Here is a 48,751-nt window from a genome sequence, read left to right on the forward strand (position 1 = left end):
TAATAAATCGGACGCTGAACCGTAGTTTTTTAAGCCAATGCGCTCCCTATCCACGTATTGCCAAAAGTCATTGTATTTTTTCTTGGACTGTTGGTTATTATTGTTCGATAGATAAAACGGATCACTTTTCATTGGCTCCTTTAACTCATTAATATTTCTAACCTCAATTCCCAAGCTAGACAAATCCTGCTCTAAGCCCATTTTATGCATGGTTTTTCTTATCTTTTTTTGGCTGCTATCATCCATCCAAAGGTTTAATTGAAAACCGCTTTGTTTTGCAGAAGCAGCTAACGATAGGATGTTTTCAAGATATTTTTCAGGCATTGGGCCACCCAACCATACAAAATGGATGGATTTTGGAATGGAGGTATCCTTAATGTTTGATACTATTTTAATCTGCCTATCTTTGGGAATAGGATTTTCATTTTCTAGACTAGGCGGCATAATTGTTGATCACTTATTCCTGAGCTTTGATCTAATTATAGTGCACGGCAAAGGAGATTCTGTAGCGAATACAACCATGAAATGCTGACAGAGAAAACTGACCCTTGCGTCGCTTTTTAGATCAAGCACCTTTAATGCTTGCAGATTGCTCATAAAAAATATAATATAACTTTAGTGTTTATTTTTTATCTATTATTATGTTGCGTTTTGCAGATTTACTCACAGTGAATGTCGTGGTGGTCGTGGCTCCGAAGGAGTGCGGCAATTTTGCGATGTGAGACGCAACAACAACCGCACTTCTTACGAAGTAGCGGTTGGTCTGACTCCATCGGTACTTCAAAAGAAGCGCTAACCAGGAGCCAGCCATGATAAATTCCCTTTCCCTACCCCTGTTATCGAGACTCAAACCTTGGTTATTATGGATTTTAGCCGCCAGTTTTTTCTTTTATAAATACTTTATTCAAGTTTCCCCCAGTGTGATGAATGCAGAATTGATGAGCGCTTTTTCTGTCAAAGGGGCAGGCCTTGGGCATTTGGCAGCCTGTTTTTTTTATGCTTATCTGTTGATGCAAATTCCCGCAGGCATTATTTTGGATAAATATGGCCAACGCTTGATGTTATCCGCGGCGTTTTTTGTTTGCGCCGGAGGCACACTCCTGTTTGCCCAATCCCACTCGTTATGGCTTGCCCAACTGAGTCGTTTCATCATTGGTCTGAGTGCTGCGTTTTCCGCGTTAATCTGTTTTAAGATGATTTCTGTGTGGTTTCCACCGAAACGATTTGCGCTAATGGCCGGGTTAAGCATGAGTGTGGCGATGATGGGGGCTATTTTTGCTGAAGCGCCATTGTCTTATTTAATTCAAAAAAGCAACTGGCGAGAAGCGCTTTCCATTGTCGCTATTCCAGGTTTTTTACTGTCTGTGATCGTATTTTTTCTCTATCCACGTACCGCTGCAACCCCAAGTCAACCAGTCAATCATGACACACCTTCCCTCGCCATGCTAAAAAAGGTCTGCCAAAATCGTCAAACTTGGTTACTATCCCTTTATAGTGGCCTTGCCTTTGCACCCGTCTCTGCATTTGGTGGGTTATGGGGAGTATCGTTTCTGCAAAAAGCCTATGGCCTCAATCCATTAAGCGCAGCCCATTGCATGTCGTTACTTTTTATAGGCTTTGCCTTAGGCTGCCCGCTAAGCGGATGGCTATCGGATAGGATGCAAAAGCGAAAACCATTAATGGGTCTTGGCACATTGATTGCGTTTATTACCTTAAATTTAGTCTTATTTTGTCCCTTATCTATTTGGGCGCTAAAGGCAATGTTGATTCTATTTGGCCTTGGCGCGAGTTGCTTCTTTTTATGCTTTACCATGATTAAAGAAATCAACCCAATCATGCTAGCAGGCACCGTCTTGGGTTTTATGAATAGCTTTGATTCATTGTGGGAAGCATTGACTGAGCCACTGGTTGGAAAGATCATGGATATGCGATGGGATGGGTTTATGCAACAAGGCGCACCGGTGTTTTCCTTACAAGATTACCATAGTGGATTGCTCATTCTATCGGTCTATTTGACCATCGCGCTGGCTCTCTGGTGCTTTCTTAAAGAAAGTTATCAATCGGATTAATTGGCTATATTTGCCAATTATCAACAACATCTCTATAATCTCTTCCCAATTGTTTATAGAGAATTGCCATGGCAAGCAAACAAAAAGCTGAAAGTGCAACGATTATCGTTAATAAAAAAGCACGATTTGACTATTTTATCGAGCAAGATTATCAAGCCGGGCTTGCCTTAGAAGGTTGGGAAGTGAAAAGTCTGCGGGCTGGAAAAGTCAACATCTCGGACGCCCATGTGATCATCAAACGGGGGGAGGCGTTTTTGTTTGGCTGCCAGATTCAACCATTACCCACCGCATCCACCCACGATACGCCCGATCCGACCCGCACACGAAAGCTTCTGATGCATCGCAAAGAAATCAATCAGCTCATCGGCGCTGTCGAACGCAAAGGGTATACCGTTGTGCCATTGAAATTATATTGGGCCAATAACCGAGTCAAATGCCAAATTGCCTTAGCCAAAGGTAAAAAGACCCATGATAAGCGTGAAACCAGTAAAGAACGTGATTGGCAGCGTAGTAAAGCGAGGATAATGAAACCATCTTAAGGGTGTGATACCTTCTTGTATATAACCATTTAAAAGGAATTAATATGCCTGGATTTTTTAGTGACATTCGTGACTCAGTCGGCAAACCAACGAGCTCACTTTACTTGCAAGCACAGCGAATCAACGCTTTTGCCGAATTAGCGACCGATACGTTATCCGATTTCAATCCCAATGTGCTGATACCTGGAAAAATTGCTCAGCTTGCTTTGTCAGTCAGAAGCTTATTCTCAAAAGAGACCCATTTACATGAAAAGCTCATGCATGCCGGCCAAGCATCCATCAATGCATTACAAATTGGCTTATCCATGTATTTATTTCTCAGCGGTAATGAAACGTGCGATAGCATGGAAAATATGATGTGCCGAATCATTGCAGGCAGTCAACTAATCTATCGTGGCCTACTGCTAACAGGCTGGGTTTCCTCGGAAGCCATGGCACCCTCTATGCCTGGCCCCCACCCTAAAGCAAGTTAAGCCAGCAGGTGGTATAGCATCATTAAAAAGGCAACCAACAAGAACAGTGTATAGAGCCCATTCAATCGATGTTTGGGCAAACGTTCTTCAAAGCGTGCGCCATATTTAGACGCAAGCATTGCTGTGGGCGCCACGGCAACAAATGCTAGCAGATTGACATATCCTAGCGAGTAATTGGGCAAATCGGGTATCTGATAACTGCCCAAGATGATAACAATCGAACCTATCAAGCCGATAAATAGGCCAGTGATGGCTGAGATAGCAATACCTTTTTTCAAGGGATAGTCAAAATACAACATAATTGGCACCGTAAACGTACCACCCCCGGTGCCAAGTAACGTTGACAAGGCCCCGACAAAAAAGCTCGAAACACCACTTATCCAAGGGCCCGGACCGTTGGTATTTAACCCTTCCCCCGCTTGTTTTAGTAACGTAAAGAGAAAGCAAACCAACAAATAACCCGTGAAAAATAATTTTAAGACATAGGTAGGAATACTATGAATAACCACGGCACTGGATAAAATCCCAATCACCAACCCTGGCGCCCATTTTTTTAGCATTTTAAAATCAAGATGACCGAATTGATAATGGCTATGCGTCGAAGCCAACGCTGTTGGAACGATTAAAGCCAGCGATGTCGACACGGCAATGTGCATCATCAAGCCATGATCAAAACCAAAGAGAGGAAACAAAGTCAAAAACATCGGCACCAATACCGTCCCACCACCAATGCCGAACAAACCTGCAAGAAACCCAGCAAATAGCCCCACCACCAACAAAATACCAACCACCAACCAATCCGCCATCCCAGGCCCCATGAACCCACCTAAAACCACAGTAACACGTCCACCAGCTAATGCCAATTCCAACAAATTCCATTATACTAACAATTCAACGCCGTTGTAGCTCAGTTGGTAGAGCAATTGATTCGTAATCAATAGGTCCGCGGTTCGATTCCGCGCAACGGCACCAGTAAAATCAAGCATAATATATTAATTATCCGGGCGCATTCTAGCTCCAAATGCGACAATCATTTTTATACTGCTGTATAAACACTTCCTTAGGCATTTTATACCCTAAACACTTTCTTGGACATAGGTTCATTCTATCAGCAAGCGTAGGTCGGGCCTTGGCCCGACGATTGTTGCCTATTCTCTAAAATTACTTAATTCAAACGGATTACTGCAAGCCCAATCGTCAGTTACAATTCTCTTTTGAATATCACTATGAATGCTTGAGTAACTCCAAGAAGATGGCCTATTGACATAACCCTGTTTCACAGGGTTGAAATGTATGTAGTTTACATGATGCTCGTAATCTTGTTCATCGTGAATAAGATGCTCCCAAAATCGTCTCTGCCAAATCCCTCTTTCTCTTTTCTTTTTCCTCGCTGCAGTAATCGATTCTGAGTGGCTAATACGCTTTGAAAATAAACCCTTTACCATACTCCATCTTAATGAAAAATTGCTGTCATTGTTAGGTAAAGTCATTAACAAATGCATATGATCAGGCAAGACTACTTAAGCATTTATTTTAAATGGATATTTTGATTTTGTCGTATGGATGGCATTACGGAGGATGTCAATTTCTCTGATTAATATACCATTTGATCTATTTGCAAGATTAACGGTAAAAAAGTACTTGGCTCCTGGCACACGTGCTCTAATATATTGCATAAGATTGGACTATTTATTCTTGGACTGTATTTATAGCTGATTAGATGGATTAATTCAACTGATGTCGGGCCAAGGCCCGACCTACGCTTGCTCAATCGATGTACATCTCTCGAGAACAACTAGTATAGTTTTATTAAGTTGTATCTTTTAACCTTTCCTCTAGACTAGTTTTGAAAATTGTATTATCGTGCCTACGATTTAATTACGAAAAGGAGTTTTAAAATGATTAAAAAAGGGGTTATTTTAGTATCCTGTCTACTTGCTAGCATGCCGATTTTTTCAAATGAACCATTCAAAGGGTTACAATTAAAATCAAATCATAAATCTTACCTAAAATCATCAAAAATTGATTTTTCAGGTATATGGAGTGGTAAGTGCAATGATGAACAACAGACAACTACTATGAAAATTACTCAAGATGATAAACATATTAGTTTTGCAAGCCTAACTGAGGATGGTGAAAATTTTGGAGAACCTTTATACTTTCCTCTAAGTGAAGTTAAATCAAAGAGCAAGAGTACTTTTGATGGTACAGAGAACTCTTTAAGTGCAGCTTTATGGTCTAGTCCTAACAGTTTAGCTCTATATTATTTCAATATTTCTTTAGGAAGTTCTGATCATAGTACTAGTACTTTGACAACCAATTTTGATTTTGAAATTGAGTTAGATAATGGTAAGCTTAATTTCATTATAGATAATTATCCAGAAAATATCGTTTGCGTATTTAATAAGCAAGGTTAAAAAGGTTGCCCATATTAGATGTCAATTTAATATGGGCTGTAACCATCCCCTAAAATAGTTGTATTCCTGATTAGAGTTCTCCAAGTTAAACTATGTTTGAGGAGAACAAAAATGAAAAAATCGCGTTATACAGAAACACAAATTGTCAAAATTTTAAAAGAAGTCGAAGCGGGTCGACTGGTTAAAGAAATTTGTCGTGAATATGGCATTTCAGATGCAACGTATTACAACTGGAAAGCAAAATACGGAGGCATGGAAGCATCGGACATAAAACGTCTGAAGGAGCTTGAAGATGAGAACCACCGTTTAAAGCAGATGTATGCTGAGCTGAGTCTTGATCATAAAATCCTGAAGGATATTGTCGAAAAAAAGCTGTGAAGCCAACTGTGCGCCGGGAGTTGGTTGATTATGCAGTCAATGCTCATGCTGTGAGTTTACGTCGCGCTTGCAAAGTTGTAGGTATCAGCGACTCGGTTTATCGCTATAAGCCGTATAGTCGGTCTGATGAAAGTGTCATTGTGGCATTGCAGGAATCATCTGAACGTTACCCAGCGTATGGCTTTAGTAAATTGCTTAAAGTTTTACGTCGCCAAGGTCACAGGTGGAATCATAAGCGTGTTTACCGCGTGTATTGTGAGCTTAAGCTCAATATGCGTCGCAAGGGAAAAAAGCGGTTACCCAATCGCTCGCCTGAACCTCTGAGAGTGCCAGAGTCCATTAACCAATGCTGGTCTATGGACTTTATGTGTGATGCGTTGATGTGTGGCCGACGCTTCAGAACATTTAACATAGTGGATGATTTCAACCGTAAAGTGTTAGCGATCGAGATAGATTTGAGCCTGCCCGCACAGCGAGTTATTCGCGTATTAGAACGTGTTGTTGCCTGGCGTGGTCTTCCTGCCAAACTACGCATGGATAATGGTCCTGAATTTATTTCAGGTGCCCTAGCGGATTGGGCAGAAAAAAATAAGGTGCAATTGGAGTTTATCAAGCCAGGAAAGCCAACACAAAATTCATTTATTGAGCGATTCAATAGAACTTATCGCACAGAAATACTGGATATGTATGTGTTCAAAAATTTACACGAAGTAAGAGAGTTAACAGAAAACTGGATAAAAGAGTACAACGACGAAAGACCCCATGATTCACTAGATGATTTAACCCCATGGGAATATCTGGTAAAAAAACAGGCAATGAACTCTAATTTAGGCTGCCACTAAACATGGGGGGTTTACACACGTCAACCCTGCTACAGAAATTAAAGTCTCTTCAGAAAACATGAATTTTTTAAATATTTACTTCCCTAGCTCAACCAATTAATATTCGGCATTATGTGTGGTTTCTCTCGAGCTTATTTATGTTAACAAAAGAGCTATTAGCAAAAGCGGTTATCAACAATACCTTTAATATTTCACGCATCAAGCTAGATTTTATATTAAGTCTTCAGGATATAAAAATGATCTCCGCATTTCTTTCAGAGCGAGAACTGACGGAAATTGACCTATCCTTATATATTTCTGAAGAAAATAGTATGGCCTTGACGGATTTGGCTCAGGCACTAAAGTCAAACGCTGGATTACAGAAATTAAGCTTTAAAGTAGAGGGTATTATTCTGGGAGAAAACCAGAGGTCGGCTGATTTCGATGCTTTACCTCAAATTGATCGAACACTTTCGGCAATACCGATATTTTTAGAAAATAAACCCCATTTAACACATGTAGTAATTGATGCTGAACAATTGGTATTGAATCTATTTCACAGTGAAAATGTAGGCCAGGCATTAAGATCCTGTTCGGGAATAACAAATCTGCTCTTGAATTTTAAATTGGCGCAGAACGTAAGTTTCCATTTTTGTAATCCATCAAAGACCGCCCTTAAAGAACTTTCTTTAGGAAATATTGACGACAAGGCCGTCGCTTCAGACCTACAAAACATCGTCACATTAAGTACGCTGAAATTTTCCAGACTGAATCTATCACCAGAAGGATTTAATGTTGCTGCCAACCTCATTCGTAACAACGCACCGTCTCTTACCCATCTGGCGTTTAATGGCATTAAATTTAGCGCTGATTCAATGGGGCCCATTCAGGCTGCAATACAATGTTGCCCCCTATTAAAAAGCTTATCATTATGTAATATATCCGGAGATACTAACTTATCCTTAACACCCCTCTTAAATGCTTTACCTCAGCTAGAAGCATTAATGCTCCTTAACATCCAAGGTAATACCAATTGGCCGGATCTCATTCCAGCACTAGCATTGCATTCGAGTTTGAGAAAACTCGTATTAGAACTTGATAGCCTTGATCTGCGCATGATTGAGTCGCTATGTGCCCTGATAAAAACTAAACAAAATATTGTTTCTTTATCCCTGAAACCTTCTTTTGAAACTTCAAACTTAAAAGAAATTATTGAGGCAATTTCTGCATTAATAAAGGATCCAGCATGCCCTCTTAAGGAGCTTAGTCTGGACTATTATAGCCGGTTATCTTTCTTACAATTACTGGTTTCAGCAGTTGAAAGTAATACAAAATTAGAAAAATTCTTTTTATTTGATGCAGGTAAATCATTAACGGTCGATGAAAAAACATACCAACAACGCATTGATATGGCCCTACAGAGAAATCAGGGGACTAGTACTGTTACTACTGAGCCAGCCCCAATTTCTCTCGCTTCTTTAAGTATATTTTCTAGTTCCCACGGAAGAATAAACACAAAAGACATGAATTGGACCATGGATGGTCAATTAGATAAAAGTGGTGCAAAAGTAATTTTTACCAGCACCCTGAATGATTCCTCTGTAAGTAGATTGGAATTTTCCCAAAAGAAAAGTTCAATTTTTAAAGATCAATCCGAATTTACGCTACGAGTATTTTTTAATAGTCATTTTAATGTGAATCAAACAAGATCTCGTTTGCCAAACAACCCATTATTAAAATTTACCGAAGCAAATGAACACGCTACTGCTCAATGTGAACTAAGTTTTCATGTTAGTCAGAGCTTACAATTAGAAGAACTTTTATCTTTTCTTCAACGACAAGATCCCACATTAGAATCCATATTTATAAATTTCAGAAGACAAATATATCGTTTTGTCATTAAAGAAGATTATCAGCATGGCGGGTTGGTTAGACCAAGATTATTAAACGCTTTGCAATTCATTCCTGTTATAAGAAGTGACGAGAAGGACACAACATTACCACCCCCGAAATGGGATAATCGCGTTGCGTTGAAGGAGATGAATTACCGTGGAGAGATTCCAAGTGAATTTTGTTGTTCAATAGAAGCCTATAACCCTTACATGCCATTTACCCCGCCAGTAGTCCGCCGTACAATTATGACAAATCCTGTTTATGACCCTCGATCACCTGAGCACAAATTTGAAAAAAAAACCATACGAGGTTATTTAAGACATACCCGATTCCATCCCTATACCAAAATGCCCTTAACCATGGAAGATCTCCAACTTGATCAACCATTACAATCTAAAATAAAACGATTTGTGGAAGCAAAAAGGGAGGAATATGACGCCCAAAATGGCATTTCGGTGAGATGCGAGCAATAGACAGTTGCAAGCAAATGGGCTCGCTAGTCACTTGTTTGGGCGGATACTATAATTCTAACGTGTGAGTAGCGATTGTTTGAGTTACCTATTGCTGCTTAATATTTGAATTCGCATAAGGCACCACATCCAAACACTGCATGTATCAAGCAACTCAAATAAAAAGGACGTTATAAAAAATGAAAAAAGTTTGTCTTGGCGGTACATTTGATCATTTACACGCAGGCCATAAACGCTTAATTGATGCAGCAATTGCGCACTGTTACGATCAAAATAGCACATGTGTGATTCGCAGTTTAACCATCGGTGTCAGCGAAGATGAATTGCTTAAAGGAAAAGCCTATGCAGAATTTATACAAGACTATGACACTCGTGTGCGCGCTATACGACAGTATGATCTTGCCTTGATTTGATGGACACCCTGTTAAGAGAGTAAAATCTTATTTTCTGAGGCAAGATTAACATAAGGAGAAGGACATGCTTTGGACGAATCAACGAGATCTTCATAAACTTCTTTAGTTCTAGTAGGCCCTGATGAACGAATTAATTTAATTAACAACGCAAAAGGCCCACTCACTTCCAAATCCATTTTCACATCACACTTCCAGCCATCTAACTCCTTCTCAAACGCCTCATAGTCAGTGTCTTTGCTAACGACCACCTTCGCCATTCTATCGCGTAAGGCTTCCAAATTTTTTCGAATGATTTTTTTACTCGAGAAAATAGCTGGACCATGGGGTTTAATTCTAGGAATGACTCGATCGAGTTCCGCAAGCAATTCCCCTTGATGGCTATTCAAACAACTAATTTTAGCCTGAACTCGTCGAAATTCCTTTGCAGCAAATTCATAATCTGAGTCATTATCAATGACAGGTAGAATCTGAGCTCCAAATAGCCTTACCATCATTTCAGTGTCTTGACTGTCGTATTTTTCAGATCCATATTTATGTAAAATCGCAACACGTCCTGATTCTGCACGTTGAGCATGCCCTTTATCAAGCAATTCTATCTTGGCTCTAGCACACGCATTGCTATCCAACATAACTCGCTTATAAATGTCTTGCTTTTCTTCTAAGTCAGATTGTAGCCGATGCAGTTCAGTGGACAATATGCCTATTTCATTATTATCTCGAAATTTTTGAACCTTATCTGCCCAATACATTTTTCTTTGTAATAGCTCTAGCATAGATCGATCATTAATAAAATACACACTCAAATCCCAATGATAGTAAAAAGCGCGCGATAAATAAGGGTGCAATTCGCTTCTCAAGTCACTATCAAAGCTTGACATATCGGCAATAATCGTCTCTCTAGTCAAATGAAAACTATACATGTTTGGACCGGATGGATCACTCCCCGTATGAAAGTTAATAATCCAAGCATCTCTTAGGGATTCTATATGGGCTATTTGAGATAGCTTAGAGCAAACCATGAGCTCCAATCTCCCAATCTGCACTGGAAGAACATTTTTTGCTTCTTCAATAGACAAGTCACCTAGCTGAATTTTATCAGATGCCCTTTGACTGCTCCAAACATCCTCAACTATTTGCAGATACTCGGTATTTAAATGACGTTTTCGGCTTTTATGAATAGAGGTGGTTAAGGAAGGTGGTAATGCGTAAGATGTTAATGCGCTGATAATCTCTGCTTTATGTTGTGAATACTGATTAGCATACCGCCTGATTTCCTGCTCTACAAGCGACTTAAATGCGGGTTTTAATGACATAAACAACTCCAGTCCGTGGTTTGAGAAAACGGCTCATCCTGAACCATCTCGAAAGCTACCCACTATTCATACTACAAAAATCAAAGAAGGGTCAAGATCAAAAATTTAGGCTGGACTGAACAAAACCAAAGTTGTAGCTCGGATGCAGGCGCAGCCGAAATTTGGGATAATGATCTTCGAACGTATTACGGCTGGGCCAATCGCCATTGAGGCCGAAGCGTGTAAGAGTTTGCAAGCCGCATTATTCGAGGAATGTGAGAAGATGCTTTCGGGGCCAAAGAAACCCCCTAAGAAATTTGCAGATTCATAGATAAATACCCTTGAAAAGCATCAATTTGAATATAAGGGTAAGAAACACAATGCCCTTGAAGTCGCCTCATATAATAGCTCTTTGAAACAGGTTATGTTGAATATCTTGGCGTGTGTTGCCACCCTGGGATATGACCTAGTGAAGCTTAAAAAGCTATGAAGAAAGAGGTCAATTTGATACATGTTTAGCATTATTCAAGACGAAATCAAATATAGACCGTGTGGCAGGCAAGATAAAAGAAGCAAGTTCAGAGGAACACATGCAAAGCAAACTTCGATGACTTAAAACTACCTGCTAATGATTTAATCCCTCAAGCCATTTCAGAATTTTCAGCATTTTACGGACATAACCCTGAACCCATTGATAATGTGTTGAATAATGAACTGCACAAAAAATGTAGGTTGGGCCTTGGCCCAACAACCAGTGTCGTAGTCCGGATGCAGGCGCAGCCGAAATCCGGGACATTGGGCTTCGAACATCCCGGATTTCGTTGCACTTCATCCGGGCTATATAGGCGAAGCCGTAATATGGGGAAATAAATTCGGCAACGCCAAGACAACAAAATTGATTTCTTCACGATGAACCAAATCAGATAAAGGTACCTTGTTGTCTCTCCTATCAAAACTATTGCCTGTTTTGTATTTAAAAGCCTTTTGTAAGCCTCCCCTGAAATAGGTTTAGCGATAATATAATTCTTTACTAGATTTTCTATTTATCAAAATTTGTCTAATATGTGGGAAATACAGGATTTGCCAATATCATTTCTGTAAAAAAAAATATACCTCCATTTATTCAACCAACTCATACATGATTTCATTGCGCTTCATAAAAGGCAGAGTCCAAGGCGGGTTGTAAAAAGCAAAAAGCGGCTCACCTATAACTTGAAGCTCGTTGGCTTTAACGTATTCATTTAGAATCTGAAGATTTTTATCTATCAATTCATTTGAACGAGACCCATAAAATCGGATAACAACCATTGTTTTTTTGGGGACTTGTCTTATCTTAATCTGGCTTTTGATTGGCTTCGGTAAGTTTTCAAGAGTATATTCTTCGGGCATAACAAAGCTAATATTCCATTTTTGCTTATCACTTTGCTGCTGCATGACTGGGGCTGTCATAGCAATTTTTGTCGACTTTTGCTGAGTAACTGGGCTTGACATGGAAATGTTATTGCCAAAAATGTAATCTGCTAGCAACCTGAAGCCGCGGCTAATTGTCTCGTTTGCATTACCTGACAAGGAAACTTCAGCAATTATCATAGGTTGATATACCCTAATTTCTATAGCTCCACTTTTGTTAGATACAATGTATTTTGGTTCTTTTACATTTCTCATGCTGTAAAAATAAAAGGCAAAATAAGCTGTTACTAATAGTAACAACAATATTAGGGTAGTTACGATGTATTTATTCATTGCTTTATGGCTCTCATCCTTAATTTATACTCATAATCCAATACCTCGAGATGATAATTTTCAGCATCAATTGACACCCAACTTGAAGTTTATGTAATTCCTTCCCTATTCTATATATTAGTATCCTATTCTACATTTACACCCAGACATCCCAGCTTAAGGAGAAGGACATGCTTTGGACGAATCAACGAGATCTTCATAAACTTCTTTAGTTCTAGTAGGCCCTGATGAACGAATTAATTTAATTAACAACGCAAAAGGCCCTCTCACTTCCAAATCCATTTTCACATCACGCTTCCAGCCATCGAGTTCCTTCTCAAACGCCTCATAGTCAGTGTCTTTGCTAACGACCACCTTCGCCATTCTATCGCGTAAGGCTTCCAAATTTTTTCGAATGATTTTTTTACTTGAGAAAATAGCTGGGCCATGGGGTTTAATTCTAGGAATAACTCGATCGAGTTCCGCAAGCAATTCCCCTTGATGGCGATTCAAACAACTAATTTTAGCCTGAACTCGTCGAAATTCATTTGCAGCAAATTCATAATCTGAGTCATTATTAATGACAGGTAGAATCTGAGCTCCAAATAGCCTTACCATCATTTCAGTGTCTTGACTGTCGTAATTTTCAGGTCCATATTTGTGTAAAATCGCAACACGCCCTGATTCTGCACGATGAGCATGCTCTCTATCAAGCACTTCTATCTTGGCTTTAGCACTCGCATTGCTATCTAACATAAGTCGCTTATAAATGCCTTTTTTTTCTTCTAAATCAGATTGTAGTTGGTGCAGTTCAGTGGATAATAGGCCTATTTCATCCTTATCTCGAAGTTTTTGAACTTTATCCGCCCAATACATTTTTCTTTGTAAAAGCTCTAGCATAGATTGATCTTTAAGCAAATACATTTGCAAATCCCAATGATAGTAAAAAGCGCGCGATAAATAGGGGCGCAATTTGCTTTTCAAGTCACTATCAAAGCTTGACATATCGGCAATAATCATCTCTCTAGTCACATCAAAACTATACATGTTTGGACCAGATGCCTCACTCCCCCTATGAAAGTTATTAATCCAAGCATCTCTTAGGGATTCCATATGAGCTATTTGAGATTGCTTAGAGCTTACCATGAGTTCCAATCTCCCAATCTGCACTGGAAGATCATTTTTTGCATCTTCAATAGACAAGTCACTCAACTGAATTTTATCTGATGCCCTTTGACTGCTCCAAACTTCCTCAATTATTTGCAGATACTCGGTATTTATATATTCTTTTCGGCTGTTGTGAATAGAAGTGATTAAGGAAGGTGGTAATTCATAAGAGGTTAATGCGCTGATAATCTCTGCTTTATGTTGTGAATACTGCTTGGCATACTGCCTGATTTCCTGCTCAACAAGCGCTCTAAATGCGGGTTTTAATGACATAAAAAACTCCAGTCCGTGGTGTAAGAAAACGGCTCATCCTGAACCATCTCGAAAACTACCCACTATTCATACTACAATAATCAAAGCAGGGTCAAGATAAAAAAATATAAGCTGGACTGACAAAAACCAGTTTCCCAGATGCAGGAAGAGCCTTAATCGGGGAAATCAATCTTCGTCGGGGGTATTAATTTCGTGTGGAACTCTCGGAGTCTGACACCATTGTTCTAAGCTTTTTGATATTTTCATGAAAGCTAGACGTCAAAACCTATTTTTGGAGTATGTTCAATTGAATTATTTGTATAGTTTCAGGCGATGTCCTTATGCAATCCGTGCACGCATGGCGCTTAACTATGCAGGGATAGAAGTTGGGATACGCGAAGTAAAACTTAGTAATAAGCCGACTGAGTTGATTAACGTGTCCCCAAAAGGCACCGTTCCTGTATTGGTAACTGACTCAGGCAAGGTGATTGATGAAAGCCTTGATATTATGTTGTGGGCACTTGCACAATCCGATTGTGAAAATTGGCTCCAAGCTGATTTGCAGCAACAAATTTTTGACCTAATTCAAGAAAATGACCTGGAATTTAAGCCCATCTTAGACAGCTACAAATACCCTCAACGTTCAGAAGTGGGTGACCCACTGTTCTATCGAAAACAAGCGTTACCTTTTTTGGAAAAACTGAATACAAAATTGTTAGATTGCCAATTTTTATTTTCTGATAAACCTTGTTTGGCAGACATCGCGCTTTTTCCCTTTGTCCGTCAATTTTGCATGGTCGATAAAGATTGGTTTATGCAATCCAATTTAAAACCATTGATCACCTGGCTTGCGTTCTTTTTAGACTCGCCCCTTTTTATAATCGTGATGAAAAAGTACTCCCCATGGAAAACAGGAGACATAGAACCTTTATTAGGCTAGTAAGTGGGAAGTACCTCCCAAATTAAAGCTCCTGCCTAATCTGGGATGGCACACAGTATCTAAGGAAGATTTAGCCTAAACTCAGGATGGTCGCTTAACACTTCACCGACCTGTTGGTTCGTTTGCAATTTTTCGATTTTTTGCAATATCTGCTCTCTTACCAGTGCCAAACCCACCCCAAATGCAAGCTTCACACCTATGTCCAAGACCGGGTTTTCAAACAAGTGTGGGCCTCGAAAATCGATGGTCCCAGTTTTCCCGTAGTCATAACCAAATTTTGCCATTAAGGCAAAAGATAATGCACTATAATATACAGCTTTCGGCGACAAATCTTCAACCGCCTTAAAAAAACCATTATTTTTCATAATAAACCTTCTCATTAACAATACTATCAGCTGTCTATCAATGCCATTTTGAGAGTTCATTGAGCATATCCACAAAAAAATAATAGTTTGAGGTGGTGATTACTCTCTGATAACGTTATAAAGCGATGCACCCGTTAGAACAGTCTAATCTTGGCTCAAGAGATTTCGATCCTCATCTCTTATACAACCAGTCATCGATCGATTTAAAATCAATCAGAATTATTATCAATCAAGAAGACTCATCATTCACCACATTAAGACATTATTGTTCTTTATGTCTCAAGGTGAGTTAATTATATTCGATACTCATTAAGAAGTTATTAGCTAAGATTAAAATATTGTTAATTAATAATTAATAAATAGTTAACGATTTAACTCATCTTTGCCCTGCCAAGAGGCAAATTTTTGTCGTCGTTTCGAACTAGGTATGTCAGAAATAGGAGAATTCAGCAAAGGTATCCGGGATAGCCTCTTTAACTATTATCCGCTTTTACACCAGGATAATGAATCATATCATGGAATGTTGCTGCTTTAGATGTCAGATTGCGATAGCCATGCGGTTGATTTGCATTAAATCGAATCCCTTCTCCTTTTGCAATGGCATGCCAATCGCCGTCAATGAACACTTCCATTTGACCGTCAACAGCGACCACGTGCTCCATAACACCCGGTTTATGGGCAGGTGAAAGATGCTCGCAACCCGGCAGTAGTTCAATCACAAAGAGTTCAAAATTCAATTCGGGATCAAACGGAAATAGGGTTAACACCCGGATATTTTTATCTTCAGGATGAATCGTTTGCACTTGACCTGTGCGATGGACCGCATCAGCAGAAGCAGTTTGAATATCTTCAATAAACGACGAAAATGACGTCTCAAAACCAGTGGCTATTTTCCATAAAGTCGCAATAGTCGGGCTTGACTCTTCTCGCTCTATTTGTCCTAGCATCGCCTTACTAACCCCCGTAGCAGCGGCCGTTTTATCTAAACTCCAACCTTTTTTTTGCCGTAATTCTTTGAGAGTTTTTGCAATATGTTTGTATATCTTTTCCACAATTTATCCATAAAATGCTTGTGCGTTATTGCGCACAATGTTACTATAGGTTATTATGCGTTATAACGCACGATTTGTAAATCGCTAAAATGAGGAGTTGCTAGATGTCTGCTGAACTGTTTAAAAACAAATTAGTGGCCGTACTGAATAAAAATATCGAGCCTGGGAGAGCGATGAATGCCCTAGCTCATATGTGTATCGGTCTGGGTTCTGCTATAAGCCAAACAGATTTGAGACTATCGAATTATCAAGATGCAGACGGTGGTCTGCATCCCTTTATATCCGAAATACCGTTTATCGTCTTGTCCGAAAATTCCAATAAAATTCGGAAATTACGTCAAGCGGCACTGTCGCAAAATATATTATTGAATGATTTTACCGACACCATGACAATTGGCACCTATCAGGACCAAATCGAAAGAACAAAACAAACCAAAGAGGAAGAACTGATTTATTACGGTATTGTGTTATTTGGTGATTGGGCAACTGTCACTGAATTAACTAAAAAGTGTTCTTTGTGGCGATAGCATCGAGGAGTGACCCATGTCTCATGAAAACAAATTAGTTAGTAAGCGTGCCCAAAGTATCCAACAAATACTCGCAGAAAAAGGCCTGCACTTTGAAGTGATTGAACTTTCTACAAGTACTCGGACTGCAATTGACGCTGCGAGAGCGATAGGTTGTGATGTCGCACAAATTATGAAGTCGTTGCTGTTTTGTACTGAAATAAGCAAACAGCCTGTTCTCGTATTGGCAAGTGGCATCAATCGGGTGAATGAACTAAACATTGCCCAATGGGTAGGCGAAAAAATTAGGAAAGCAGATGCGCATTTTACCCGTGAAGTAACTGGCTTTGCTATCGGGGGTGTTCCCCCTGTCGGACACAAACAAACAATTCGTCATATTTTTATCGATATAGACTTGCTAAACCATAATGTTCTTTGGGCTGCCGCTGGCACGCCTAATGCCGTTTTTAGCTTGAGTGCGAGCGACATTGAATCGCTCACGCATGGCAAGATCATTGCAATCCGATAGGTGTGTTATGCAAAAACTATTTTGGGATAATCCCTACCAATCGCAATTACAAACATGCGTTGTCAGCGTTGATAATAATCGTGTTCTATTTGCAGAAACAATTGCCTTTTCCTTTTCAGGGGGCCAAGAAAGTGACAAAGCGTTTGCTAATGGTCTTGCCATTGTTCATTCTGAGATAGATGGCGATCTCATCTATTATACGCTTCCGGATAGTCATCAATTAAAGGCTGGTGATGCTGTCACCCTAACCATTGATTGGCCTAGACGTTACAGACTAATGCGTCTACATTTTGCAGCGGAATTGGTGCTTGAGCTCGTTACAAAAGCCGGTAAACTTGAAAAAATAGGTGCGCATATTGCCGAAAATAAGGCAAGAATCGATTTTTTCTGTGATAAAAATATTTCTTTTTTATTTGAAGACATACTACAAGATTACAACCAAATCATCCAAAACGATCAACCGATTAAAACCGGGTTTAGTGATCACCTAAAGCAAAGGCGCTTCTGGGAAATTGAAGGATTTTCTAAGGTGGCATGTGGCGGCACCCATGTTAAAAGCACCTCAGAAGTTGGCCTTATCACGCTTAAAAGAGTCAATATCGGGGGAGGTAAAGAGCGCATTGAAATTAAATTGCTCGATGCTAGCTTAGGATTAGATTAAGGTTTATGATGAACTTAAATCCTTCAACACACCTATAGCTAATGTGGGCTAAGGTGCACATTAATTTTAATAATATTTCAATAACTTAAAATAAATTCCTTTTCCTTGGCTTGACGGTTATGAGCTAGACAAATGAGGAAAGTTAATGCTTTTCACCCATAACCTGGCAGATCGATTTTCACCTGGCTTCCCCATGTTAATCGCAATGCATTCACAATGGCAAAAATATCAATGACCTCTTGAAGGATAGCACCTGAGACAGGATTGATATATCCCAAAGCAGCAACACTCATACCAATGATACTAAGAACCATCCCGCCAACCGCGCTTTGTAGGGCAATTTTTCGCGTATTCATACTCAAGTGGAATAATTCATCCACTTTATTTAACGTGTTTTCCATGATGACCGCTCCTGCCGCTTCTGCGGTTACATGGCTATATTGTCCGAAAGCAATGCCAACCGTTGCGGCAGTTAACGCTGGGGCGTCGTTTATCCCATCCCCCATATAGAGCGTGGGCGCATTTTGAGTTTGGTTTCGTACAATCTCTAGTTTCTGTTCAGGGCTTTGCGATGCATAGATTTCAGTTAAATCAAGCAATTCACCTAAATAACGTACTTCTGACTCTCGATCGCCGGATACGATCATGATTTTCTTAAACTGATGAAACGGTGCTAAGTGGTGGATAAATGACTGACTTTCAGCGCGGGGTGCGTCATGAAAAAGCAATATTCCCGCAAATTGATTATCAATTAATACGAGACACTCTAATCCTGAAGCAGACGGTGGAATAAGATTGGCATTATCGGGATTCTTGGCCAAATATTTTTTCCGACTGGTAATTTGGATAAGATGGTCATTAATGACGCCAGACAACCCTTGGCCAGGCTTTTCTGACACTTCCGTTGCCTGTAATAGCGAGATGGCACGCTCTTTTGCCGCATTAAGGACGGCATTGGATAAAGGATGTTTTGAATAGCGTTCTAAACTTGCAGCAAATTGAATGACTTGTTCAGGGGTATATTGCTCATTGGTCATAACTTGGGTTAATGTTGGCTGTCCATAAGTTAGTGTGCCTGTCTTATCAAAAATAGCCGTTTCACAGGTGGGTAATCGCTCTAACACCGTCGGATCTTTAATAATGATTGCCCGCTTAGCAGCCATTGAAACAGCGCTTATGATGGTTATGGGAATAGCAATGAGCAACGGACAGGGTGTTGCAATCACCAAAACAGCTAAAAAGCGGATTGCATCATTGGATACATACCAAGCCAGCAAAGCAAACAGCAATGCCACTGGCGCAAAAATTGCGCCTATTTGATCCCCCAATCGACGTATGGTTGGCTTTTTTTGTTCTGCCTCTTTCAACACGTTAACAATCGAAGCATAGCGAGAATCGGAAGGTAATTTTAACGTTTTAACAACCAACAATGATTCCCCATTGATTGCTCCTGATAACACGGACACGCCAGGCGCTTTTGATATTTGATACGGTTCCCCAGTCAGATAGGATTCATCCATTGAGCCATACCCTTCTACCACCTCACCATCGACAGGGCACGTTTCATGGGGGTAGATGACAACCTCATCACCAATTTGTACCGATTCTAATGGGATATCTGTTATAACGGCATTTAGACGGTGATGAACAATGGATGGCATACGTGAAAGCAGAGCACGCAAAACGGATGATGCTTTGCGATGAGCATAGTATTCCAGCGCTTGGCCACTGGCTAACATTAATATTATCAGATTGGCCGCCAGATATTCCTGCAAGATGACACCCGTCATCAACGCTAATGCTGCCAATGAATCAGCACCCAAATCCCCTCTTATTAAATTAATCACAATTTGAAAAAATAAAGGGACGCCACCTAACCCAATTATCACAATCAATGGCAGGTTTGCATGTGAAGAACCAACGACACTCATCACAAGCGATATTGAAATCGCTATCACTGAACAAACAACAATACCAAGTTGCCATTTTGTTTTAATGATAGTTTGATACTTATCCATGAACTGTCTTTCCTATCCTCTAGGCAGGCACCATGCCAATAACACGTGCAGGGGCCTCCGTAGCTTGGCTGATTTTAAGGGGTAATGCGAGTAGCCAACTGCCTGTTGCAGGGAGTTTGTTGGCGTTGGCAACATTTTCAATGAGATATTTTCCATTAGATAAAAGCAACTGATGAACTGGAAAGCCCGAAGTTGGTGTATCGGGGGAAAGTGTGTCGATGCCTAGACCCGCAATATCACGATCCAGTAACAACTGAGCTGCTTCTTGACTTACAGAGGGAAATTGAAGATTGTTGCGGTATCGCTGGGGATTTTGCCAAAATATTTCCCACCCAGTAAAAATAATTACTACACTATTTTGTCCAATTTTGCCATGCTCTTTTTCAAATGAACGAATATCATCCTCCATAACAAGGTAATGTTCATGGGATTTAGAACTCACATCGATCATAGTGGCGGTCGCTAATAAATGGTTGTGTGTAATGCTCAACTTTTCAATGGTTTCGCCCTTCGCATAACAATGCGCAGGCGCATCAACATGCGTGCCGATCCCTGCTGGCAATGACAGATGTTGAACTTTAAATTTGACCTCCGTCGAACATTCGTCATAGTTTAACGTCGAAGTAATATCAAAACCGCACCCTAAATCCCAACATGGCGTCTTAGCATCCAGCGTGTGGGTTAGATCGATTATCGTAAAAGGGAATGTCATATTTAGTTCATCACTTAAGAATTACCAACCATTCCTAGCATACAAAAAAAGTCGACAAAAAGGTACTGAGCAGATTCTCGGATACTACTACATCAATTTAGAATGTAGGGTAGATGTCAGATTTAACGCAAAACTTATATAATTTTTCTAACATTGTTTTATTTATGTGCATTCTATTGTACAATTGCAAATCATTTGAATTATTTTTAACACGCTTTGTCATGCATAAAATCATTGTGATAGAAGAAGGTGAAGAAATAGTGCTCTTAGACACCGATAATATCCAAATGTGTTACGCTACCGCCTATTTTGAAAATCTTTCCTACTATAAAAAGTTAGACGAAGCGCTAGCATTACTTAACTCAATTAATGAAAAAGAGAATTGGAAACCAGCCTTGCTATCCAAACTCCTGCAGAAGAAAAAAATAGAATCGGAAGATATGTCTCTCGCCTTATTGTCTAAAAGTTTATTTCAATTTAGCCATCCCAATAAAACCTATTCAGGCATGCTACCCGATATGACTGGGTTAAGTTGCTATCGAGTCGGCGCGGACGCGGGTGCTGGATTTAAAGCAGGTGACTTGGATATATTGGGAACAGAAGGCATTCTTGAATGTGTGGGTGTATTGGTTGAAACAAGTGATGTTTATGGCCAAGATTGTTATTATCTGGCGCATGTTTTCAGTGGCCGAAAAACCGAATTATCCGTTCAGGAGGAATTGGATAGAATTTTTCACGACATTAAAAAATTAACCGAAAAAAATTTATCTTGGTCAGACTTAAAACATCAAGTGACCTTGGTTAGCTGTGGTAGTTTTGAGGAAAAACCAAGTGATTGTTGTAAACAACTATTCAAACTTTTATTGAAGCAAAAGGTTAAACCGAACGTCTTATTTGGCAACAGTGTCGCATTTAATTTAACCGGGATAGGGGATTTAATCATTCTCAACCCTGATGGAAGTTTAGTTCAAGGCAACCAAGCTAAAATCCCTAGGGTTGGGCATGGCACCTATTCACCTGTCGATATTCTAAACTATCGATCGAGCAATAAACCCAGCGCCACCCTTGATGAGCAGATTAAGACTGCCATTGATCAAGACGAATATCCCTACGAAAAGAGCTCCTCAGTATTTAAGCAGATATTTTAAAGAGGGTTTGTTCAGCCTAAATTCATAGCTACCCTGTCTTCTTGAATGAGATCCGCATCCAATTTAACACAATGGGTACTCGTTTCAAGCATGCAAATCCCCAAGGCGAAAGCAGCGGCAACGATTGGCCATGATAACCCAGCACAACCGGCTGTGAAAACCATGAAACCCAGAAGGACATACAAAGACACTTCTTTTTGGGATTCAATTTGATTGAACTGTTCGGTTGTCAAGATCGTGCTTTTACCTTTTAATATGGCATGCAACTCAACTGCAATCGTATTCTCGACATCTTTATGTTCAATGCTAATACGATCATTGGGAACAAATTGATTCAGTAGTAATGTCGATAACTTAAACATCAAAGCCGCTGAACCAACGAGTATCAACATCGGCCCGCCCCAAACTAGCGCAGCTGTCAATGACGCCAAAATCGTAGCCTTCAAGGTAAACTCCACCGATTTTTTTAAATAATAAAAGCGCGTGACATTGGTTGGAATGTAAACTTCATCCAAGGGTACAGTTAATGAGGGACAATATGAGTGATTAAAAAAAAATCGCATGGGGCTGTGATCTTATAAATGATGGGGCGATTTTAATCCATAGTGCACTAATATGCAATATACTTGGACAAAGCTTGACACATGGCTTGGGGTTTGGCAAAATTCGCCAAACGTTAATGGAGTATTTAAATGCCACTCAATCCTAACCAATTACCCGTTTCGGCTATTAGCCATTTTGTTGCTAATCCACCTAATAATTTGAATGATAAGCAAAGGCACCATTTGATCACCGAAACAAATGCCATGCGAAAATTATATAATAAACAAGTCACCACCTATAATGAACACTTATTAAGTAACCAAATCATGGTGAAAGCCTGTGTCACCGCTACCCTGGGTATTGGCCTATTTTTTGCAGCACCTGCCACCTTATTGCTTGGTGGAGCTGTTGCTTTAGCCCTTGGCTCTGGCATCTATAGCTATTTGCCCTTCCCAGAAGCCACGATTAACTCCCAAGCAATATCTGCTAGGGTAGCTGATGATGCCGAACCGAATGCATCAACAACATTTGTAACTAATTGGTTATTCAAAATGAAAGATCATGATTTAACCGATGAGCAAAGTCGGCTATATCATAATATGTATCGCATTGGAGTTGGTTTAATTGTTGGCTTTGCGGCGTTTACCGCCATCGTATCCGGTGCTGGAATATCACTCACCATTGCAGCTGCCTTGTTTGCTCTCTCGTTGGCATATATTGTCCAACCCAAGTCAACATTATATGATGAGACAGCAGAGCCGGCTCATGTCCGAGTATAATACGCTGAGTAGGTAACCAATTTCTAATTTAGACACGAGCTATGATTTTTTTTTGTTAAACAACATAAAGCGTCATAGCCTGCGTCTGCCTCGATATAAAGATCATTGATTTTTCCAATAAAAGCGCGTATTTTACTCAACTTGTTTTTAGAGAGTTAGTAAGGATTGGTATGCCCCCGAAAAAAAAATCGCCCTCCCAATCAGGCACCTATATTGCTTCGAGTGGAAGTGAAAATCCAGACATCATTCAACGAGATTCCCCTCCTACGCCTCCTTCTTCTGGTCGAGACAGCACTCCAAAAGAATTACATCAATCGAGTTCAAGCTCTTCCGAGGGTCCTAAAAAACACAAAAAAAAGAAAGGAAGGATATTAGAAGAATCACCGTCATCGGAAGAATCTGACACAAGCATCAACATTGCCCCGAAGGAAATAGAGGAAAGGATAGGGAGTGATGAAAAAGGTAATGAGTCTGAAGAGGATGCTATCTCTTCCAGCAAATGCTCCTGCGCATCTTTTTTCTGTTGTTGTATCTCTCGAAGTAGCAAGAAAAAATCAGAGAAATATTTTCGAACCCACGAAGAAGAAGGACAATATCGAAGGAACTGTGTACGAGAAGATAGATTTAACACGATGTCGTCAGCTGTCGGTATTGTTCCTGTGAACGGGACCGGATGGTTATTTGACAATGCGCTACTGCCAAATGACAGCAACGCTGTTCCCGTGTTTGCCTTTCTTAATCTCTTACGAAGTATCGTCGCCATTGGCGTTAATATGTACTTTAGGCGCGGACAAGGCGAGCATTCGCGTGGTAGCAGCTGGTCTGTGTTTACCAATTCAATCATTTCCATTCTCTCGCTCTTATTATTAGCATTCAGCTTAGCCGAAGTCGGTGTTGAGGAAAGACATGACAATCAGGATACATTAATTCTATTCTTCACCATCGCAATTAACTGCTTAGGGGCAGGTATCTTTTTTATGCAAACAGGTGAACTCGGTTATCACTCTTATAACCAAGTCACCAAAAAGCCCCAAGACATTCCTGATGAAGAACAAGGATTGACACGCCCCTCACCTAAAAATTAATGAGCGCCTATTTCAATGATAATTGTCGTGCCAAGGCGCGACCCTGAGGGATAGACACTCTTTTTGAAAACTTAGACTTATCTCAAAACGCCGACGTACCGCGGCTTGTCCGCGGTATCCAGAGATCCCTGTATGCACTAAATAAAAACATATTGGTCAAAAACCCTGGATCCCGCGGACAAGCCGCGGGACGTCGGGTTAAACATTATGCCAATACATTATACGAATACTATGTTTTAAAAAAAGTGTCTATCCCTCAGGGCTCGGCCTACCTGGCTATTCTTTTTTCTCTTGTTTATCAAGGCATTATCCGTGTGCTTGTAAAAAAAACCGACTATACTATCTATCACAGGACTTACGAAAAACCCCAAGGTCGAGGCAAAAAATATTTTTAATGAGGGAGTTTAGATCAACTAAATGACCGAATTAAAAATATTTTTTAACGAAGAGATTGGGAGTTTTTCGTAAGTCCTGTATCAATTACTCCAATTCAAAGGATATAGACATGACCGTAACGACTGGTTTATCCGGAAATGAAATTTATTGTTTAGCAGAAAAAGGGTATGAGCCGGGTAATATTGTCGTGGGTAACAGTGTTCATTCACTTGGCATCATAGGTAGCATTGGCTCGGGTATGAAAGCCATGTTGGGGGGTGAAATCAAGCAAGTGACTACCCTCATTGAAGAAGGACGTGAAACAGCCTACCGCAGAATGCTTCAAGAGGCGAAAGAGCAGGGCGCAACGGGTATCACAGGCGTCACCAGTGAGTTGGTGTTTCATGGTTCAAATATCGAATTTTTGTCCATTGGCTCTGCCATTCATGCCGCCGGAAACGCCAGCAAAGATAAGTTTTCGACCAGCGATAATGGGCAACAGTTATATGCTCAACTGGATGTCGGATTCAGACCTATCTGCTTCTCATTTGGTAATTCGGCTTATTCAATGGGAGTTGGTCGCGGATTGATAGGTGGCATTAAAAGCCTTGCCCGAGGCGAAATCAAGGAATATTCGTCCATATTTAATACGACAAGACATTTGGCATTAACCCGCATTGTTAACCACGCCGCGCAATATAAAGCAAATGCGGTTCTTGGGATTACCACGACTATTATCCCTTTTGGTGGGCTAAATGAAATGTTGATGATCGGTACCGCTTCACACCATCCTGGCCTGCCCGCCGAGTTCACCGAAATGCCTGCCACCAGCAACTTAACCAATATCGAATTATGGAATATGGCTAAACTGGGTTATATGCCCCAACGATTATTACTGGGAACATCGGTTTATGCACTAGGGGTGGTTGGAGGCATAACGTCTCTGATTAAGTCATTCAAACGAGGCGAAATCAATGAGTTAACACGGTTGATTTATGAAGCCCGCGAAAATGCCTTAAACATCATCAACACGGAAGCAAATGCCATTGGCGCTGATGATATCGTTGGCGTCAAAACATATGTGTATGATTTAGGCAATGGTCTCATTGAATTTCTCGCTATCGGCACCGCGGTTAAACGGACATCCGTACTCAAAACACAATCAGAGCAAATACTGCCCCAAGCCATTATCGCCAATAAAGATACCTATTTTGACACCAATCGAGCTGGGGATTTGAAAGTCAACGTCAATACGGGTTCAAAACCAATTAACAGCGGAAGTTTTTTGCTCATGATTATTATCGCACTAATTATATTCAGCCATATTTTTGTGCGCTTTTTTACCTAATCAATCAAGGGCAGCTATTTCTAAGCAGCTTTTTGCTTTCATATAGGTATGCGGCTAACCCGCAAGATATTGCCAATTTACTGTGCTTCAATCTGTTCGACAGTTTTTATATCATATTGAGGAGCAGGCTTATACTCAAATTGGCACTGAGCATCAGTTGAGGTAACCACCAATTCATCGCGATCGTCCACTACCGTGATGGGGCCTTTATAATACTTATCCATGCCTTTAATAAAATTATCCTTCGCCGCTTTGCTTGTAGGAATAGCAGGAACTAGATGAGTGAGAATGAGATTCTTAACCGCTGCCGCTTGTGCCATCTTCGCTAATGCCAACGTATCGGAGTGGTATTGCGCTATTTGGTCATAAAATTTTTTCGATAATTTTGGATTGGGTTGTGAAGGAAAAGTCTGTTGAATGAGTTGACCATAATAGTGACTGAATGCTTCGTTTATCAAAATATCTGCATTTTCTGCCACCGTTTTTAAATTATGCATGATTTTTGTATCACCACTGATGACGATTTTGCAAGATTTATAATGAATCACATAACCCAATGCTGGATAGGCAGGGTTGTGGTTCACTCGGAAGGGGGTTAATTTTAAATTCGTTGTTTTTAAAATAGGTTCCCCTTCGCCCTCATAGGGAGCTGTCACCAAAACGGGGGTAATTTTATTCGTATTTAATGGTACGTAGCCTTCTCGACTGGTTGCTCGGTATAACGCATCCAATGAATATAGTTTATTCAAAGCATCTGCAATGTCTGTAACCCCTGCAGGGCCATATAACATTAGGGATGAATTCTTGCGCGCCGGCCAAGCGACATTATTCAAATACCCTATCCCCGCCATATGGTCTGAATGCCAGTGGGTCACAAATATCTTATTCATTGCCCCAAGAGGCAGCCCAAGTGCCCCCAAGTTTTGCGAACCCCCTTCCCCAACATCAATCATGAACATTTGCTTGTCACCAACAACCGCAAAGCAGGCCGGCTTTCTAACCGATTGCATTGCAATTTCAGGATCGCCTGTCCCACAAAAATACAGATGCAGCTTACCATCGTGCAGCAAATTTTGGGGCGCCTTTTGCTGCCGATAAACATGAATGTCTGCAAATGCGACTTGGCTTGCTAGTGTCAACATCAAGCAATATATATTGATTATTTTCATACTGTTACACTGAAATTAGTTTAGGAATCTTTATCCCCTTGTTTCTTAAGGGTAGAGGCCACCTTGAATATGGTGGGCCGTATAGGGATCGAACCTATGACCAAAAGATTAAGAGTCTCCTGCTCTACCAGCTGAGCTAACGGCCCTACCCTATTGAATAATAGCACAATTTATAGGAAGTAAAATTGACTTTGTCGTTACCAATGCCTAGGGCATCTCTGCCCATTAAATGCCTTTAAATCCTATCAAACGTTCCTCTTCCAGGTTTGCAGCTTTGATATTGTCATACAGACCAACTGCTATACCAACTAAAATCACGACTCCACCAATTATCTGAGCACTGTTGGGGATCTCACCCACAATCAGGTAAGCAAAGATAACACCGGCTATGGGATAAAAAGCATTGCCAATGGCAATGCTTTGCGGGTTAACATGCTCGATTGCCTGAGAAAAAGTAAAAATCGCCATTGCAAAAATAACACCGCCGTAAAAGAGCATCCATTCCCAGAGAAAGGGAGAAAACAGATCAGCAAAATGGGTTAAGCCAAAAAGATAGGTTGCAACCACAAAGAAAAATAGTGCGCCAACACAGGTTCTAAAAATGGAATAAATCGGTTTGGGAATATTGCTGATGTATCTATTGGTCAATATATCTCCCATGATTGTAAATAACGCACCAAGCAATGCGAAAATCAGTCCAATTTTAGGTGCCGTGGCGACAAGATGACCTAGCCAACCCTCACCAACGTTGGCTTTGGCCATTTTCATTGCCATGGGCATTGAGTCTGGTAGGTTTAAGTAAAAAGTGAGCGACACCCCCATTGCCGCAATAAGCACGCCTAGCAGTGTCAAACGGGAAGGTTTTTCGTTTAAAAATAAGTAGCCTAATACCAATGCCCAAACAATTTCTGTGGTTGATATAAGCACCACATTAATCACCGCTGTGGTCAAAATAGCCAATAAATAAAAAATAGGTCCTAAAATAGTGGCGAAAATGGTAACAAGCGACAGAGAGCCCCACTCCTTCGCTTGGATCGCCCAAATACTATCAACACTTAGCTGTTTTCGATAACCAATGATAAAAACGATACCGGCAATGATATTGCCAGCAAATAAGACATTACAGAATGAAATAGGATTATGCCCATGAATCGGATAATTGACGCCAAGCTGCCCCAACTTGCCAATTATAGAATCAAGGGAAGCAAACAACAAAATAGAGACCCACAAATAAATGAGCCCTCGTGTTTTAATGTTCATGGCAATCAACTGATTGTTTTTAATGGTTTAATATATAGCAGATAGAACGCAACCTGCAAGTCGACATGGATGAATTGACATCTGAGAGCTGAATTATTGTCTATAATATGTACATATTGATTGATGTGTTAATGCACCTCCAGTTTTCAATCATAGTCAGAAGGAAGCGATGATGATCGAGTTACTTAATTTATTAGTTATCATAGTAGCAGCGGGCGTAATAACCTGGCTTGTGAATGCGTTTATTCCGATGCCAGGCATGTTTCATATGCTGTTTAATATTGTTGTGTTGGTCGTGGTGGTTATTTATGTATTACAGTTCTTCTCGATCATAAACCCCATTTTGCCTGCTATTACAATTTTCCGCTAGGGCGTTGATAAGCTGCCTTTTCCTGTTATGAACTGGTAGCAACCATTTATTCAGGCTGCCTATTAGGTGATAATAATCCGTGGCACGGCTGATTGACAGTTGTTGGCAAACTTTCTACTATGGTGAATTGGGTGATTGCGCTTAGCTTTTGAAGGGTATTGATTCCCGGATTACGGCTGCGCCTAATCCGGGCTGCGATGATTTAATGGGTAATCGAATACAAACAGTGTGCCCTTAACGAAGCTCTGTCATTTTTGTCGATTTAACACCTTGGCCAACAGAAAAATAACATGCTTAAACTCGTAGAATTGATGATTAGCTTTGGCAAAATTGGTTTCACCGCGCTGGGCGGCGGTAATTCTATGCTGAAGTTAATTGAGTATGAAGCGGTCGTTTCACGCCAATGGGTTGGTCAGGAAGAATTTGTTGGCATGGTGGGGTCGACGTTTTTATTCCCGGGTCTTACTGCTGTAAAGTTGTCCGCCTTGATTGGCTACCAAGTTGCCGGCCTATTGGGATTAATCATCGCCGTTATTTGTTTGAATCTTCCTGGTCTATTGATGGCTTTGGTCGGTTATAGCTACCTTTCTCAAGCCAATACCCCCATCACTCGCAAAGCAATCATTGCCGTTCAATACGGTGCGCTTGCCATGCTAGCTGCCGCCTCGTATTCCATAGGTGAGAGCATCCTTAAACACAATTTTTCCTTGCCCCTTATCTGCCTGACAGCCTCATTTTTCATCCTCCTCGCCTTTTTTGACCTATCGCCCTTTTGGGGATTAATCGGGTTTATCATCATTGCGTATTTTTTGGTTTTATAAACGTCAATCCTTTGTAAATCCGCATTTTTTTCAACGCTTAATATTAAATTAATATTAAAGGACTATAATTAAGCAAATAGTACCCTTTCCAAGGAAAATCATGCCTACATTAATTAAAGAACAGGTTGATATCTATCAACTACCCAAAGTCGATGACACCTATAGCAAAGACAATTCTGAAGTCACCATTGGTGATTTGCATGGCAATGCCATGAAATTAATGTTTATGCTGGTGAAACATGGTGCGGTTAAGGGAATAAGCAATGGTGATTATCAAAAGCTTGTCGAGATATACTCAAAATCATACGATAAGCTAACTCAACAAGACCTAAAAGAATTTAACCAACTATTAGACAAACTAACCTTCAACCCAGCGATTGGCATTCGTTTAATTGGTGATGAATTAGCCGACCGCGGGTCAAATGACTATTTTACCTTAAAGATTCTGCAAAAGCTCCGACAAAATAATGTCCCTGTCGAGATTACTATCTCCAATCATAGTGTCGAGTTCGTGGAGGCATGTGAAAAATTCAAAGAAAATAAACACCTTAAACCACCCATGCTACAATATGGCCATGCCAGCTCATTATACGATTTACAAGCGCTCATTGAAAAGAAATTGGTCTCAAGTGAGGAAATTCTCGCTATTGCCGACACGGTCTATACTCCTACCCTAAAAGCAATCAGCTATTCACTCAGTGAAGATAACAGTGAAATAACTATCTATAGTCACGCAGGGATAGGCTTAAACAATATCAAGCGTTTGGCTGTAAAGCTCGGCGTTGACTATCAAGATGACTCTGCTCAAGCGATTGCCAAAACGATTGATCAAATCAATGACGTGGTTAAGAAGCATGTCGCTAAGAAGTCCTTACATACCTTGTATACCCATGAAGGCATGTGGGCAGGCTATGAAGGTTATGTTCCTGAAACAGACCCCTTGGCTTTCATTATTTGGAACAGGGATTACAGCAAGCTATCGCGCCCAAAAGAGCACCATGGCTATCGAATTAATTATGTCCACGGACATGATAGCGGTGACCTCACCAAAGATAACATCTATAATTTAGATGGAAATTTGGGTAAGACATTAACGTTTAATCAAGGCGAATACACCGCTCTCTATTCCCCCCATAATACCATTTCGCTTGCGGCTGAGCCTGAAAAAACAGATTCTAAAAGCTTGACGCTTGATACCAAAACCCAAGCAACATTATCGTCTGATGAGATGCCGCCAGTAGAATTATCTCATAGTCAAAAAGATCCGACTGTTATCAATTTAGAGGATATGCAACGTATTTTCGTAGCAAACCTTGACCTGATTGATGCTAAACGAAAAGAATTTTTAGCTAGAGGGGAACAGGATGCCTTTCAGGCTGCAGATAAATTATACGATACTGTCAAATGGCAATATGATAATTTAACTAAACTAAAAGACAAAACCCCACAGGACATAGAACAATTCAAGAAAAATTGCCAAACGGCCATCAATGATGCCCGCCCCGTATTAGAAAAACACCGCGGATGGAAACAAATTCTTGGTCACCTGGCCCTAGCAGTTATTGGATTAGGTGTCTTTTATGCGATTGGTTTGGCCGCTTATAAAATTTCTGGCGCGCAGTTTTCCATTTTTAAGACTGACTCGCATAAAAAATTGGATGCGCTTGAAGAATCGCTTAACAACATGACAAAACCATCTAATTCTCAATAATCGTCTCTTATAGCACTTAGACATGCTTTTGCATGTCTAAGTCTTTTCCCTTTAAGCATCAATAATCAAGCCAAACGGCTAAGCCAATGGCTAATATAATTCGATACACCACAAACGGCCAAAAACCGATGCGCTCGATAAAACGAAGAAATAATGCAATACAGCCATAAGCACTTAGCATTGAAATGACGATGGCCATGCCTAATTGAATCCAATCAACAGGCAGGGTCTGTTGGGCTAATTTTAACCCTTCATAACCTGAGGCTAACAGAATAATTGGAATTGCCAATAAGAAGGAAAATCGGCTAGCTTGTTGGCGAGAAAGTCCTCCTAATAAACCGGTGGTCATCGTGATTCCCGACCTTGAAGTACCTGGAATTAGGGCTAAAATTTGCGATAACCCGATGACAAACATCATGCTCAAGGTTAGCGTCTTTTTTTGCGGTAAACGCGAATCATACCAATCAGCCAAACCAAGCAATAATCCGAACAATAACGTTGTGGCGATGATAACCGGTGGGGAGCGTAGATAAGTGCTAATAAAATCACTATATATAAATCCAACCAAGGCACATGGGATCGTGGCAACTAAAATACCATAAGCCAAACGGCTATGATCGTTTGACTTAAACAGCCCTTGTATAAGCGGCCCTATCTCCTTACGAAAATACAAAAGCACCGCAAATAACGTCCCAAAATGAACAGCCACATCAAATGCCAATCCTTGATCAGGCCAATGCAAAATTTGGCTAGTTAAGATCAAATGAGCAGAACTAGAAATAGGCAAAAATTCCGTAACACCTTGGACAAGCGCAAGAATAATGGTTTGACAGTCATTCATCGTGTTGGCAAAAAAAATTAACCTGTATCCATTACACACAAAATTGTCCCAAAAGCCAACCCCTTACCTTTAAAATTTAACTTATGCGCATAAGGTCTTTTCCTATTGCTAAAAACCTGCAACAATTAACCACTTGATGATAAAGCCAATCACTAAGCAACTGTCGCTTAGCATCAGCATGGAGCTAAATATGAATAAAAAATTATCAATTATTACCGCCGTACTTGGCATAACCGCCCTTCTGGGGGTTGTCGCCATTATTGGTCAAGCTCACTTACGCGATAATAAGGCGCTCGATAAAATTTCGTTAGATGCCAAAGCGGCTAAATTTGTTAAGAAAAATCCGGTTAAAGCGATGATCTATGGACTCTGGGTGAACGGGCAGCCAGTCAGTATCAACGCACTGGGTGAATCGATGACACAAGTGCCAGCCAATACCAAAATGCATGTCAGAATTGGCGGGATAACCGAACCCATGTTAACGACGTTGTTGATGCAATTAGTCGACAATAAACAAGTGGCTTTGGATGATTCGATTGCCAAGTGGTTTCCTAATTTACCCAATGCCAACCAAGTCACGTTGCATATGTTAGCTAATGGTACCAGCGGTTACCCCGATTATGTGTATAACGAAACGTTTATGGATAAAGAACTCTCAGAACCATTTAAACATTGGACATCGAATGAATTAATAGACTATGCCATGGAAAAAGAGCCGCTATTTGAACCGGGTTCTAATCAACATTATTCGCATACAGATTATGTCTTATTAGGTGAAATTATCAGTCAAATTCAAAAACAACCGATTGCTCAAATCTTTGAAGAAATGATTTTTCGAAAATCGGAGATGCACAACACGGCATTTAATTTAACCCCCGAAATCCCTTCACCTGTTTTACATGCCTTTAGTCAAGACCGCAAAATCTATGAAGATTCGACATTTTGGGATCCTTCTTGGACGTCAACTTCCGGCGCAATCACCTCCACCATTGGCGATCTGGGTAAATGGGGCCAAGACTTTATGGAAGGTGATTTTTTGACCCCCGCGGCAAACGCACAATTAAGAGCACCCGATACTGTCGGTAAAGGAAACAATAAGCCTGACTTATATTTTGCCATGGGGTTTGGCGTTGCCAATCATTGGCTTATTCAAAACCCAAGTTTTGGTGGTTATAGCGGAATTTTTGCCATTCTACCTGAAAAGCAAATTGTATTTGTGGCATTCAACACACAACAAGAGTCCGATAAAGACGATGTCAACTACAGTCAAGTCTTTTGGCAACAAATTGCTTCGAATTTAGCCCCGGAATACCCGCTACCAACAATGGAGTGATATTGAACAAGCGCTGGGGGGTAATTAGTTGCGTTAAGCTTGCCATCTGGAAAAAGCTCGTAGTAAGGCTGAGCCGATAGTGCCCGTGCCCGAATTTTAATGGGCACAGTTCTCTATTTTTCGGTGGACTGCTTTAATATCTAAGTTTATCTTTTAATTCTTTAAAACCGGGCACGGGCTCGGACACGGGCACGTATAAGTTCTTTGTGTTCTGCAGTTACAAAGTGAGAGAATATGAAATCAAGATTCCTTAAGGTTTCCTTAAGGAATAGATGATAGAATATTGATCACTATGCACTACAATGGAGCGGAACAATGGGCAATACTCAAAATGAACCCTCCACGACGCCTGCCCCTGAAACACCCCAAACTAACCTTACCAGCATAGACACTATCCTATCTAAAAGTCGCTACGCCTTTGTCGATGAAGAAGCGAAGAAAATGAGTCAAGATATTCGCGAGTCTTTAGCCTATATCGATGAACATCCTTGGCGAACTTTTTTCTGGCATTTGGTGCCATTTTCATCCGCGTTTTGTCCCTATAATGATAAAATTTTCAAAATTCTGAGAGAATATATACGACTGGGGCTTGATGATATCGATGGTGAAAAAGTCGCTGAACGTTTTGATATGATTACTGAGTTAAACCAGTACTTACAATCATTGCATCTACAAGCAGACTCTGACCTGAAGGACAAAGTCGTCTGTGCGGCGTTTATGGATAAATTATATGAAGTCTATGACGTTTTAGTCAGCAATGGCTTAGAAGACACCCATCCAGGGCAAGCCAAAAAAATCAAAAAGCTACTACATCACCTCGCCGAAGACTATCAAATAGAAGATGGCAAGCGCATTATTAACTTACGAAAACTCTATCGAAAACTCAAAAAGCAATATGCTGAAGAAGATAATAGAACCGTTAATGAACGCTTAAAAGACTGGTGGTATGGAACGAAACCGGATCACTTTCCTCATGAGAAGTATGCCCATATCGAAGCCATGATAAATGGCGGGATGTATGCTCAGACCTATATGTTGGTTGATCACTTAGCGGAAAAAGATCTTACCGAAGAAGAGCGAGTTGCGATTGCAAACGAGCAACGTTCAACAATACCAAATGCTATCCTAAAGGCCAGAAGGAAATGGAAAAAGATCATCAGTTATGCCGCCTTCTTTTGTGCTTTTATCGTGGGTATTGGTGAAGGATTCGCAGCAGCCGTCATGTTTAGCTATATTCCTGTAATCCCAGCCTTACTGACCATTGGCGTTTGCGGATTTTTAGTGAATTACGTTCTCTTCCATGATTCTTGCGAGGAAACATTAAAAAAACTGTTTTTGCTCAAATTATTCAAAGATAAGAACGGTGACAGCGTTTCTTTGATCAAAAAAGCACTGATCATCGCATCACTAATCATCGCCATATCCGGTGCACTTTCAATCAGCTTTCTATCCTACTCAACAGCAAGTACTGCGATAGCAGCGGTCATGGCGGGCTTAGGAATTGCTGCCCCTCCAATTTTGATAATCAGTTTAGCGGGAATCATTGCTGGAGTAACGGCCATAGCACTCACCTGTGCATTTTTTGTGATTTTTGCCGATTTGATAGCAAATGAGCGCTATAAAGAAATCTGGCAATATTTTAAAGATATCTTTCTGATGCCTGGCTTTAAAACGGCCTCGTTTTCACAATGGGCACAACACTTGCTCAAAATTGCCGTTAATTTAGTCGTGCTGGTAGCGATGACTTCTGTTTTCGTAGTCGCTTGTATTGCCACAGCCGGCTTATATCACCAAAAAGCCTTGTTATTCTTACAGTCTACCTTAAAAGCAGGCAGTTCATTTAGCCAATGGTTTGCAGCTGTATTCATTGACGGAATTGCCGTTGGTATTAACTTTAATTACTTCAATGCGGTTTATTTAGCAAAATTTGCCGCATCCTTAAGCGATACAATACTCGAGGGAATCTATACTATCCCTAAAATCATAAAAGGCATTGTCAAAGCGATTTTTCATCCGATTCAAGCGAGCCAAGCATTCAAACACAGTTTTGATGCGAAGTCGGAAAGTATCCTGCGCTCGTTGGAGCGCCCCATCAGCTTCATGGATGGGTTAAGCTTAGCCTTTAAAAAGTATGGGTTATTGTTTTCAGCCTTTTGGAATAGCTTAGGACAAGCCATCGGTTTAGGGACTGACGACCAAAGCATCAAAATTTATCAAAATTTTACCGGTTCTAACATTGCTTCAGCAGCCTTATCCCTTTCCACCGCAGCGGGTGTCAACTCAGCAGCAGCAGGGATGGAATCGATTTTTGAAGAATGTGCTACAGGCGTTAAAGCAACCGAAGCCACGTTAACAGACACCAGTCGCAAAACAGCGATTGAGTGGTTAGACAAGGGGCAGGTTGTCAGCAACACCGGAGAAGTGAAAGCGTATACCTATGAGAATATACAGCAATATCAACAGCAACTTGCCATCGAGCGCGCCGCTGCACGAAGACAAGGTCTGCATGCTGCATTTCCCTGTCATAAAGGCAACTGTGTCAGTACTTTGTCAATGTTTAACAAAGCCAACCCACATGCCAAGACAACACCTTATGCCCCAGATATTGCAGCTGAGCAACACTACGGTGCTTAATATTAATCCTTAACATAACGCGTCCATATTAATTTATTTTGTCTTCTCCACCAGGGGTGATCTGATTGACGGAGCAGGGCCTAAGTAGGTCGTATGAGTCAGTTCTGAATTATATGGACTATAGGCCTGTTCGCTATTGTCACTTGTTTGAGTTGTTTGACAAGCAGAAAGCCCCACGACAGTGGCAATTAACAGCAAAATGATCTTCATGATACATCTCAACAACAAAAGGAACCAGCATTATAATTTTAGCACATTTAATGTGATGTATTGATGCTTGCCTTGGTACAAGATAACATCCTCTATACCGGACAAAAACTGATATCTAGTACGTGCCCGAGCCCGTGCCCATGCCCGTGCCCGAATTTTAATGGGCACAGTTCTCTATTTTTCGGTGGACTGCTTCAATATCTAAGTTTATCTTTTAATTCTTTAAAACCGGGCACGGGCTCGGGCTCGGGCTCGGGCACGTATTAGTTCTTTGCTTTTTGTCCGGTACAAAGGACAAAATCTTCGTACTGGACCATTTTTAAAATGGTCTGTGTACAGGAACGAAGTCGCTGATCATTTTTATCAAACACAGATTAGTTTTAATACATTATCTGCAACGATCTGATTTTATTCATAAAATGAATATCGCACTTTAATTAAACCTGAGTTACACTAATTGGATAACTTATCATTTATCATGATTAATGACCAATCCTGAAAGAAAAAAAACAATTGCGGGATTGTTGTTTATCCTGTGTGCGATCACTTGGATTTTAACCTTTTGGTATAAAGACAAACTACCGCCACCTAGCTTTTATGCTGGGCGGGATTTTTCTGCGCCAGTCCAGACACCGTCTGAAAATGAACCGTTTGAAATTAATACAAATGAACAACGATATTTAATTACTCCGCTATTTTTCTATGATTTGACCGGTGTGGTCGTATCGTTAAGCAATGCGGATGGATTTACCAATATCTGGCACCATCGACGTTGGAAAGATTTTATCAATGTCCGCGATCTCTGTGTCATTTGGGATCCGAATGTGACCAGTGGCATCTATCAAAACCTGGAATTCTCCAGCGACAGTTGGACCTGCTGGGTCACTTGGCCGGATAGGGAAACCTCCCATCGCTTTGATGCCTACGCTTTATCAAACAATCACCTTTTAACAACGGATTTAATCGTCAAAAAAGCATTGCTGTCGGCAAATATTGGCGATGTGGTCAGTGCTAAAGGCATGTTGGTCAATTATGAAAATCTATCGAATGGCATGAAAAGAAGCACCAGCACCACTCGAACCGATGGTGGTCAAGGTGCCTGTGAAACCATTTATTTAACCGATTTTCATGTGATTGCCAAGGCACACCCCACGCTTCGCATCCTGAATAAATTTTCGTTTTGGGGTATGTGGTTAACCTTATTAGAGTATTTTTATTTTGTCTTTACCATCCCCCATCGGGCTAGAGGAATTACGCCAAAATAAGTCAATGAAAATGATTCGTTTTATAATATGCCTGTTGGCTATTTTAATCATCCTCATGGTAGGCGGCTGTCAGAGCATTGGCTATCAAGGCCCCGTGTCTGATCACTTTGATGGCAAGCGCTTTCATTTCCCTGGAGAATCAGCAAAGCCCCAAAGCTTAGCCTATAATGCATACATTTTTTGGAAGGCTATTAGCCAAAATCCTTGGCCAAAACTCCTAGAAAACCCCAAACCATCCCCCAAAACTAATCACTTTCCCCAGGTTCGCTTCATTAATCATGAAACCATTTTAATTCAATCAGGTGAAACGACTATTTTAACCGATCCTATATATAGTTATCGCTCGAGCCCTCTGCCAATCATTGGCCCAGCAAGACATCGTTTGCCAGGGATGCACTTTAACGAATTACCGAAAATTGATATTGTTTTGATTTCACACAATCACTATGACCATTTAGATATACCAACATTAAAGCGATTGGAGTATCAATATCACCCGCTGTTTATTGTGCCGCTTGGAAATAAGCACCTTCTAAAGGCACACAAGATTCAAAATGTGGTCGAAATGGATTGGTGGCAACGCATTTCTCATCATCGTACCCAAATAACTATGTTGCCAGCACAACACAGCTCGCAGCGATTTGTATTCGACTCCAACCGCACTTTATGGGCATCCTATGGCATCGATTTCCCAGGGCATAAGTACTTTTTTGCGGGTGATACCGCTTATAATGTGCACTTCAAAGAAATCAAACGACGCTGGGGGAAACCCGATCTAGCCATGTTACCAATCGGTTCTTATGAACCAAGAAAGCTATTGCGGCATGAGCATTTAACGCCCGATGATGCCATGCTTGCTCATCGAGATCTAGGCGCCAAACGTTCTTTTGCCACCCATTGGCTCACCTTCCAATTAAGCAACGTTTACCCAGATGAAGTATTGCAAGCATTTGAATTAGCTCTGAAAAAACACCATATTCCCAGGCAGGAATTTGTTCTATTACAAAATGGGCAAACGATGCAACACTAAATCGATGCGTGCTCTAAATAATACGGACTTGCTGTTGTCGGAGCTTTTGCTTGATTTGTTCATACTTGGCTTTATCGAGAGGTCTCGTTGCGGCATCAATCAATGTGCATTCAAAGCCTTCTGAGACAGCATCTTGAATGGTGCAATACACACAAATATCAGCCGCTAGCCCCGCAAAATAGAGCGAGGTAACGCCTCTTGCCCGTAAGTAGCCGGCTAAGCCGGTGTTGTACTTGCGATGATTGTCGTAAAAACCGCTATAACTATCCACGCGCTTATCACTGCCTTTACGAATTATCGCTTCAATTGGATTTTGATTTAATTGGGGATGCAAAGCTGCTCCATGACTTCCTTGAATGCAATGGTCCGGCCACAAAATTTGCTCATATCCATCCAGCCTAATCACATCAAATGGCTTTTTACCTGGGTGGTTTGAGGCAAAACTTAAGTGATCGTGAGGGTGCCAATCTTGGGTGGCAACCACCAAATCAAATTGAGTCATTTCTTGATTAATGATGGGTACAATCGCATCACCATCGGGTACAGGTAATGCACCAGTCGGCATGAAATCATTTTGAACATCGACTAAAATTAACACCTTCATCGTTACGCTCTATGCTGCCTTGTCAGTTCATTACGCACATCGTTTAATTGCGTACTTAAACCGACTTTATAGATATGCGGATTATCAAATCGCTTATATTCATTTGGCAATTGACCTAACCTAATTTTACTATAGTCAGCTAAATCGGATATTGCTTTTGTTTTATCCACTTTTTGACCATTTTCCATCACTTTATGCAACAGCGGCTCTTTGGCATAATCGAGCACGTCCATCGATTTATCGCGGTCAAATGGATGATGCATGGTTTCAATAGTTGCCACCTCTTCCCCTTCGATAGCCACCACATCCGCACCAATGAATTGTCCTTTCTTATCCAGTAGACGATACACTTGTTTTCTATCTGGCAACGTCACTTTTTTTAAACTATCGGATAACTTGATTCGGGGTTTAGCATTCGCATAAGCTAATTTATAAACGCCATCCAAGGCAGAGTCGGGATCACCAATAACAAGCTTGGTGCCCACACCAAAGATATCAATGGGTGCTTGTTGTTCTATCAGGCTTTTGATGACATATTCATCTAATTGATTGGATGCAGCAATTTGAACATGTGCCAACCCCGCTTCATCAAGCATTCGTCTAGCCTGCTTCGACAAATACGCCAGATCCCCGCTATCCAAACGAATACCCTTCAATTGGTGCCCCTGGGCCATCATTTCTTTTGCCACTTGAATCGCATGAGGAATACCCGATTCAAGGGTGTTATACGTATCGACTAACAGCACACAATTTTCCGGCCAGATTTCGGCAAATTCTCGAAAAGCCGTCAACTCATCGTCATAACTTTGTACAAAAGAATGGGCCATGGTGCCAGATACTGGTACCTGATAATCCTTTCCCACACAAACATTGCTGCTCCCATTAAAACCGCCAACCATGGCTGCTCGGGAAGCAAAATACCCACCAGGTCCTTGGGCACGACGTAAACCAAAATCAATCAATTGCCGATCACCAGACACCAATCGAATACGGCTAGCTTTGGTGGCAATCAAACTTTGAAAATTAAGAATATTTAACAGCATGGTCTCAAGCAATTGTGCTTCGAGCATGGTTGCTTCTACGCGTAATAGGGGCATCGTTGGGAATACCACTTCCCCTTCTCTGCAGGAATAGATGTGGCCTTGAAAACGAAATTGGGATAAATAATCCAGATAATCGGGATGAAATCCAATCGTTTTTAAATAGGCAATATCGTCATTAGTAAATCGCCAGTTTTCAATGATAGCAAGTAAATCCGCTAAACCGGCAAATACCACATAGCCGCCACTAAAGGGCAATTTTCGAAAAAAATAATCAAAAATGGCGGGCTGTTGATGATTGCCTCGCAAAAAATAGGCTTGGCCCATGGTTAATTGATATTGGTCGGTATAGGTGCCTGTGAATGCAATCATGCAACTTCCTTTTCAACGAAATTAGGCATTGTACGTCTTTTTGCGTACCAATGTCACCTCGGAAAAGTCCGTGTTGCAGTGCAAGTTTGACTTAAGCTCGAACGTGACCGTTGGCATTTGCGTTAGGCTCTTAGCATAACCAAATCAATAGATCGTCGCACTGAGTGGATTTGTAGGCTCTGGCGTCACATTTTGCTCCAACTTAGCCGTAACCTGGCGTATTTTATCCGATAATTGGTTTAGCAGCTGGGATCCATCCCCTTGGCTGACATCATATCGGTGCCAAACATACCGTGTTGGTCGATCATTGTATTTTTTTGGTTCAAGAACATTATCGTTGGTTAGCGGTTGGATAGCATTGGACTTAAACCAATGCTCAGCGTTTTCTTTGCAAGATTTTAACGTCGCCAGCGGCACTGCTTCCCATTGATTACTGCTCGATTGATACTGCTTAACAAACAAGATAATCATTGCATCTTGGTCAAATTCCATTTGTATAAGCTGATCATCCGCTGCGTCTAAATCAAGTAATAATCGATTATATTGTTCTACTAAAAGCTTAATCTCTGGCGTTTGAAGAGCACGGGCTTTCACTAATTCATGCGCTGTTAGTTTATTATCCTTCACTGGATTTACTTGCTGTAATTTGATGAAGGCATTTCTATCTCGCTCCTTATCCTTAATCAACTGTTCTGCCAGTCCTCTGAATAAAGGGTTATCCTCCAGAAAATGCTTTAGTGGCTCCTCATTACTCAACAAATGCTGCTCAATGCAATTCAAAAGCAAAACTGCAGTCGGTTGGGTTACACTATGGCCTGCTTGAGGGCCCATGACCCAGCGATAAAATCGTGAAAACAGGGTAAATGGGTGCCTTGGCGGATTATCATCCGAATCAAATGAAAAAACATTCCAGTCCAAGGGAGTTACTTGATCGATAAACGAATACCCATCCAGTGCCCCTCTAATGAGGTTATGCACCAAGTCAAACAAAGTCGCTGCCACCATAAATGGTAATAAGATGAGTGACAACGCCGTGCCGACGACTAATCCAAGCGTGCCGACAACAACGCCTGCTGAAAAGCGCAGCCATAGTTTTGCAAATGTAAACCCTTGGTAGGGCAACAAAAAGCCATTAGCGGTGAGTTTGGTAATCAAACCAAAAAAAACGAGGCTATATTGGGTGATATTTAACCACAATGACAATGTTGAATAATGAAGAGAGCCCTTCAAGGAACTAAAACAGCGTTTTAAAAAATCAACCATAACAAAATTCGAAGTTGCTCCTTAGCCAATTTGCTAATTGTACCTTCAAAGTCTATATATTTAAATAAGGTTAAGGGAAGAAAGTATCATTGCAAATAGGATATCTCATGATACGTTGGCTCGTCGTTGGATTATTGATAATGAATGTTTGCTGGGCTGGACCAACGGAAAAGCCGATGAAGGCGGTGATGGGCATCTACCCGACTTTTATTCATGAGTTAGATTACGCTGATGAAAGTTATAAAATCAGCTATTACCTCTGGTTCATCACCGATAACCCGAACTACCGCCCTGACAAGAGTATCGAAATTACCAATGCATTTGACTATCAATACAAAAATTATTCGAAGACCTTACGCAAAGATGGTAAATATTTGTATGTGATGCATGTCTATAGTACTAATTTCCACGATTGGAAAGTGGCTAATTTTCCGTTTGATAAACAAACATTGACCATTCGCGTAGAGGATTCCGATACCATTGATGATATCGTCTTTACTGCTGACAAAAAAGGCAGCGCGCTATCTAGTAACCTGAATATAGAAGATTGGACCATTTTGAATTTTGAGGTCAAAACCAACGCGCACTCCTATCGATCAAGCTTAGGTGATTATGATGAAAAATATGATAAATATTCCCAATTCGTCGCTGAGCTAACCATTCAACGGCATGGTGCCCGCTTGTTTTTCAATTTTTATATTGGGTTTATTGTGTCGATTTTAATATCGTCGTTTGTGTTTTTTATTGAGCCAAGTGAAATCCGACCACGCGCCAGCTTTACGTTAGCAGCCCTTTTTGGAGCAGTGGGTAATAAATATATCATCGACCGATACCTTCCCATCGTCGATCATTTCACCTTAAATGATGCCATGCAGGTTGCGTCATTTGGTTTAATTCTAACAACCGTGTTATCAACTATCATCACTTACCGCATTCAACAAAAAAATCCTCATCGCGCAGATACCGTTAACAAATACGTCGGTTGGATCGCTGTGCCTCTGTTTATACTCTTTTATCTCATATTTTTTATAAAAGCGATTATGTCCTAAGTTGGGTTGTCCCCTACCAATTACAATTTAATCTGGCGCTTGCTGAAAATTAAACTTGACTCGATGGCTTAGTCAACAGTGAACGGTTCTCTTCATTGAGATCTGTATTTTCGACATCAATAGAGCTTAAGTGGGAGCCATGATATCGACCTGCATTAAACACGCGGTCGCCATGGGCATCTTCTGATTTTTGTTTAAAGAACTGATATAACTTCCCCGTACCCATTGCCCCAATGGCTGTTGGTATAATCGATGTTCCATCGACCCCATTTTTAGATTCAAAGGTAGCCCCTGCCCCATAATCACCACTGGCAGTCCCATTAATCACGGCATCAACATCAACCAACTCTGTCACCCCACCAAAAGTCACATTTACCATCTTCGATATGTTCTGGACAAAATCATAACTGCCTTCTTCGACAGGTCCACAATAGTCTGGAACACAAACAGACATATTACTCGTTGCCGGCTTAGTATACTGCCTTTTCGTAGTGACAATGCCGGAATATTTCAGTGCCGTTAACGCAATCGCATGGGTGTTTAATCCAGCAGTCAGTGCACCGGAGACCGACTTACCAATTTCAAAGCCATATTCATTCCAACCAGGCATCGCTAAATCAATGCCTTTCTTTTGTTTAAATCGTTCGCGTTCTCGACTGCTTCTAAGATATAAACTTAATGAAGAACCCAAGGACTTTAAGGCAATACTGAGCATGATAGCAGTTAATGCATAGAGACGTAACGTCTCAGGATCGAGCGTGTCACTTAGATTATCATGAAAAGAACCTTGACTATTTGCTGGTCTTGAAAAAGAAAATGTTTCAATAATAGAGAAAGCAAAATTGATAACCGTTAAATTAAAGTTGACCGTTCCAGAGATTGAGCCTGCAAGATAGTAACCAACTGATATGGATTCATCCACTGCAAACGAGGCAGCCGTTAGGACGCCACCCGCGATACTACTAACATTGCCACACCATTCCAGGCCAGATGCCAAGCCATCGCTCACTGAGTTATAGACGTATTTGCAACCACCCCAGAGATAATCACCCCAACTCATAATTCGACTCCATAAAAATCTGAGAGATGTCGTCAGGGGATTAGTTATCCGTTATGTCACCAATCCTGCCAACAAAAGTGGAGAAGAATATATCATTTTCAGGAGCCGATGTACAGTTTTTAATCTAAACACAGAGTCCATTATAAAGACATGGCGGCCTTGTTAAGTCATGCGACTTCGGCCACACTGGCATCATCATACTGGGGTTGCCGCGATAATTTGTTATACAATCGAGAGAATAAAATTGGAAAAATACCATTTCCGGTGACGTTCGCACAGGTTCCAAACGGATCGCAAATGAGATAAACAGCGGTTATCAAACCGATCATATCACTGGAAAATCCAAGATAAGTTTCTAACAGAGGGGCAACGACAATAATGACGCCACCAGGGACTGCCGCGACTGCATATTTAGCCAATGCTGTAAAAAATGCAAAAACCATGAAACTCGATAAAGAGGGGATCGGGTAGCCAAATGATGCTAACGTTGCCAACGCTAAAATTGGCACGCCAATCGCACTGCCAACAGTATGGATATTGATAATGGCAGGAACCAACATTCGTGCTCTGTCGCTATCGCCTAAGTTTTTTTCCGTTGCAACCAAAAGGACAGGCATGGACGCGGCACTGGAGATAGTGCTTAACCCCGTCAACGTCGCTGGCAAGACATTTCGGAGGTATTGAAACAACCGCTTTGGTTGAAACGCGCTGCCAATACTATACCACAGGGTTAAATATACCCATTGAGTAATAATAATTAATAGTAAAACAGGACCATAAATTTTTAACGAGGTTTGCAATACATTGTCAAATTCTAATTTGAAAATAAAACCGATGATGAATAAGGGTAATAAGGGGATGAATAAGCGTTTTAAGAAAGCATTTGAATACAAATTTAATTGGTTAGCAACTTGTTTGGCCTTTCGGCTTGGCATGAGGGAAAAAAAGATGCCCGTCATAAATCCAAGCAATAAGGCTCTATCATTGCTAATTAATTTCTTCAGTGTAAATGTCCAAGCAGGCTGTAAGTGAATCATCGATGGCGCAGGGGTTGTTTGCATATTCAACAATTCAAGCCCAAGATTGCCTGCACTGTAGCCAACCAATAATGCGGTAAAGTTGGATATAAAAACACAGGCAATCAGCAAAAAAACAAATAAAACAGCCCCTTTTTGCTGGTTAGCAAGACAGGAAAAAACAAAACTAAAGATGATAAACGGCAGGACAAACTCTAAAATTGATTTCATGCTCAAGCTAAGCGCATAGGACCATGATTTGACTTCAACGGGAACAAGATGACCAAAAAGCATAGGTAAGACTAAAACAGCCAGTAAAAATGCAGGGAGTTTGATTTTGTTGAGAAGTACACGGTTCATGCAAGGTCTCCTGGTTGAATCGATAAACAAATCTCCTTCCTGGATAACCGTTTATTGAAAATATTCGCCATATTTCACCCCTTTATCCGTCCATAGATCAAAAACCAGGTGATGATTAAATATTATACAATTTCACTTTTAATGACACATTACTTGCGTGCATTTAAACGCAGTTTACTGATAATGGCAAGGGCTTGTATAAAAAAAATTCCTTATGCCGGACAAAACAATCGCATGGATCAAACCCGATACCGCAGATGTTTACATATACCCCTAATCAGTCAAAATGCTAGCTTTTAGGCTTAGCGTTGTAATGGATAATTTTTAAAATAAGCCGGTGCAAAGGACTATTAGTTTTCCTGCCAATCTATTTCATGTATGCTTGCATTTTTATAAATTATTGATAGGAATCAGGCATGCAATATTGGCTTATGAAATCGGAACCGGATTGTTTTAGTATTGATGATTTGCGTCAACTTAAAAATCAGACAACCTGCTGGGATGGGGTTAGGAATTATCAAGCGCGTAATATGATGCGCGATGATATGGCGATTGGTGATTTGGTTTTCTTTTACCACTCCAACTGTGATACCCCTGGAATCGTTGGCCTGGCTGAAGTAGCTTCTAAACCCTATCCCGATCACACCGCATTTGATCCAGAAGACGACCATTATGATCCCAAAAGCATGGCTGATAATCCCCGTTGGTTTATGGTTGATGTTAAATTCAAAGAAAAATTTAATGCGATAATCCCGTTGCATCAACTAAAAGAACAGCCTGAACTGGAAGGCATGCAACTCTTAAGAAAAGGCAATCGATTATCGGTGATGCCCATACAGCCATCCCATTGGCACTTCATCATGAACTCGCTTAATCGATAAGTCTAAATTACGACTAATGCGCCTGATTATAGCGTATTTTATATGTAAACATTTGCGTTACCGTACGATCAAAAGCAAGCAAATTGTTATATCATATGCGGGCTCCACACCTTCTATCAATAGGACTTGACAGTACTAAAAACCCCAGTAAACTGTACACTTTATATTTCGTAGGAGACGAATATGCCAAGCAAGTTTTATGAGTACTTTTCTTCAATTCCTAGTCGATTTCCGTCCTTTTTTTCCTCCCCCAATCCTCAGCCTGCAAACTTTGATCCCAAAGCGCAAATCGCTAAACAAAAAATGGAAGACAATCTTTCCATGGCAAAATGGTCTGTGGGTTTTGCTGCATTTTTTATTTTCATTGAACGATCTTTGAAAAGCGATAACAAAGGGCTTACTACCTTCATGCTTGCTTTGGCCGGTGGTGGCATTTTGGGTGGGTTTTTATCCTACTCCAACCAGGGCCAACGTCGTCTAGAATCCAATAAACGTTTATCAAGTAATCTCACGGCTCTTCAGGAAATAATTGCAACTGAAATTGAATCACTATCTCAAGCTGTCTCTGATTTAAATACACATAATATTAGAGAGTTATCTACTTGGGCTAGTGAATATAAATCAGAGGATAACAGTGCTAATACTGACTTATCCAATCAATTAACACAAAAACAGCTGTTATCTACCCTTCGCTTGCTGCTCAACAATCAAAATATCACCGCGAGCCAATCTGAGCAAGAAAAGATCGACATTACTCAATTCTGGGCTCAAGATAAGGAAATACTTCAAAAAATGCTACTTGACAGTGCCTATAAGAAGCCAATGGATACACAATCCTATACCGAATCAACTGCACCAAAAATGTAACCATTTTTTTAGTGGCACTGCTTCCCGTCCATCCATGGATGGACGGCGATAATAACAGGTTTAAAACAGATGCAAATACAATTTCTAGGCGCGACAAAAACCGTCACAGGCTCAAAATATTTAATCACCTATAACAACACCAATGTTATGGTGGATTGTGGATTATTTCAGGGTGAGAAACTGTTGCGTCAAAGAAATTGGCTTAAGATGCCGTTTCATCCAGCAGCAATCCAATATGTCATTTTAACTCATGCACACATTGATCATAGCGGCTATATCCCCTTGCTGGTAAAAAATGGTTTCCGTGGAAAAATCTTTTGCAGCGAACCGACCAAAGATCTTTGTGAGATCTTATTACCCGATAGTGGTTATCTTCACGAAGAAGAAGCGCACTATGCAATGCGTAAGGGCTATTCAAAGCACCACCCACCCTTGCCATTGTATACACAAAAAGAAGCTGAAAAATCGTTGGCTTATTTGCACCCACTCCCGTTTGATAAAGAAAACAAACTCGACGAAGATACCCATTTTTCCTTGTATTACGCCGGACATATTCTAGGTGCCTCTTTCGTTCATTTTCAACATCGGGATCGTTCCATCCTATTTACAGGTGATTTAGGTCGCCCCAATGATCCCATTATGAATCCGCCTGCACCTCCACTAAAAGCAGATTACTTTGTCATTGAATCAACCTATGGCGATAGACTGCATGAAGCAACTGATCCAACTGAGGAACTCAGTCATATTATCCATAAAACAGTGAAACGAGGGGGCGTTATCGTCATTCCTTCTTTTGCCGTCGGTCGGGCTCAAGCGATACTGTATTCCATTTATCAACTAAAATCGCAAAACAAAATCCCTGATATTCCCGTTTTCATCGATAGCCCAATGGCCACCGATGTGACCAAACTATTCTACAAACACCATCATTACCATCGTTTATCCGAAAAAGTGAGCCGCGAAGTTTGCCAGACTGCAACCTATATTAATTCTGTCGAACAATCAAAAGCCCTCCATCAACATGCCATGCCCATGATCATTATTTCCGCTAGCGGAATGGCCACTGGAGGACGCGTGTTGCATCATATCCGACGTTTTGCACCCGATGATCGCAATGCCATTGTATTTTGTGGATTCCAGGCGAGCGGCACCCGTGGTGATAGACTTCTACGGGGTGAAAAGGAAATTAAAATGTTTGGCAGCATGGTACCCATCCGTGCCCAAGTGTATGAGTTATCAAACACTTCTGCTCATGTCGATTATAAAGAAATGTTAGCTTGGCTATCAAAACAGCCCACGCCACCGAAGAAAACATTTATTACCCATGGCGAGGACTCCGCTTCCGAAGCGTTGAAAATTAACGTTGAAGAGCAACTAGGCTGGGCCTGTGAAATTCCAGAGTATTTACAAAAAGTAACATTGTAACTTGAATTTCTCCCTGGATAACGCTTCGCTCTGAGTGATCCTGACATATTTTTGTTCAATAAGAAAAAATTGGCAAAACCAAAGAGAACCCCCTCGCCCGCGCTAGAATTTTAACCAGGGGGTCCGACCCGGATACATCGGTAACACAAGTGACCGGATACATAGGTAACAGTTAACATATTCTCAGATGAACGCTTAGGAGT

The 48,751-nt window shown here is 40.8% G+C and carries 45 protein-coding genes and 2 tRNA genes (1 of these 47 running past the window's edge); 27 read left to right on the forward strand and 20 right to left on the reverse strand.

The annotated features are described in order from the left end of the window. Positions 1-444 carry the beginning of a TcdA/TcdB catalytic glycosyltransferase domain-containing protein gene (locus AB3348_RS13495; RefSeq protein WP_367608135.1) on the reverse strand. Its footprint begins 1,050 nt before the window's first position, so the window shows 444 of its 1,494 coding nt (coding positions 1-444); it begins with the start codon at positions 442-444; its stop codon lies beyond the left edge, outside the window. A 365-nt stretch (positions 445-809) separates the two neighbouring features. Here AB3348_RS13495 and AB3348_RS13500 point away from each other — a divergent pair, with 365 nt between their 5' ends. The 3 genes from AB3348_RS13500 (at position 810) to AB3348_RS13510 (ending at position 3,081) form a co-directional block, all read left to right on the forward strand. After that, positions 810-2,069: an MFS transporter gene (locus AB3348_RS13500; RefSeq protein WP_367608136.1), complete on the forward strand. Its 1,260-nt coding sequence runs from the start codon at positions 810-812 to the stop codon at positions 2,067-2,069. 68 nt (positions 2,070-2,137) lie between these two features. Beyond that, positions 2,138-2,608, forward strand: coding sequence for an SsrA-binding protein SmpB (gene smpB, locus AB3348_RS13505; protein WP_367608137.1), 471 nt, complete (start codon positions 2,138-2,140; stop codon positions 2,606-2,608). 44 nt (positions 2,609-2,652) lie between these two features. Further along, entirely contained in the window at positions 2,653-3,081 is a 429-nt protein-coding gene (locus AB3348_RS13510; RefSeq protein WP_367608138.1) for a hypothetical protein, read from the forward strand. Here the strand turns inward: AB3348_RS13510 and AB3348_RS13515 are convergent. Further along, the gene (locus AB3348_RS13515; RefSeq protein WP_367608139.1) at positions 3,078-3,950 is read right to left on the reverse strand and encodes a sulfite exporter TauE/SafE family protein; all 873 of its coding nucleotides are present in this window, start codon (positions 3,948-3,950) and stop codon (positions 3,078-3,080) included. The two genes, AB3348_RS13510 and AB3348_RS13515, sit on opposite strands and share 4 nt — an antisense overlap. A 27-nt stretch (positions 3,951-3,977) precedes the next feature. On the opposite strand from AB3348_RS13515, the gene AB3348_RS13520 reads away from it, so the two are divergent. Further along, positions 3,978-4,053, forward strand: a tRNA-Thr gene (locus AB3348_RS13520). 176 nt (positions 4,054-4,229) lie between these two features. Here AB3348_RS13520 and AB3348_RS13525 read toward each other — a convergent pair. Continuing rightward, positions 4,230-4,526 carry a transposase gene (locus tag AB3348_RS13525; RefSeq protein ID WP_367608140.1) on the reverse strand — a complete coding sequence of 99 codons (297 nt, stop codon included), beginning with the start codon at positions 4,524-4,526 and terminating at the stop codon, positions 4,230-4,232. 453 nt (positions 4,527-4,979) lie between these two features. Here AB3348_RS13525 and AB3348_RS13530 point away from each other — a divergent pair, with 453 nt between their 5' ends. The 4 genes from AB3348_RS13530 (at position 4,980) to AB3348_RS13545 (ending at position 9,473) form a co-directional block, all read left to right on the forward strand. Further along, positions 4,980-5,498 (forward strand): hypothetical protein, encoded by a 519-nt coding sequence (locus tag AB3348_RS13530; RefSeq protein ID WP_367608141.1) that lies wholly within the window; start codon positions 4,980-4,982, stop codon positions 5,496-5,498. A 111-nt stretch (positions 5,499-5,609) separates the two neighbouring features. After that, positions 5,610-6,718, forward strand: a protein-coding gene (locus AB3348_RS13535) for an IS3 family transposase (RefSeq protein WP_367608142.1) whose coding sequence is annotated in 2 segments (ribosomal slippage) — positions 5,610-5,871 and positions 5,871-6,718 — 1,110 coding nt in all. Because the reading frame shifts where the segments join, the coding sequence is not laid out codon by codon here. 137 nt (positions 6,719-6,855) lie between these two features. After that, positions 6,856-9,063 (forward strand): U-box domain-containing protein, encoded by a 2,208-nt coding sequence (locus AB3348_RS13540; RefSeq protein WP_367608143.1) that lies wholly within the window; start codon positions 6,856-6,858, stop codon positions 9,061-9,063. 176 nt (positions 9,064-9,239) lie between these two features. Further along, positions 9,240-9,473: a hypothetical protein gene (locus tag AB3348_RS13545; protein ID WP_367608144.1), complete on the forward strand. Its 234-nt coding sequence runs from the start codon at positions 9,240-9,242 to the stop codon at positions 9,471-9,473. Positions 9,474-9,484: 11 nt separating this feature from the next. On the opposite strand, the gene AB3348_RS13550 is transcribed toward AB3348_RS13545, so the two are convergent. From AB3348_RS13550 to AB3348_RS13560, 3 genes are all read right to left on the reverse strand, one after another. Then, on the reverse strand, positions 9,485-10,786 hold the full coding sequence (locus tag AB3348_RS13550) for a hypothetical protein (protein WP_367608145.1): 1,302 nt from the start codon (positions 10,784-10,786) through the stop codon (positions 9,485-9,487). 1,098 nt (positions 10,787-11,884) lie between these two features. Then, positions 11,885-12,508 carry a heme-binding protein gene (locus tag AB3348_RS13555; RefSeq protein ID WP_367608146.1) on the reverse strand — a complete coding sequence of 208 codons (624 nt, stop codon included), beginning with the start codon at positions 12,506-12,508 and terminating at the stop codon, positions 11,885-11,887. A gap of 156 nt (positions 12,509-12,664) precedes the next feature. Next, positions 12,665-13,927, reverse strand: coding sequence for a hypothetical protein (locus AB3348_RS13560; RefSeq protein WP_367608147.1), 1,263 nt, complete (start codon positions 13,925-13,927; stop codon positions 12,665-12,667). Positions 13,928-14,171: 244 nt separating this feature from the next. On the opposite strand from AB3348_RS13560, the gene AB3348_RS13565 reads away from it, so the two are divergent. Further along, positions 14,172-14,846: a glutathione S-transferase gene (locus AB3348_RS13565; RefSeq protein ID WP_367608148.1), complete on the forward strand. Its 675-nt coding sequence runs from the start codon at positions 14,172-14,174 to the stop codon at positions 14,844-14,846. Between the two features lie 59 nt (positions 14,847-14,905). Here AB3348_RS13565 and AB3348_RS13570 read toward each other — a convergent pair whose 3' ends face one another. Continuing rightward, positions 14,906-15,271 (reverse strand): hypothetical protein, encoded by a 366-nt coding sequence (locus AB3348_RS13570; protein ID WP_367608149.1) that lies wholly within the window; start codon positions 15,269-15,271, stop codon positions 14,906-14,908. 413 nt (positions 15,272-15,684) lie between these two features. Then, positions 15,685-16,263: a helix-turn-helix domain-containing protein gene (locus AB3348_RS13575; RefSeq protein ID WP_367608150.1), complete on the reverse strand. Its 579-nt coding sequence runs from the start codon at positions 16,261-16,263 to the stop codon at positions 15,685-15,687. A 104-nt stretch (positions 16,264-16,367) separates the two neighbouring features. Here AB3348_RS13575 and AB3348_RS13580 point away from each other — a divergent pair, with 104 nt between their 5' ends. From AB3348_RS13580 to AB3348_RS13590, 3 genes are read left to right on the forward strand one after another with little or no spacing between them, the layout of a single operon-like run. Beyond that, on the forward strand, positions 16,368-16,790 hold the full coding sequence (locus AB3348_RS13580; protein WP_367608151.1) for a DUF2000 domain-containing protein: 423 nt from the start codon (positions 16,368-16,370) through the stop codon (positions 16,788-16,790). A gap of 16 nt (positions 16,791-16,806) precedes the next feature. After that, entirely contained in the window at positions 16,807-17,298 is a 492-nt protein-coding gene (locus AB3348_RS13585) for a YbaK/EbsC family protein (RefSeq protein ID WP_367608152.1), read from the forward strand. A 7-nt stretch (positions 17,299-17,305) separates the two neighbouring features. Next, on the forward strand, positions 17,306-17,959 hold the full coding sequence (locus AB3348_RS13590; RefSeq protein WP_367608153.1) for an alanyl-tRNA editing protein: 654 nt from the start codon (positions 17,306-17,308) through the stop codon (positions 17,957-17,959). 152 nt (positions 17,960-18,111) lie between these two features. Here the strand turns inward: AB3348_RS13590 and AB3348_RS13595 are convergent, their stop codons facing one another. Further along, entirely contained in the window at positions 18,112-19,977 is a 1,866-nt protein-coding gene (locus tag AB3348_RS13595) for a heavy metal translocating P-type ATPase (RefSeq protein WP_367608154.1), read from the reverse strand. Positions 19,978-19,996: 19 nt separating this feature from the next. Then, complete coding sequence (locus AB3348_RS13600) at positions 19,997-20,689, reverse strand: cyclase family protein (RefSeq protein ID WP_367608155.1); 693 nt, start codon at positions 20,687-20,689, stop codon at positions 19,997-19,999. Positions 20,690-20,910: 221 nt separating this feature from the next. Between AB3348_RS13600 and AB3348_RS13605 the strand changes: the two genes are divergently transcribed. After that, a complete protein-coding gene (locus tag AB3348_RS13605) occupies positions 20,911-21,837 on the forward strand; it encodes a hypothetical protein (RefSeq protein WP_367608156.1) in 927 nt (308 codons plus the stop codon). Positions 21,838-21,848: 11 nt separating this feature from the next. Here AB3348_RS13605 and AB3348_RS13610 read toward each other — a convergent pair whose 3' ends face one another. Further along, positions 21,849-22,283 carry a hypothetical protein gene (locus AB3348_RS13610; RefSeq protein WP_367608157.1) on the reverse strand — a complete coding sequence of 145 codons (435 nt, stop codon included), beginning with the start codon at positions 22,281-22,283 and terminating at the stop codon, positions 21,849-21,851. Between the two features lie 246 nt (positions 22,284-22,529). Here AB3348_RS13610 and AB3348_RS13615 point away from each other — a divergent pair, with 246 nt between their 5' ends. From AB3348_RS13615 to AB3348_RS13625, 3 genes are all read left to right on the forward strand, one after another. Then, positions 22,530-23,159 (forward strand): hypothetical protein, encoded by a 630-nt coding sequence (locus AB3348_RS13615; RefSeq protein ID WP_367608158.1) that lies wholly within the window; start codon positions 22,530-22,532, stop codon positions 23,157-23,159. A gap of 170 nt (positions 23,160-23,329) precedes the next feature. Then, positions 23,330-24,244 carry a hypothetical protein gene (locus tag AB3348_RS13620; RefSeq protein ID WP_367608159.1) on the forward strand — a complete coding sequence of 305 codons (915 nt, stop codon included), beginning with the start codon at positions 23,330-23,332 and terminating at the stop codon, positions 24,242-24,244. Between the two features lie 505 nt (positions 24,245-24,749). Further along, on the forward strand, positions 24,750-25,967 hold the full coding sequence (locus AB3348_RS13625; RefSeq protein WP_367608160.1) for a heavy metal-binding domain-containing protein: 1,218 nt from the start codon (positions 24,750-24,752) through the stop codon (positions 25,965-25,967). 77 nt (positions 25,968-26,044) lie between these two features. Here the strand turns inward: AB3348_RS13625 and AB3348_RS13630 are convergent, their stop codons facing one another. The 3 genes from AB3348_RS13630 to AB3348_RS13640 form a co-directional block, all read right to left on the reverse strand. Continuing rightward, entirely contained in the window at positions 26,045-27,136 is a 1,092-nt protein-coding gene (locus AB3348_RS13630; RefSeq protein WP_367608161.1) for an MBL fold metallo-hydrolase, read from the reverse strand. A 70-nt stretch (positions 27,137-27,206) separates the two neighbouring features. Next, positions 27,207-27,282, reverse strand: a tRNA-Lys gene (locus tag AB3348_RS13635). A gap of 79 nt (positions 27,283-27,361) precedes the next feature. Beyond that, a complete protein-coding gene (locus AB3348_RS13640; protein WP_367608162.1) occupies positions 27,362-28,396 on the reverse strand; it encodes a DMT family transporter in 1,035 nt (344 codons plus the stop codon). 169 nt (positions 28,397-28,565) lie between these two features. Between AB3348_RS13640 and AB3348_RS13645 the strand changes: the two genes are divergently transcribed. The 3 genes from AB3348_RS13645 (at position 28,566) to wip (ending at position 31,298) form a co-directional block, all read left to right on the forward strand. After that, positions 28,566-28,766 (forward strand): Thivi_2564 family membrane protein, encoded by a 201-nt coding sequence (locus tag AB3348_RS13645; RefSeq protein WP_367608163.1) that lies wholly within the window; start codon positions 28,566-28,568, stop codon positions 28,764-28,766. Between the two features lie 290 nt (positions 28,767-29,056). Beyond that, the gene (locus tag AB3348_RS13650) at positions 29,057-29,587 is read left to right on the forward strand and encodes a chromate transporter (protein ID WP_367608164.1); all 531 of its coding nucleotides are present in this window, start codon (positions 29,057-29,059) and stop codon (positions 29,585-29,587) included. Between the two features lie 100 nt (positions 29,588-29,687). After that, positions 29,688-31,298 carry a Dot/Icm T4SS effector Wip gene (gene wip / locus AB3348_RS13655; RefSeq protein WP_367608165.1) on the forward strand — a complete coding sequence of 537 codons (1,611 nt, stop codon included), beginning with the start codon at positions 29,688-29,690 and terminating at the stop codon, positions 31,296-31,298. A 58-nt stretch (positions 31,299-31,356) separates the two neighbouring features. Here wip and AB3348_RS13660 read toward each other — a convergent pair whose 3' ends face one another. Beyond that, positions 31,357-32,139 (reverse strand): undecaprenyl-diphosphate phosphatase, encoded by a 783-nt coding sequence (locus AB3348_RS13660; RefSeq protein ID WP_367608166.1) that lies wholly within the window; start codon positions 32,137-32,139, stop codon positions 31,357-31,359. 190 nt (positions 32,140-32,329) lie between these two features. On the opposite strand from AB3348_RS13660, the gene AB3348_RS13665 reads away from it, so the two are divergent. The 4 genes from AB3348_RS13665 (at position 32,330) to AB3348_RS13680 (ending at position 38,611) form a co-directional block, all read left to right on the forward strand. After that, a complete protein-coding gene (locus AB3348_RS13665) occupies positions 32,330-33,472 on the forward strand; it encodes a serine hydrolase domain-containing protein (protein ID WP_367608167.1) in 1,143 nt (380 codons plus the stop codon). 315 nt (positions 33,473-33,787) lie between these two features. After that, positions 33,788-36,106 (forward strand): hypothetical protein, encoded by a 2,319-nt coding sequence (locus AB3348_RS13670; protein WP_367608168.1) that lies wholly within the window; start codon positions 33,788-33,790, stop codon positions 36,104-36,106. A 695-nt stretch (positions 36,107-36,801) separates the two neighbouring features. After that, entirely contained in the window at positions 36,802-37,581 is a 780-nt protein-coding gene (locus tag AB3348_RS13675; RefSeq protein WP_367608169.1) for a hypothetical protein, read from the forward strand. 10 nt (positions 37,582-37,591) lie between these two features. Beyond that, positions 37,592-38,611: an MBL fold metallo-hydrolase gene (locus AB3348_RS13680; RefSeq protein ID WP_367608170.1), complete on the forward strand. Its 1,020-nt coding sequence runs from the start codon at positions 37,592-37,594 to the stop codon at positions 38,609-38,611. Between the two features lie 13 nt (positions 38,612-38,624). Here the strand turns inward: AB3348_RS13680 and pncA are convergent, their stop codons facing one another. The 3 genes from pncA to AB3348_RS13695 form a co-directional block, all read right to left on the reverse strand. Beyond that, positions 38,625-39,215, reverse strand: coding sequence for a bifunctional nicotinamidase/pyrazinamidase (pncA, locus tag AB3348_RS13685; RefSeq protein WP_367608171.1), 591 nt, complete (start codon positions 39,213-39,215; stop codon positions 38,625-38,627). A gap of 2 nt (positions 39,216-39,217) precedes the next feature. Beyond that, entirely contained in the window at positions 39,218-40,627 is a 1,410-nt protein-coding gene (locus tag AB3348_RS13690; protein ID WP_367608172.1) for a nicotinate phosphoribosyltransferase, read from the reverse strand. A 144-nt stretch (positions 40,628-40,771) separates the two neighbouring features. Next, positions 40,772-41,890, reverse strand: a complete 1,119-nt coding sequence (locus AB3348_RS13695; protein WP_367608173.1) for a hypothetical protein — start codon at positions 41,888-41,890, stop codon at positions 40,772-40,774. Between the two features lie 107 nt (positions 41,891-41,997). On the opposite strand from AB3348_RS13695, the gene AB3348_RS13700 reads away from it, so the two are divergent. Beyond that, positions 41,998-42,939 (forward strand): hypothetical protein, encoded by a 942-nt coding sequence (locus AB3348_RS13700; RefSeq protein WP_367608174.1) that lies wholly within the window; start codon positions 41,998-42,000, stop codon positions 42,937-42,939. Positions 42,940-42,988: 49 nt separating this feature from the next. Here the strand turns inward: AB3348_RS13700 and AB3348_RS13705 are convergent, their stop codons facing one another. Beyond that, positions 42,989-43,999, reverse strand: coding sequence for a hypothetical protein (locus tag AB3348_RS13705; protein ID WP_367608175.1), 1,011 nt, complete (start codon positions 43,997-43,999; stop codon positions 42,989-42,991). Positions 44,000-44,166: 167 nt separating this feature from the next. Then, the gene (locus AB3348_RS13710; protein ID WP_367608176.1) at positions 44,167-45,375 is read right to left on the reverse strand and encodes a cation:dicarboxylase symporter family transporter; all 1,209 of its coding nucleotides are present in this window, start codon (positions 45,373-45,375) and stop codon (positions 44,167-44,169) included. Between the two features lie 416 nt (positions 45,376-45,791). Between AB3348_RS13710 and AB3348_RS13715 the strand changes: the two genes are divergently transcribed. The 3 genes from AB3348_RS13715 to AB3348_RS13725 all read left to right on the forward strand — a co-directional run bounded on the left by AB3348_RS13715 (position 45,792) and on the right by AB3348_RS13725 (position 48,548). After that, positions 45,792-46,256, forward strand: coding sequence for an EVE domain-containing protein (locus tag AB3348_RS13715; protein ID WP_367608177.1), 465 nt, complete (start codon positions 45,792-45,794; stop codon positions 46,254-46,256). A 183-nt stretch (positions 46,257-46,439) separates the two neighbouring features. Further along, positions 46,440-47,123 carry a hypothetical protein gene (locus AB3348_RS13720; protein ID WP_367608178.1) on the forward strand — a complete coding sequence of 228 codons (684 nt, stop codon included), beginning with the start codon at positions 46,440-46,442 and terminating at the stop codon, positions 47,121-47,123. Positions 47,124-47,192: 69 nt separating this feature from the next. Then, the gene (locus tag AB3348_RS13725) at positions 47,193-48,548 is read left to right on the forward strand and encodes an MBL fold metallo-hydrolase (RefSeq protein ID WP_367608179.1); all 1,356 of its coding nucleotides are present in this window, start codon (positions 47,193-47,195) and stop codon (positions 48,546-48,548) included. Positions 48,549-48,751 lie beyond the last annotated feature (203 nt).

It is taken from the genome of Legionella sp. W05-934-2 (assembly GCF_964199965.1).
Taxonomy (GTDB): Bacteria; Pseudomonadota; Gammaproteobacteria; order Legionellales; family Legionellaceae; genus JAFIFT01.

What these genes read in the sequence shown, in the direction of transcription:
- AB3348_RS13565 (WP_367608148.1), top strand. Translation starts at nt 14,172, where the DNA reads ATGAAAGCTAGACGTCAAAACCTATTTTTGGAGTATGTTCAATTGAAT.
- AB3348_RS13665 (WP_367608167.1), top strand. Translation starts at nt 32,330, where the DNA reads ATGAATAAAAAATTATCAATTATTACCGCCGTACTTGGCATAACCGCC.
- AB3348_RS13620 (WP_367608159.1), top strand. Translation starts at nt 23,330, where the DNA reads ATGCCCCCGAAAAAAAAATCGCCCTCCCAATCAGGCACCTATATTGCT.
- AB3348_RS13705 (WP_367608175.1), bottom strand. Translation starts at nt 43,999, where the DNA reads ATGAGTTGGGGTGATTATCTCTGGGGTGGTTGCAAATACGTCTATAAC.
- AB3348_RS13500 (WP_367608136.1), top strand. Translation starts at nt 810, where the DNA reads ATGATAAATTCCCTTTCCCTACCCCTGTTATCGAGACTCAAACCTTGG.
- AB3348_RS13570 (WP_367608149.1), bottom strand. Translation starts at nt 15,271, where the DNA reads ATGAACTCTCAAAATGGCATTGATAGACAGCTGATAGTATTGTTAATG.
- AB3348_RS13690 (WP_367608172.1), bottom strand. Translation starts at nt 40,627, where the DNA reads ATGATTGCATTCACAGGCACCTATACCGACCAATATCAATTAACCATG.
- AB3348_RS13640 (WP_367608162.1), bottom strand. Translation starts at nt 28,396, where the DNA reads ATGAACATTAAAACACGAGGGCTCATTTATTTGTGGGTCTCTATTTTG.
- AB3348_RS13605 (WP_367608156.1), top strand. Translation starts at nt 20,911, where the DNA reads ATGCATAAAATCATTGTGATAGAAGAAGGTGAAGAAATAGTGCTCTTA.
- AB3348_RS13550 (WP_367608145.1), bottom strand. Translation starts at nt 10,786, where the DNA reads ATGTCATTAAAACCCGCATTTAAGTCGCTTGTAGAGCAGGAAATCAGG.
- smpB (WP_367608137.1), top strand. Translation starts at nt 2,138, where the DNA reads ATGGCAAGCAAACAAAAAGCTGAAAGTGCAACGATTATCGTTAATAAA.
- AB3348_RS13715 (WP_367608177.1), top strand. Translation starts at nt 45,792, where the DNA reads ATGCAATATTGGCTTATGAAATCGGAACCGGATTGTTTTAGTATTGAT.
- AB3348_RS13545 (WP_367608144.1), top strand. Translation starts at nt 9,240, where the DNA reads ATGAAAAAAGTTTGTCTTGGCGGTACATTTGATCATTTACACGCAGGC.
- AB3348_RS13590 (WP_367608153.1), top strand. Translation starts at nt 17,306, where the DNA reads ATGCAAAAACTATTTTGGGATAATCCCTACCAATCGCAATTACAAACA.
- AB3348_RS13600 (WP_367608155.1), bottom strand. Translation starts at nt 20,689, where the DNA reads ATGACATTCCCTTTTACGATAATCGATCTAACCCACACGCTGGATGCT.
- AB3348_RS13650 (WP_367608164.1), top strand. Translation starts at nt 29,057, where the DNA reads ATGCTTAAACTCGTAGAATTGATGATTAGCTTTGGCAAAATTGGTTTC.
- pncA (WP_367608171.1), bottom strand. Translation starts at nt 39,215, where the DNA reads ATGAAGGTGTTAATTTTAGTCGATGTTCAAAATGATTTCATGCCGACT.
- AB3348_RS13555 (WP_367608146.1), bottom strand. Translation starts at nt 12,508, where the DNA reads ATGAATAAATACATCGTAACTACCCTAATATTGTTGTTACTATTAGTA.
- AB3348_RS13710 (WP_367608176.1), bottom strand. Translation starts at nt 45,375, where the DNA reads ATGAACCGTGTACTTCTCAACAAAATCAAACTCCCTGCATTTTTACTG.
- AB3348_RS13625 (WP_367608160.1), top strand. Translation starts at nt 24,750, where the DNA reads ATGACCGTAACGACTGGTTTATCCGGAAATGAAATTTATTGTTTAGCA.
- AB3348_RS13670 (WP_367608168.1), top strand. Translation starts at nt 33,788, where the DNA reads ATGGGCAATACTCAAAATGAACCCTCCACGACGCCTGCCCCTGAAACA.
- AB3348_RS13720 (WP_367608178.1), top strand. Translation starts at nt 46,440, where the DNA reads ATGCCAAGCAAGTTTTATGAGTACTTTTCTTCAATTCCTAGTCGATTT.
- wip (WP_367608165.1), top strand. Translation starts at nt 29,688, where the DNA reads ATGCCTACATTAATTAAAGAACAGGTTGATATCTATCAACTACCCAAA.
- AB3348_RS13680 (WP_367608170.1), top strand. Translation starts at nt 37,592, where the DNA reads ATGATTCGTTTTATAATATGCCTGTTGGCTATTTTAATCATCCTCATG.
- AB3348_RS13580 (WP_367608151.1), top strand. Translation starts at nt 16,368, where the DNA reads ATGTCTGCTGAACTGTTTAAAAACAAATTAGTGGCCGTACTGAATAAA.
- AB3348_RS13585 (WP_367608152.1), top strand. Translation starts at nt 16,807, where the DNA reads ATGTCTCATGAAAACAAATTAGTTAGTAAGCGTGCCCAAAGTATCCAA.
- AB3348_RS13540 (WP_367608143.1), top strand. Translation starts at nt 6,856, where the DNA reads ATGTTAACAAAAGAGCTATTAGCAAAAGCGGTTATCAACAATACCTTT.
- AB3348_RS13560 (WP_367608147.1), bottom strand. Translation starts at nt 13,927, where the DNA reads ATGTCATTAAAACCCGCATTTAGAGCGCTTGTTGAGCAGGAAATCAGG.
- AB3348_RS13675 (WP_367608169.1), top strand. Translation starts at nt 36,802, where the DNA reads ATGACCAATCCTGAAAGAAAAAAAACAATTGCGGGATTGTTGTTTATC.
- AB3348_RS13615 (WP_367608158.1), top strand. Translation starts at nt 22,530, where the DNA reads ATGCCACTCAATCCTAACCAATTACCCGTTTCGGCTATTAGCCATTTT.
- AB3348_RS13525 (WP_367608140.1), bottom strand. Translation starts at nt 4,526, where the DNA reads ATGGTAAAGGGTTTATTTTCAAAGCGTATTAGCCACTCAGAATCGATT.
- AB3348_RS13645 (WP_367608163.1), top strand. Translation starts at nt 28,566, where the DNA reads ATGATGATCGAGTTACTTAATTTATTAGTTATCATAGTAGCAGCGGGC.
- AB3348_RS13660 (WP_367608166.1), bottom strand. Translation starts at nt 32,139, where the DNA reads ATGAATGACTGTCAAACCATTATTCTTGCGCTTGTCCAAGGTGTTACG.
- AB3348_RS13700 (WP_367608174.1), top strand. Translation starts at nt 41,998, where the DNA reads ATGATACGTTGGCTCGTCGTTGGATTATTGATAATGAATGTTTGCTGG.
- AB3348_RS13725 (WP_367608179.1), top strand. Translation starts at nt 47,193, where the DNA reads ATGCAAATACAATTTCTAGGCGCGACAAAAACCGTCACAGGCTCAAAA.
- AB3348_RS13510 (WP_367608138.1), top strand. Translation starts at nt 2,653, where the DNA reads ATGCCTGGATTTTTTAGTGACATTCGTGACTCAGTCGGCAAACCAACG.
- AB3348_RS13695 (WP_367608173.1), bottom strand. Translation starts at nt 41,890, where the DNA reads ATGGTTGATTTTTTAAAACGCTGTTTTAGTTCCTTGAAGGGCTCTCTT.
- AB3348_RS13630 (WP_367608161.1), bottom strand. Translation starts at nt 27,136, where the DNA reads ATGAAAATAATCAATATATATTGCTTGATGTTGACACTAGCAAGCCAA.
- AB3348_RS13595 (WP_367608154.1), bottom strand. Translation starts at nt 19,977, where the DNA reads ATGGATAAGTATCAAACTATCATTAAAACAAAATGGCAACTTGGTATT.
- AB3348_RS13530 (WP_367608141.1), top strand. Translation starts at nt 4,980, where the DNA reads ATGATTAAAAAAGGGGTTATTTTAGTATCCTGTCTACTTGCTAGCATG.